This window comes from Kitasatospora atroaurantiaca (assembly GCF_007828955.1).
Taxonomy (GTDB): domain Bacteria; phylum Actinomycetota; class Actinomycetes; order Streptomycetales; family Streptomycetaceae; genus Kitasatospora; species Kitasatospora atroaurantiaca.
The window spans coordinates 912,424-969,324 of record NZ_VIVR01000001.1 but is presented as its reverse complement, the minus strand read 5'-3'; the positions used below and the strand labels follow the sequence as shown (position 1 = coordinate 969,324).

Below are 56,901 nucleotides of genomic sequence, written 5' to 3'. Positions count from 1 at the left end.
TCATCCCGGTCTTCTCCCGCAAGCCGATCTTCGGCTACTACGGGCTGATCGGCGCGACCATCGCCATCACCGGGCTCTCGGCCATCGTCTGGGCCCACCACATGTTCGCCACCGGGAACGTCCTGCTGCCGTTCTTCTCGCTCGCCTCGCTGCTGATCGCCGTGCCGACCGGGGTGAAGTTCTTCAACTGGATCGGCACCATGTGGCAGGGATCGCTCTCCTTCGAGACGCCGATGCTGTTCGCCATCGGCTTCCTGGTCACCTTCCTGCTCGGCGGGCTGACCGGCGTGCTGGTGGCCGCCCCGCCGATCGACTTCCAGGTCACCGACAGCTACTTCATCGTGGCCCACTTGCACTACGTGCTGTTCGGCACGGTGGTCTTCGCGATGTTCGGCGGCTTCTACTTCTGGTGGCCGAAGATGACCGGCAAGATGCTCGACGAGAGGCTCGGCAGGCTCCACTTCTGGGTCCTCCTGCCCGGCTTCCAGATCACCTTCCTGGTCCAGCACTGGCTGGGCGCCGAGGGCATGCCCCGCCGCTACGCCGACTACCTGGCCTCGGACGGCTTCACCTCGCTGAACACCGTCTCCACGATCGGCGCCTTCCTGCTCGGGCTCTCCACCCTGCCGTTCCTGTACAACGTCTGGCGGACCACCAGGTACGGGGAGAAGGTCACCGTGGACGACCCGTGGGGCTTCGGCCGGTCCCTGGAGTGGGCGACCTCCTGCCCACCGCCCCGGCACAACTTCCGTTCCCTGCCGCGCATCCGCTCCGAGGGCCCGGCCTTCGACCTGCACCACCCCGAGCACTCACGGGCGGCCGTCGAGGCCGCGGAGAAGGGAGCGAAGTGAAGGACGAGGCCTATCTGTTCACCGGCGTGGCGGTGTTCTTCGCCGTCACCGCCTCGATCTACGGCGTGTTCTCCAACGAGCCGGCCGGCACCACCGCGCTGACTGTGTCCTTCCTGATGTCCACCCTGATCGCGCTCTTCCTGTGGGTCCATTACGAGCGCTACGGCCGGCGGCTGCAGGACCGTACCGACGTCCCGATCATGGAGGGCGCCGGCCCGCTCGACTTCTTCCCCCCGCACAGCCTCTACCCGGTGGTCACGGCGGTCGGGCTGACCCTGATGGCCCTCGGCGTGGTGTACGGGCTGTGGCTGTTCCTGATCGGCGCGGGCGTGCTGCTCCCCGGAGTCGTCGGCTTCGTCTTCGAGTACGGGCAGCGGGAGCGCTGAGCGCTCACTCCCCGCGGGGCGCCGCGGGTTCGGCGGGTTCGGCGGGCTCCGGCTCGGGGTGCTCGGGAAAGGTCAGTTCGACCCGGTCGCGGTAGTACCAGGCGCTCAGCGCCGAGCGCAGCCGGGCGTACCAGGGAGCTCCCGCGCCCGGCGGGGGCAGCGGGCGCGGCATGTTCCGCGTCGCCAGGGTGTACCGCCGTCCGGCCGGTACCGGACGGTGACCCGCCCGGAAGCCGCCCTCGACCGACTCGTCCACGAAGCCGGTCTCGTCACCGTCCGTCAGCAGCCGGCGGTCACGGGCCTGAAGGGCCAGGCAGAGCCTCTTGGTGACCCAGAACGCCACCGGCGGGCCGACCAGCACACAGATCCGCAGCACCACGTCCAGCGACTCGACGGCGACGTCGAAGGTGCGGGCGACGATGTCCTGGCCCCCGGCGATGAGCAGCACCGCGTAGAAGACCACGCCCGCCACCCCGAAGCCGGTGCGGGTCGGCCGGTTGCGCGGCCGGTCACAGAGGTGCTGCTCGCCGCGGTCCCCGGTCACCCACTGCTCGAGGAAGGGGTACGCGTACAGCACGGCGAAGAACGCGCCAGGGAACAGCACGGCCGGAATCAGCGGGTTCCACGCGATGCTGTGCCCCCACAGCCGGGTCTCGGCGCCCGGCATCAACCGCAGTGCGCCCTCGATGAAGCCCATGTACCAGTCCGGCTGGGCGTCGGTGGACGCCTGGTCCGGCCGGTACGGACCGTACAGCCAGATCGGGTTGATCTGGCCGAACGCGGAGACCAGTGCCAGCACGCCGAAGACCATCATCATCAGCCCGCCGGTCCGCACCGCGAAGTCGGGGAACAGCGGCCTGCCCACCACGTTCCGGTTGCGCCGGCCCGGACCGGCCCACTGGGTGTGGGTGAGCCGGAACACCAGCAGCAGGTGCAGCGTGATCAGGGCGAGCAACAGGCCGGGCAGCAGCAGGATGTGGACGGAGTAGAGCCGCGGGACGATGTCCTGCCCGGGCAGCTGCCCGCCGAAGGCGAAGAAGCTGAGGTACGTGCCGACCAGCGGGACCGAGAGCATGAAGCCCTGCGCGGTGCGCAGGCCGGTGCCGGAGAGCAGGTCGTCGGGCAGCGAGTAGCCCGCGAAGCCCTCCAACAGCGCGAGCTGGAAGAGCGTGAGGCCCACCAGCCAGTTGACCTCGCGCGGACGGCGGAACGCGCCGGTGAAGAAGATCCGCAGCAGGTGCACCCCGATGGCGGCGGTGAACACCACGGCCGCCCAGTGGTGGACCTGGCGGATGAGGAGCCCGCCGCGCACGTCGAAGCTGATCGCCAGGGTCGAGGCGTAGGCCTCGGTCACCCGGGTCCCGTAGAGCGGCTGATATGCGCCCGAGTAGACGACCTCCGTCATTCCCGGCTTGAAGAAGAAGGTCAGGAACACCCCGGTGAGCAGGAGGAGGACGAAGCTGTAGAGCGCCAGCTCACCGAGCAGGAACGACCAGTGGTCGGGGAAGATCTTACGGATCAGGCCCTTGAGCGCGTCGAACACCGGCAGCCGCGCGTCCGCCGCCACCGCGACGTCCTCGGCGGCCTGTCCGACGAGCGTCCTCGGCTCGGCCCTCTTCGACTGCTGCATCCGACCGCGCCTCTCGTCCACTCGAACCGCTCAGGGGACAGCCATACCGGGAGGGCGCCGCACCCCGCTGGCCGGACTCGCGGGAGCGGGCCGACTTCACCCGTTCGCCCGGTCCCCCCCGGGGCGGAGCCCGGCCGTCGCCGAGGAGGTCGATGACCTCAGCCCAGGAATGCCGCCGTGGTCGCCACGAACCGGTCGGCGTCGTCGAGCCAGGGGTAGTGGCCCGCCCCCGGCTGCACGACGAGCGTGGCGTCGGGGAAGAGCCCCGCGAACTCGGCAGCCGACTCAGGCGGGCTGTTCAGGTCGAACTCCCCGGCGAGCAGCAGGACGCGGGCCCCGCCGACGGCGAGCGCCGCACGCGTGGTCTCCGGGTCGAAGGCGCCCTCGGCCGCGAAGAGAGCCACAGCCTCCTGGTTGCTCGGTTGGCCGGCTGCGTAATGCTTCTGTGCCGCAGCGTCCCACCGGCCGCAGAAGAAGGGGGCGATGGCGTCCCAGTCGCTGCCCGTGCCCTCGGTGATCGCCTCCAGAGCGGCGAACGCCGCCGGGAACCACGGCTCGTTCTTCCGGAGCTGCGCGAGCTCGCGCCGCATCTCCGCAGTGATCGCGACACCGACGGCTCGGGTGCTGGGGGTGATCAGGGCGAGCTTGCTGACGTTCTTCGGGTACCGGGCCGCGTACTGCGCCGCAATGTTCGTGCCGGCGGAGTGGCCGAGCAGGTCCATCCGGGAGAGTCCGAGGTGTTCGCGCAGCGCCTCGACGTCGTCGACCAGCCGGTCGCAGCGGTAGGAGGAGGTGTCCTCGGGAATCGCGGACCGGCCGGTGCCGCGCAGGTCCAGAACGATCAGCCGGCGGTGCGTGGACAGGCCGCCGAGGTCGCCGAGGTAGCGGGAGTCCGAGGGACCTCCGGGGATGCAGACGAGCGGATCGCCGTCTCCGATCATGCGGTAGGCGAGCTGGGTTCCGTCGGACGCGGAGAAGGTAGGCATGACGTGGAGGGTGTCAGTGAGGCCCACGACGGGACAAGCGGAATAGGTGGAGCCTGCGAGGTGTCATGCCGTCAGGCGCGCGGCTTCGCGCGGACGTGCATGCGCTCGCCCTGTCTCCCGAAGAGGCTGAGGACCTCGACGGGCCGCCCGTCCGCACTGCTGAACCAGTGCGGCTGCCGGGTGTCGAACTCGGCGACCTCTCCGGGGCCGAGGACCAGATCGTGGTCGGCGATGACGAGCCGCAGCCGACCGTCCAGCACGTAGAGCCACTCGTAGCCCTCGTGCGTACGGAGCTCCGGCTCGGTGCCCCGGTCGGGGATGATCATCTTGTACGCCTGAAGGGGGCCCGGGGTCCGGGTCAGGGGGACGAAGGTACCGCCGTTCGGCAGGGCGTGGGGCTTCAGCCGCACCCGGGGATCCCCCACTTCGGGGGCGCCGACCAGGTCGTCCAGGGGCACGTGGTACGCACCGGCGAGCGGCAGAAGCAGTTCCAGGCTGGGGCGGCGCTGTCCGGACTCCAGCCGGGACAGGGTGCTCTTGGAGATGCCGGTCGTCTCGGAGAGCGCGGCCAGGGTGAGTCCGCTCTTGGCACGCAGCCGCCTGAGCCGGGGGGCGACCTCGTCGAGGACCGCTTGGTAGGGCGGTGGATTGTCCATGCGGGCATTCCACCTCGCCGTCCCGGAATTGGCAACAGAAGTTGCCGTCGCCTTCCGGGCGGGTGCACGCTCCTCGGCATGAGCCCACACAGCGATTCCGCACACGCGCATGGACACGGCCACGGACACGGCCACGGAGAGCACCGCACCGACATCGACTGGGAGGTCATGGCCGTCCAGCTGGAGAACAACGGCGAACTGCAGCTCCCGGTCCTCCGCCTCACGGCGGCCCGCCTGGGGGAGCTGCTCGACCCCGAGAAGGAGGTCCGGCGCATCCTCGACGTCGGCAGCGGGCCGGGCGTGATGACCTGCGTGCTCGCCGAGGCCTTCGCGGACGCCGAGGCGGTCGCCGTGGACGGCGCGCCCGGGCTGCTGGAGCGCGCCCTGGCACGCGCCGAGCGGCTCGGCCTCGGCGGCAGGGTGGCCGTCCGGCACGCGGAGCTGCCCGAGGGCCTGGACGGCGGTGACGAGCACGGGGAGGGCGGCCTCGGCACGGCGGATCTGGTCTGGAGCAGCAAGGCCGTGCACCATCTCGGCGATCAGCAGGGCGCGTTGGACGCGCTCGCCGGTGTGCTGAGGCCTGGCGGGCTGCTCGCCGTGGCGGAGGGCGGTCTGCCGATGCGCTTCCTCCCCCGCGACATCGGCATCGGCCGACCGGGCCTCCAGGCCCGGCTCGACGCCGCCCAGGAGCACTGGTTCGAGATCATGCGAGCCGAGCTGCCCGGCAGCACCAGCGCGGTCGAGGACTGGCCCGCGATGCTCAGCCGCGCCGGACTCACCCGCGTCGGCAGCTTCACCTTCCTCCTCGACCTGCCGGCACCGCTGGGCGAGTCGGCCCGCGCCTTCCTCCACGCCCAGCTGGCCCGTATGCGGGAAGCGATGAGCGACTACCTGGACGTGGAGGACCGCAAGACCCTCGACGTGCTGCTCGATCCCCGGGCGCCGGAGGGCATCCTGCGGCGGCCCGACGCCTTCCTCCTCTCCGCCACTACGGTCTTCACGGGCGTCCGCCCGGCCCGGTGACCGTGCCGGACACGCCACCGGCCGGCCCGTCCGGCTGTCCTGCCCACCGTCACCCGACGGGCGGGCTTCGGGAGTTCACCAGAGAGCGGAGTTCATGTTGAAGCAGATCAGTGCGAGACAGGATGCGGCGGCAGCCGGAAGTGTGGAGCGGACACCTTCGGTCCGGTGGGCGCTCGCCGGCCTTTCGCTGTCCATGTTGCTGTCCTCGCTCGGCACCAGCATCGCCAATGTTGCCCTGCCGACCTTGGCACAGGCGTTCACCGCCTCCTTCCAGGAAGTCCAGTGGATCGTCCTCGCCTATCTCCTCGCCATCACCACCCTGATCGTCAGCGTCGGGCGGCTCGGTGACCTCACCGGCCGCCGACGGCTGCTCCTGGCCGGCATCGCCCTGTTCACGGTGGCCTCGGTCCTGTGCGGCCTCGCGCCCACGCTCTGGCTGCTGATTGCCGCCCGGGCGGCGCAGGGCCTCGGGGCGGCCGTCATGATGGCCCTGACCATGGCGTTCGTCGGGGAGACGGTTCCGAAGGAAAAGACCGGTAGCGCTATGGGGCTGCTCGGCACGATGTCCGCGATCGGCACCGCTCTCGGTCCGTCGCTGGGCGGCGTTCTGATCTCCGGACTCGGTTGGCGGGCGATCTTCCTCGTCAACGCCCCTCTGGGTGTCCTGACCTTTCTTCTCGCGCACCGCTACCTGCCCGCTGATCGGCGGGAGCCCAAGACCGATCGGGCCGGCTTCGACCACGTGGGCACGCTGCTGCTCGCTCTGACGCTCGCGGCCTATGCACTCGCCATGACACTCGGGCGCGGAAGTTTCGGTTCGCTCAACACGGCTCTGCTGTTGGCTGCCGCCTTGGGGGTCGGCCTCTTCCTGCGCGCCGAGGCGCGAGCGGCATCACCCCTGATCCGATTGGCGATGTTCCGCGATCCCGCGCTGAGTGCGAGCCTCGCCATGAGCGCGCTCGTCTCGACCGTGATGATGGCGACGCTGGTGGTCGGGCCGTTCTATCTCTCCCGGGCGCTCGGGCTCGGCGAGGCTCTTGTGGGACTCGTCCTGTCGGTCGGTCCGCTTGTCACCGCGCTGACCGGTGTGCCGGCCGGGCGTATTGCGGACCGTTTCGGCGCACAACGCATGACCGTCGTCGGGCTCATCGGTATAGCCGTCGGTTGCTTCCTGCTGTCGATGATGCCGTCGACGCTCGGCACGGCCGGCTACATCGCCCCCATCGTGGTCACCACCGTCGGCTATGCGACGTTCCAGACGGCCAACAACACCGCCGTCATGGCGGATGTCCGCCCGGATCAGCGAGGCGTCGTCTCCGGCATGCTCAACCTGTCGCGCAATCTCGGGCTCGTCACCGGTGCATCCGTCATGGGCGCCGTGTTCTTGCTCGCCTCGGCGACGGCGGACGTCACAACGGCGCGTCCCGAGGGCGTTGCCACCGGTATGCGGATCACCTTCGCGGTCGCGGCGGGTCTGATCGTCGTCGCGCTCGCCATAGCGGTCGGAAGCCGCGCTCTCTCGCGGCACACGTCGAGTGAAGGCTTGTAGCTGCGGGAACAGCTCGATGCGTCGCCCCCCGGGTGGGCCGTCGCCGCGCTCAGGTGGCGCCGCTTGTCAGGTCGGTGGCCGCCTCGCTGAAGGCGCGCACCCGGGCGGTGGCTCCGGTGGCGGGCCACAGGAGGCCCCATTCGAGGGGTGGGGCGTCGCGGACGGGGACGCACGCGACGTCAGGCCGTACGTAGTAGCGCCGCGTATGGGCGCCGACCGGGAAGACACCCCGGCCCGCGCCCACGAGGGTGAGGATCTCCGCGAGGGTCAGAAACGCCTGGATCTCGTGCCGCTCCAGCGTGCTTACCCATCCGACCAACCCGCGGATCGCCATCGACGGTGACCACGCGCGCCTGACCTCGATCGTCGAGGCCCAGCACGTGCTCACCGCCGACCGCGACACGCACGCGCTCCTGAAGAACCTCTACGCCGTCGACCTGGTCCGCGACGGCGAACGCTGGGTCGTGTGCCGCATCCGCATCGACAACGTCTGGTACACCGGCACCCCCGCCGCCATCTTCGGCGGGCAGAACTGAGCTCGGCGGGCGCTCCTCAGGTCGTCAGCCCCGGTCCTTGCCGAGAAAGTCGAGCAGGATCGGATTGAGGACCTCGGGGTGGGTCCAGCCGATGTTGTGAGGGCCGCCCTCGACCTCGTGGTACTCCACGCCCTCGATCAGCGCCCGCAGCCGTCGTCCGGTGCTGTCGATCGGGAGGATGCGGTCCTCGGTGCCGTGAACGACCAGCAGTGGCACGCTCGACAACGCGGGGAGGTCGGCCCGGAAGTCGGTGCACCATGCGTCGACGCACTGCAGGGTGCCGAGCGCCGACGCTCCGATGGCGACCACGAAGCTGTTCTGCCATGCCTGGTCGCTGATCCGCGTGCCGCCGAGGACGTCGACGTTGTAGAAGTTGTCGAGGAAGTCCTTGTGGTAGGCGAACCGGTCGTCGCGGATGGCCTGCTTGATGCCCTCGAACACGCCCGCCGGCACGCCCTCCGGGTTGTCGTCGGTCTGCAGGAGGTAGGGGGCGAGCGGTGCGAGCAGGACGGCCTTCGCCACGCGGTCCGAGCCGTACCGGCTGAGGTAGCGGGTGACCTCGCCGGTGCCCATCGAGAAGCCGGCCAGGACGACGTCCCGCAGGTCGAGCTTCTCGAGGAGGGTCTTCAGGTCGTCCGTGAAGGTGTCGTAGTCGTACCCGACGGTCGGCTGACCGGACCTTCCGAATCCGCGCCGGTCGTAGTGGATGACCCGGTAGCCGGCGTCGAGGAGCACCGCGATCTGCTTCTCCCACGAGGCGCCGTTGAGCGGGAAGCCGTGGATGAGGACGACCGGCTGTCCCGCACCGTGGTCCTCGTAGTAGAGGTCGATGCTGCCGGAGTTCTCTTGGCCGACGGTGACAAAGGGCATGGGGGTCTCTCTTCGGACCTGGGGGGAGGGGCCGGACGGCCACCTCAGCGTTGCCGAGCCGCGCCCGCCGGGCGAGCGCTGAGGGGGCAGGTGAGTGAAGGCGGCCGACCGTCCGGGTGATGATCCGGTGAGGTGCCGTCGATGCCCCGCGTGCCCATGATGGAACTGCGTCGCACGGGCAGAGGCACATGGCAGGAAGGGAAGCGCGATGGAGCTGTTCCCACCGATGCCGCTCGCCGAGTGGCGGGACACCAAGGAGACGCTGCACCGCTTCGCGCAGATCGTCGGCAAGGTCCGCCTCGCGGCGAGTGCGCGGCGCAACCACTGGTGGAACGTCCCCTTCCATCTCACCGGGCGCGGGATCACCACCCGTCCGATGGGGCTGATCGACGGTAATCCGGTCTTCACCATCGACTTCGACTTCGTGGACCACCGACTGGTCGTCACGACGCTGGACGGCCGGGCGACGTCATTCCCGCTCCTCGGCCAGTCCGTGGCGTCGTTCTTCCACCGGACCCTCGACGCCCTCGCTGCACTGGGCGTCGACGCGCACATCGCGATTCCCGGACCGTACGACCTGCCGGACTCCGCCCGGCCGTTCGCCGAGGACACCGAGCACGCGACCTATGATCCCGCGCACGCCAACCGCTACTGGCAGGTCCTCAGCCAGGTGGCGCTGGTACTGGAGGAGTTCGCGGCGGGCTACTCCGGCAAGACCAGCCCGGTGCACCACTTCTGGCACTCCCTCGACATCGCGCACACCCGGTTCTCCGAGCGCCCGGTCGACCTGCCGCCGCAGCTGGACCCGGTGACCAGGGAGGCGTACTCCCGGGAGCTGATCAGCTTCGGCTTCTGGTTCGGGGACGACATCTTCCCCGAGCCGGCGTTCTACGCCTACGCCGCCCCCGAGCCGGAGGGACTGACCGAGGAGCCGCTCACGCCCTCGTCCGCGCTGTGGGTGGCGCGGAACAACAGCCACCTCGCGGTGCTGCGCCAGGACGACGCCCGAGCAGAGCCCGATCCCCGGGCCGCCGTGCTCGCCTTCTACGAGAGCGCGTACCGGGCGGGGGCTGCCAGGGCGGGCTGGGACACCGCCCGGTTCGCCTGCCCGGGCGGAATCACGGACCCGCGCCTCTGAGCAGTTCGGTGTGTCCGGGCAGTTCAGTGCAGGTGAAGCTGCCAGTCCGCAGGGACCTTGCCCCGCGGACCGGGCGTCGGCTGCGAGAGCGGGTGCGCGGTGGGCGGAGCCAGGTCGGGACCCTCGTAGTACTGGCCTGTCTCGATGTTCCAGAACCAGGCCTCGCCGGGCTCGAAGCTGGCCACGAAGGGGTGTCCGGCCGCTCGGGCATGCCTGGTGCCGTGCTGCGAGGGCGAGGAGTCACAGCACCCGATGTGCCCGCACGCGGCGCAGCGCCGCAGGTGCAGCCACCACCCCGGGCCGTCGCCGGCCTGGCACTCCACGCATCCGTCCCCGCTCGGCTTCGCGGCGGGATCGATCCCCGGGATCTGGTCGTGGGCCATGTGACTCGTCTCCTCGGGCTGGGCGAAGCTCCGGCTATGCGAAGCGCTGGATGAAGGCGAGGGCCTTGTCGGCCACCTCGCGCCAGCCGTGATCGATGGTGAGCGCGTGTCCGCGGTCGGGGATCTCGACGATCTCGGTCACGTCCACATTGCGCTTCTGCTTCTTGTAACTGGCGTTGGCGATGGCCCACGGCACGGTGTGGTCCTTCTCGCCGGAGATGATCAGCAGCGGCCCGCGCTCCGGGTTCTTGCTGTTGACCTTCGCCTCGGTCCAGGGGTTGAGGTTGGCGGCCGCCGCCTGGAAGAGGGGCGCGCCGGAGGCCGGTACGGCGAAGGTGTCGTAGAGCTCCCTGGCCTCCGCCTCGTCCACGGCGTTGGCGAAGGCGAAGCGGAACTGCTCGTAGGTGAGCGGGACGGCGCGGTTGCGGTTCGCCGGATTGCCGAGGACGGGGCGGGAGGACTTCAGCGCCGAGATCGGCAGCGGCAGGACGCCGCGGAAGGGCGCGGGGTCGATCGCGACCGACGCCGCCGAGAGGCTGCGACCGGCGATGATCTGGGCGAGCAGGCCACCGAAGGAGTGCCCGACCACGGCCGGTCTCTTCGCCAGCTTGCCGATCACCTCCGCGTAGTGGTCGGCGACCTGGCCGACGGTCTTGTGGGCGAAGACCTCGGGGTGGGCGTTCGCCTCCGCGACCGTCTCGGGGTCGTCCGGCCAGCCCGGTGTGAGCGCCGTGTAGCCGGCCTGCTCGAACACCGCGGCCCAGCGGTCCCAGCTGCTCGGCAGCAGCCAGAGGCCGTGGATGAACACCACCGGCGTACGGCCCGTCGCGTTGGCCCGGTCGATCTGCTCCGAAGTACTGGCAGACGTGTAGTCGGACATGAGACCGATCGTAGGTCGCGCACCGCCTCGCGGCATCCGGCGCGGAAGGCTCGCGAGGTCTCGGCGAAGGATCCGCGAAGGTCGGCGCGCTCCACCGCACGCGCACGCCGCACGCCCGCCAGGAGCCGTGAAAGCAGTCGCCCGGCGGACGGTGACGGCCTCGGCACCCCGAGTCCCCGGCCTTCGACCTGCGTCACCCCGACATCGCGGAGCTGGACCGGCTGCAGAACGGGCGCGAGCCGCTCCCGGTCCCCGGTGCGGCGGGCCGGGGTGAGCCGTAGCGGCTCCCGGAACTGCACCACCACTGAAGCGAGTTCAGTCCCACTCCGCCACCAGCCGGTCCCCCTCCACCGAGACGGCGGTGCCGAACTCCGCGCAGGCGGTGGCGAAGCGGTCGTTGATCCACTGCCGGCGCCGGCCATGGGCCGCCTCCGTGCGGCAGTAGTCCAGGAACAGCGGCAGGGCCTCCAGGCGGACCGGCCTGAGGGGGGCGGGGGCGAGGCCCCGGAAGGTCACCAGGAAGAGCAGCCCGAGGTCGTTGCGGAGCACCCCGTCGACGGCGTAGTCGTCGATGAAGTCGCCCATGTCGAAGATGACCCGGTCGGCCACCCCGTGGAAGACGTGCGCCGAGTGGCCGGCGATCAGCGTCGCCCCGGCTTCGAGGAGCACGGGGGCCGCAGCCCGGACGTAGGGAGGCGGCCGACTGGTCATGTTCGGGCCCCAGTGGGGGGTGACCAGGACGATGTCGGCCTCCGCGGCGGCCCGCCGTACCAGCTCGGTGAGCCAGCCCGGGACGCCGTCGCGAAGCTCGGCGTAGGCCACGCCCGGGCGGTCCGGGCCGGCGGCGAAGTCGTCGGGATGGTCGGTGGCGCCGACGACCGCGACGCGCGTACCGGCGGTAGCCAGCACGGCGAACTCGCGGGCCGTGGGCAGATCGGGGCCCGCGCCCACGGTGCGGATGCCCGCTTCCGCCAGATGCACGAGGGTGTCGGCGAGCGCGTCGAAGCCGTAGTCGAGGGCGTGGTTGTTGGCGAGCGTCACGCAGTGCACACCCAACTGTGCGAGCAGCTCGGCCGCAGCGGGCGGGGCGCGGAAGAAGAACGGCTTGCCCGGTTGCGGCCAGAGGGTCCCGCGAGCGGAGACGCAGCACTCGAGGTTGAGGACGAACAGGTCGGCCGCAGCCGCGAACTCGTGGATCTCCTCCGAGAAGAGGGCTCGTGGGCCGGCCGCCGTGGCCACTGCTTCGGCGACGCCCCGGCCGAGCATGGTGTCCCCGGCCAGGGCCACCCTGACGGTCGTCGGCTCCGGCGCGGACATGGCGGCCTCCAGCTCGCCCCCTTCCAAGCTCCGCCCGATCCACGCGGATGGCAAGCCCTCTCCGGAGGGGTCACGGGCTGAGCCACCGTCCGGGGTGGGCAGGCGCGTTGTGCGGCATGCACACCATTGTTTCACCCACGTACGCCCCAGTGGTCCAGACCAATGCCATAAGCTGACCGGGCACGTTCACGAGGTAGCGCAAGGTAGCGACCAGTGGGGGTCCTCAGCATGCCTGAACAGCAGGAAACGAGCCGTGCAGCGACATATCGGGCGATCGCCCGCGACTTGGGGGACGAGATCAGGGCCGGGCGCATCCCGCCCGGCCGCAACCTGCCCTCCGAGCGCGAACTCGCCGGCAGGTACCGCGTCAACCGCCAGACCGTACGGGCCGCTCTCCAGTACCTGCGTGCCCAGGGCCAGGTCGCGAGCGACCGGCTGGGGACGTACGTCCTGGCCCGTCACGCCGGCCGGCCGGTGCAGGCCTCGCTCAGCCGCAGGCGCGAGGCGTCCTTCCCCGGATCCTTCCTCCGCCCGGGTCTCTCGGCCGTCGCGGTCGGATGGCTGGGCGAGGGTGTCCTGGACCCGTGCACGGCGGAGGCCTTCGAAGTCCCGCGAGGAACAGTGGTGCTGACGTACGGCCAGCAACTGCGGGACGCGGACGGCCACATCCTGCAGTCCTCGCTGTCCTGCTTCGCGCCGGCACTGCTGGACCGGGTGCCGCAGCTGGCCGCGGCCGTCGAGGCCGTCGGGGCCGGGGGAGGGGCGGACCCGGCGGAACTCGGCGACCTGTTCGTCTGGGGGGCGATGGCGGGTCTGCGGCTCTACCGGACCGACAGGGTCCAGGTGTTGCTCGAGGTCGGCGAGCCCGAGGCGTCCGCAGTGCCGGGGTTCAGGTTGGTGGTCCGCCGGACGGTCGCCGACCAGTGCGGGCAGGCGCTGATCGTCACCTGCTTCCAGATCGGTGCCGAGTACGCGGAGTTGACGTACCGTGACGGCGATGCCGGACTCCCGGGCGGGCCCTCCTCACCCGAGACCGAGACCGACACCGGCGCCGGTGCTGACATCGACCCCGTCGCCGACGCGGCGCGACCGAGCGCGGCGGAGCGTGCCGCGCTGGAGAGCTGGGCCCTGCCCAGCGCGCCGAACCGGGGCCTGGCGCTGCGGGCCAGGATCGTTCTGGGCTGCGAGACGGCCACGGCGGAGGAAGTGGCCCGCCGGCTCGGCCAGTCCCGGGCGGTGGTCGCGGCCTGGCGCGACCGCTTCCGGGCCGGGGGAGTGCAGGCCCTCGAGCTGTCACCCCGGCGCGGCCGGTCGGCGAGGGCGAGGCGCTGACCCGGTACGCCGACCCTGGTCCTTTCGGCCAGGCCCGCTCCGACCGGACGGCTGGTTCCGCGGGCTCGGCTGCTCCCCAGCTTGGGTGGTGTAGCGCCGGCCTCGTCAGTGGGGCACCCCCGCGGTGCGACATCCCGCCACCGGGTCCATTCCCCTGGCCCCGGTGGCGGGCCCCCGATCCACTTCGCGCCCGTCCCACCGGCTGCGGTTCCGCGCCCGTCCTGCTGCATGCGGTCAAGGGCCAGTACGAGTCGTGGGGGTATCTCGCCGGCAAGGGCGGCAAGTGGACGTGGTTCCACCTCGCGCCCGAGGAGGACGCCGCCTGACCGGGCCCCGGTGTCCGGTGCGGGTGCATCGGTGCAGTCGCATCGGTGCGTGCGGGAAACGCCAAAAGTAGACTGATCGGGATGTTGCGGGATGAACCGTAGCGGGCCGCCTACTTATGGGAGCGCTTCCATGGCGAACCACGCGGCGCCCGGCGGCTACGACCCCCAGGGCAGCAGTACCGCATCCGTAGGGGCGACGCCGCTCACCGCCGTGCACGGCAACGGCGAGCCGACGGCGGCCAACGACAGGCTCGCGCTCAACGGCATGGGCAGCTTCGACTGGAACCTCGACACGGACGCCTTCCAGCTCGACGAGATCGGCCTTGAGGTCTTCGACCTCCACTCGGACGAGTTCGACGGCCGGCCCACCACACTGGCCGCCCGAATCCTGCAAGACGACAGGGCCCGACTGGACACCACCGTGTCGCTGGCCCTGCAGGCCGGGGACCTGACCGTCGCAGCCTACTTCCGGGTGACCTGCCGCGACGGCAGCCTGCGCTGGGCCCACACCCAGGGCCGCATCCTGCGCGACGAGCAGACCAACCCGTACCGCATCGTCGGCATCATCCGGAACGCCGACGAGGAGCTCGCCCACGCCGAGGGCATGCGCGCGCTGACCGCCGACCGCCGCCGCCAGACGGACTCCGTACGGGCGACCACCGAGGCCCTGGCCCGTGCGCTCACCGTCCAGGACGTGATCAGCGTGCTGACCGACACCGAGGGCCTTCGGCGGTTCGGTGCCGACGGGCTCGCGCTCGGCCTGGTCGAGGGGAGCACGATTCGGCTGGTCGCGGCGACCGAGACGCCCTCGCCCGAGCTGAAGGCGCTGGACGATCTCTCGTTCTCCAAGGTCGACGATCAGTTGCCGCTCGCCGAGGCCATACGTTCGCGGCGGCCCCGGTTCATCGGCGACCGGGAGACCCTCTGCGCCCGCTACCCGCGGCTCAGGCCCTACGCGGACGAGATGGGGATCAACGCGGGAGCCTTCCTGCCGCTGGCCGCCCAGGCCCGGACCCTGGGTGCGCTCGGCCTGTACTACCGCGACACGCGGCGGTTCAGCACCGAGGACCGCAACATCTGCATCGCGCTCAGCAGCGCGGTGGCCCAGTCCCTCCAGCGCGCCGTCCTCTTCGACCAGGAGCGCGAGTTCGCCACCACGCTGCAGAACACGATGCTGCCCCGGCGGATCCCGGAGATCAGCGGCGGGGAGGTGGCGGTCCGCTACCGGGCCAGCCGCACCGGCCGGGAGGTGGGCGGGGACTGGTACGACGTCGTCCCGCTGCCGCGCAGCCGGGTCGGTCTGGTCGTCGGCGACGTCGAGGGCCATGACAGCCATGCCGCGGCCATCATGGGCCAGCTGCGGATCGCGCTGCGGGCGTACGCGGCCGAGGGCCACACCCCCTCGACCGCGCTGGCCCGCGCCTCGCGCTTCCTGGCCGAACTGGACACCGAGCGGTCCGCGACCTGTATCTACGTCGAGGCGGACCTGGAGACCGGCACGCTGCGACTGGTGCGGGCGGGCCACCTGGAGCCGCTCGTCCGGCACGGCAGCGGCCGGATCAGCTGGCCGTCGGTCCGCGGCGGGCTGCCGCTCGGGGTCGCCACGATGCTGGGCCAGGACGACTACCCGGAGAGCCGCCTGGACCTGAACCCCGACGACACCCTGCTGCTCTGCACCGACGGCCTCGTCGAGCGGCCGGGGCAGGACATCTCCGACGGGCTGCAGGCCCTCGCCGGTGCGATGCGGTCGGGCCCGGCGGACACCGAGAAGCTCGCCGAGCACCTGTGCCGCGAGGTGCTCGGACAGCCGGGGGCCGAGGACGACGCGGCCTTCCTGCTGCTGCGCCGGGCGGCGGCACCCGGCGAGCAGGTGCCGCTCCGGATGATTCAGCACATCCATCAGGCCGACCCGGAGGGTCTGGTGGAGGCCCGCACGACGCTCCGTCAGGCTCTGGCAGCCTGGGGGGCGTCACCGCTCAGCGCCGACATCGAACTCGCCGCGGACGAGTTGATCACCAACGCTCTGCTGCACACCGACGGCGGAGCGATGCTGACCGTCGAACTGCTCACCAACGGCCGGCAGAGGGTCCGGTTGGAGATCCAGGACTGCTCAAGTGAGTGGCCCCGCCGCCGCGTTCCCGGTGAGACCGCGACATCAGGGCGCGGGCTTCTGCTGGTGGACGCCCTGGCCGGACGGTGGGGCGTCGATCCGCTCGGCACCGGCAAGAGCGTCTGGTGCGAGTTCCCGCTGGCCGAGGCGGCGGCGAGGCCGGGTCCTTGACGAAGGCTCCGAGCCGGAGCGAGCAGGGCTCAGAGGCCTCGCGGCGGTGAGGGGCGAGGCACGGGCAGGCGGCGGCGTCCGGACGTCGCGTGCGACGCGATCCGCTCCCACTGCGGGTCCGGCCGACCGGGCAGGGTGCGGCCGTCGGCCTGCCACTGCCGGATCAGCTCGGCGAAGATCGGCGTCTCTGGCCACTGGGTGTCGGCTTTGGAAGAGCTCTCCACGTCTGATGAAACGATTCGTCATCGCAGAGGGACACGGGGTAACGGCAAGGCCTCCTGGAGGAGAGCTATAGAAATCTTCTGGACATCCCCAGAGAACTGAAGCATTCCTTTCAGGTCATCGCGGTGTCAGCCTCGACCATGTGATGACCCGAACCACCCGCGAGCCCCGCCGCCCCACCCAGCTCCACGCGCCGTACGCCGAGGCTGTGAGTGCCCATGCCGAGACCGACTGGCTACGGCTCAACGTCCCCGGCCATGCGGCCGACGCCGGCCGCTTCGACAGGCTCGCGCAGGTCGTGGGCGAGGCGTCGCTCCGGCTCGACGTGCCGCCGCTGCTGGACGGCATCGACCTCGGTGCGGACAGCCCGATGGACCAGGCGCTGGAGCTCGCCGCCGAGGCCTGGGGCGCTCGCCGCACCTGGTTCCTCACCAACGGCGCCTCCCAGGGCAACCGGATCGCCACCCTGGTCGCACAGGCGCTCGGCGACACCCTGGTGGTGCAGCGGAGCGTCCACTCCAGCGTCATCGACGGCCTGGTGTTGTCCGGACTGCGGTCCGCCTTCGTCCACCCGTCGCTCGACCCGGACCTGGGCATCGCCCACGGGGTCACCGCGCGCGACCTCGCCGCGGCCATCGCCGCGAACCCGGATGCCGCCGCGGCCTATGTGGTGACCCCCAGCTACTTCGGTGCGGTCGCTGACGTGCGGGCGCTCGCGGAGGTCGCCCACAGCGCGGGCATCCCGCTGATCGTCGACGAGGCCTGGGGCTCGCACTTCGGCTTCCATCCGGAGCTGCCCGCCAACGCGCTGGCGCTGGGCGCCGATCTGGTGGTCTCCAGTACCCACAAGCTGGGCGGCAGTCTGACCCAGTCGGCCATGCTGCACCTCGGCCACGGCCGCTTCGCGGACGCCCTCGAGCCACTCGTCCAGCGGGTCTTCAACCTCACCCAGTCGACCAGCGCGAGCGCACTGCTGCTCGCCTCCCTCGACCTCGCCCGGCAGCAGCTGGCGAACGGCCGGGACGGGATAACCGCCTCGGTGGAGACGGCGGACAAGATCCGGGACGCCGTCCGCGCGGCCGGGCGGTTCACGGTGGTGAGCGACGGCTTCGACCGCTTCGCGGACATCGTGGCGGCCGACCCGCTGCGGGTGCCGATCGACACCCGGGCGGGCGGCATCTCCGGGCACGAGGCGCGCTGGCGCCTGATGAACGATCACCGGATCCTGGTCGAGGTCGCCACCGACTCGGCGATCGTCGCGGTGCTGGGCGCGGGCGCCGCCCCCGACGCGGACCGCTTCCTCGGCGCCCTGCACGAGCTGCCCGCACCGCTCGACCAGGAGTCCGCGCCCGCCCGGCTGCGGCTGCCGAAGCCCGGCCCCGTACGGCTGACGACACGTCAGGCCTTTCTGGCCCCCAGCCGCGCGGTGCCCGCCCACGAGGCGGTCGGGCGGGTCTCGGCCGACACCCTGGCCGCCTACCCGCCGGGCATCCCGAACGTCCTGCCGGGCGAGGTCATCACCGCTGAACTCGTCGAGTTCTTCCAGCTCACCGCGGCCACCCAGGGCGGCCACGTCCGCGGTGCGGCCGACCCGGCGGTGTCGACCCTGCGCGTCGTCGACGACGGGTTCCACACCGCCGGGCGGCAGGGCTGATCGCTGCGGGGCAGCGATCGCTGAACAGTGCCCACGCCCGACTTCGGTACCTCGTCGAACGCCCTGGAGGGGCAGTGCTGAGAAGGCTCTGACGGAGTGTCGCTCCCGCTTCGTCGCCCGCGATGGTCGCGTCCGGTGAACTGTGCGGGGTTTCGGGAGTGTCGTCGCCCTCGGTCCGGCCCCGTCCCGCACGATCGGTCAGGACGAGACGCCGCCCTCAGCTCAGGTCCGGGCGGCCCGAGGACAGACGGCGGGGAGGGACGTGCGACTGACACGGCGACAGGTCATCGTGGCAGCCGGCATCGCCGTCTGTGCCGGCGTCGGCGCGGTGACCTGGGCCCTGCAGTCCGAGCCCGAGCCTGCGACGACCAGGGTCGCCTGGGCGGACGTACGGCTGACCGCCGCCCTGCCCGGGCGGGCGGAGGCCGCGGTGCACTACCGCCTGTACTTCGGCGCCACCCTGGTCTCCCCGCCCGGGGCTGAGCAGCCGTCCGACGATGCCTGCGCTCTGGTGACCTACGACCCGAACCAGGCCAGGCCGGGGCCCGTGGTCTCCGTCACGGCTGAGGTGGGCGCGGCCGTCACCGCAGGCCAGGAGTTGGCCAAGGCCGACACGACGGCCGCGGTGGCCGAGTTGGCGTCCGCCCAGCAGGACCTGGAGCAGGCGCAGCGGCGACTCGACCAGGACCAGGCCCTTGCCCTGCAAGCGGCGAGCGGACCGAGCCCGGAGGCCCGGCAGGACACGCAGGTGGCGGCCGGCTCGGCGGTGGGCGCCGACCAGGACCGGGTGACGCAGATCAACCTGCGGGTGACCCAGGCCCGGAAGACACTCGCCGACGCGCGGATCACCGCCCCGGCCGACGGGGTGATCCAGGCGGTCGACACCGCCCTCGGGAGCTCGCCCGCGTGCCGGACGCCGGCGTTCCAGCTGCGTTCCACGGCGCTGCAGGTGGTCGCCGACGTGCCGGGTTCTCTGCTGAGCCGGCTGGCGGTGGGGCAGCACGTGGTGGTCGCGCTTCCCCAGCTGGACCGCTCGGCGAGCACGAGCGTCACCAGTACGCCGGTGAAGGCCGTGGTCTCCCCGCAGGCCGTCCCCTCGCCGTACGCCGCCCCCGGAGCCCAGCCGGCCGCGAGCAAGCCGGTCTATCCGCTCGCCGTCACGCTCGACAAGCCCCCGGCGGGCATGGTCCCCGGCATGCCGGCCGAGCTGACCATCGTGCTGGCCGAGCGCCGTCATGTGCTCGCGGTCCCGAACTCGGCCGTCCACCACAAGGCCGACGGCGACTACGTGACCCTGGTGTCCAGCGTGGTGAAGCGGTGTCACGACTGCAGCGTGCGGGTCAGCACCGGTCTGGTCGGTGACAGCCTGACCGAGATCACCGACGGAGTTCTCCTCGGCGACACCATCGCCGTACCCGGCTCCGCAGCGAGCACGCCCACGCCGACGTACCCGTCGTCGTCCGCGTCGCCGCCTCCCTCAGCGTCGCCGGCCCCCACCGAGGCGCCCGCCACCCCGCTGCCGAGCCCGTCGCTGCCCCCGCTGCCGAGCGCCGTCCCCGAGACCACCTCCCGTGGCGCGGACCCTCAGAGCCCGTAGACCTCGACCGCCGTGCCGCCGAGGACGGCGGCCTGAACAGGGCTACGCGCACGGCTCCTCCGCTTCGGGGGGTGTCTTCTCGGGCAGCAGGCCTTCGGCGCGAAGATCACGTGGCCACCGTCGAGCGCTGGATCGAGGCCGATCCGACCGCGGCGGAGGACGGTGACGCGGCCGGCCACGCCGAGGACGCCGGCGTGACCACGACCGCCACCCCCTGAACGGGCCACCGGGCGCGCCGAACCGCCGCCGGGCTGCCAGCGTGGGCGACAACGCTAGGTGACGCCTGCACTGAAGGGACCGGTCGATGGCAGCGGGTGGATGGAGCATCAGCGCGGAGGCCCAGCCGCTCGAGTGGCTGCCGCCCCTGGACATTCCGGAACCCGGGCGGCAGCGCCGCCTGACGATCTTCCTGCGGTGGCTGCTGCTGATCCCTCAGTTCCTGGTGCTGTTCGTGCTGTCGATCGGGGCCTTCGTGGCGGCCGTCATCGGCTGGTTCGCCGCGCTGTTCACGGCCCGGCTCCCCGAGTCCATCGCCCGCTTCCTGGCCGAGTACGTCGGCTATCACACACGGGTGACGGCGAGCTCGATGCTGCTGATCGACCGGTACCCGCCGTTCAGCCTCGATGCGCCCGCCGACTACCCCGTCCAGCTGGAGTTGCGTCCGGGCACCCTCAACCGCCTGGCGGTGTTCTTCCGCCTCATCCTGATGATCCCGGCGGCGATCATCGAGAGCCTGGCGACCGGCGGCTGGTACGCGGTCTCCTTCCTGATCTGGCTGGTGGTCCTGGTGATGGGCCGGATGCCGCAGCCGCTCTTCGAGGCGTCGGCCGCCACCCTCCGCTACACGATGCGGCTCAACGCGTACGTGTTGATGCTGACCTCGGCCTATCCGAAGGGGCTGTTCGGCGACGGCGAGGAGTACCTCAAGGAGGAGCGGCGTTCCGCCACCCGGCCGCTGGTCCTCAGCGGGGCGGGCACCGCGCTGATGGTGCTGTTCCTCCTGGCCGGGCTGGCCAGCCACCTGGTGTCGTCCCTCAGCTCCGATCGCGACAACGGCTGGAGCTGGCGCTCCGGGGCGTGGTCCGTCTCCCAGCAGGTGCTCAGCCGTTGACCAAGGCGTCGCCCAGCGGGCTCCGCCGGTAGAGCACACTGCGGCCGTGCCGGGTACGGTCCAGCAGCCCGGCGGCGGCCAGAGCGCTCAGATGCCGGCTGACCGCCCCCGGGGTGACGCCGAGGCGGTGGGCCAGCGCGGTGGTGCTGGCGGGCGTCTCGAGCAGCGCCAGCAGCCGGGCCCTGGGCGGGCCGATCAGCTCGGCCAGCGCGGCGGCCGGGGCGGGCGCGGCCGTCTCTCCCATGGTCGCCTTGCCCCGTGCCGGATAGGTGATCAGCGGCGGGTTGTCGGGGGCGATGTCGGTCTGCGCACCCAGGGCGAACAGGGTGGGCATCAGCACCAGCCCGCGCCCGGCCACCTCGATGGCGGCCGACAGCGCCTCGACCGCCGGATTGGTGTCGGTGACCCGCAGCGAGCCGTCCAGCCAGGAGATCCGCGCATCCAGGTCGGCGAACAGCCCCTCCGCCCCGCGCTCGGAGAACACCCGGCCCCGGTGGGCGATGTCCGCCTCCAGGACCGAGCGGGCGCGTGGCCACCAGGCTGGCAGCAGACAGCGGGTCCAGTAGGTCTCCAGGACGTCGACGATGCGCGTCAACAGAGCTGATGGATCGTCAAGTCCGTGCACGAGAACCGGCGGGAGCGGGCTGCCGTCGTTGCCGTACGCCTCGAGGACGTCCTGGTGGACCAGCTCCGGCGGGGTGGCCGAGAGCACCTCCAGTTCCGCCCTGAAGTCCGGGCGAGGTGTGCGCGGCCGAGGGATGAGGCAGTCGGGCACCCAGCGCCTCGGCGTGACCAGGGACTCCAGCAGCTCGGTGTCGAGGGTCTCGTACGCCGGCTGCCAGCGGGCGATCCACCCCTGCTGCTCCGGGTAGTAGGCGCCCGCCGAGCGGGCGCGCATGCTGAGCACCGTCTCCTGCAGGGCGGAGTACCCGAACCAGGTCGCCGCGAGGTCGCCGATGCCGAAGCGGAATTCGATCATTGACCCCAAAGGTAAAAGGATTCCGCGAAGTTGGGAACCCCCGGTGTGCTGCTTCCATGACCTCCACCGCGGTGCGCCCGCTTCCCGGCCGACTCCTGCCCGCTGACGCGCTGCTGCGCCGGCTCACCCTGATGAGTCTGATGACCACCATCGGCAACGGCCTGTTCGTCACCGTCAGCGTGCTCTTCTTCACCCGCTCCATCGGCCTCACGCCGAGCCGGGTCGCCCTGGGTCTCACCTGTGCCGGGGTCTGCGGCGTCCTCGCCGGGGTGCCGATGGGGCGGCTCGCCGACCGGGTGGGCAGCAAGCGGCTGCTGCTCGTGGTCGGCCCGCTGGAGGGGCTCGCCGTGCTGGGCTACGCGCTGGTGCACTCCTTCCTCGCCTTCGTGCTGCTGGCCTGCGCGGCGACGGTGCTGGAGCGCGGCGCGGTGGCGGTGCGCAGTGCGCTGATCGCCCGGGTGCTGCCGGCCGAGACGCAGGTCCGCTCGCGGGCCTATCTGCGATCGGTGATGAACGCCGGGGTGATGCTCGGTGCCGGTGGCGCGGCGCTCGCCCTGCAGGCCGACAGCCGTGTCGCCTACCTCGCGGTGCTCGCCCTGGACGCGCTGAGCTACCTGGGCGCGACAGCGCTGCTGTCCGGTCTCCGGGTGCCGGCCGTGGTCCTCGGCGAGGCCATGGAGGGCGCGGCGAAGCGCCGCAGCGCCCTGCGCAACCGCCCGTACCTGCTGGTCACTTCGCTGCACGCGGTGCTGGAGCTGCAGCTCGCGGTGCTCAACATCGGCATCCCGCTCTGGATCGCACTGTCCACCGGTGCGCCGCGGTGGGTGATCTCGGCGGTGCTGGTCCTCAACTGCCTGACGGTGGTGCTGTTCCAGGTCCGCGCGACCCGGGGCGTGGGCGACGTCCGTACGGCGGCGCGGGCCTGCACCCGGGGAGCGCTGTTGCTGGCAGGCGCCTGTCTGGTCTACGGCACCGCGCAGCATCGGTCCGCCGTTCTGGCCGGCGTGCTGATGATCGGCGGCGTGCTGCTGCACAACTTCGGTGAGCTGCTGACCTCGGCGGGTGGTTGGACGCTCAGTCTGGATCTGGCCGACCCGCGGTCGCACGGCGAGTACCAGGGCGTGTTCATGAGCGGTCAGGCAGCAGCCCATGTGATCGGCCCGCTGGTGGTGACCAGTACCGCCGTCGCCCACGGCTACGCCGGATGGGCGGTGCTGGCCGGGCTGTTCGCGGTGGCCGGCCTGGTGCTGCCGGCTGCCTCACGCCTGGCGCAGCGGCAAGATCCTGGGTCGAGTCGGCATTCGACGAGGTAGAGCGCTTCGCCCGTGGGCAGGCTTTCCTCGACCCGGTTCACCCGGACGCGCTCGTCCACTCGGCCTGAGGCCCTGCACCGATCGGAGACCCCCTCGTGCCGCTCTCCCGCACGGACGACTCCCGCACCGGATGGCTGCAGAACGCCGCTGTCTACCAGATCTACCCCCGCAGCTTCGCGGACGGCAACGGCGACGGCATCGGCGACCTGGCCGGGGTCCGCAGCAGGCTGCCGTACCTGGCCGACCTCGGCATCGACGCCGTCTGGTTCAGCCCCTGGTACACCTCCCCGATGGCCGACGGCGGTTACGACGTTGCCGACTACCGCGACATCGACCCCGTGTTCGGCACGCTCGCCGAGGCCGAGAAGCTCATCGAGGAGGCGCATGCCCTGGGCCTGCGCATCATCATCGACCTGGTGCCGAACCACTGCTCCAGCCGCCACCCCTGGTTCGCCCAGGCCCTGGCCGCCGGGCCCGGCTCGCCCGAGCGCGCCCGCTTCCACTTCCGCAGGGGCCGGGGCCGGCGGGGCGAACTCCCGCCCACCGACTGGCCTTCCCACTTCGGCGGACCGGCCTGGAGCAGGGTCGCGGACGGCGAGTGGTACCTGCACCTCTTCGCGCCCGAGCAGCCAGACTTCAACTGGGACCACCCCGAGGTCCGGGCCGAGTTCGAGGATGTGCTGCGGTTCTGGCTGGACCGGGGCATCGACGGCTTCCGCATCGACGTCGCCGACCACCTCGCCAAGTACCCAGGCCTGCCGGAGGTTTCGCACTACCCGGCCCGCAACGGGGACGACGTCCCCTGGGCCGACCAGGACGGCGTGCACGACATCTACCGCGCGTGGCGGGGCATCGCGGACTCGTACGAGGGTGAGCGGGTGTTCGTCGGCGAGATCTGGCTCGGCGACACCGAGCGGTTCTGCGCCTACCTGCGGCCGGACGAGCTGCATACCGCCTTCAACTTCCCCTTCCTGGGCGCCGCCTGGGACGCCGATGCCCTGCGCACGGTGATCGACCGAACCTTCGCCGACCACGCGCCGGTCGGCGCGATCCCCACCTGGGTGCTCTCCAACCACGACGTCATCCGGCATGTCACCCGCTACGGCCGCGCCGACACCCGGCACAGCTGGGCCCCGGTGACCGAGGGCGTCCCCGTCGACCTCGCCCTGGGCACCCGCCGAGCCCGCGCGGCCGCGCTGCTCACGCTCGCCCTGCCCGGGTGCACCTACCTCTACCAGGGCGAGGAGCTGGGCCTGGCCGAGGTCGAGGACATTCCCGCCGATCTGCTGCAGGACCCCAGGTGGCCGCGCTCCGGCTTCACGGACCGTGGGCGCGACGGTTGCCGGGTCCCGCTGCCCTGGGCCGGTGAGCGGGCGCCGTTCGGGTTCAGCCCCGTGGGCGCGACGGTGCCGCCCTGGCTGCCGCAGCCCGTCGCCTGGGCCGGGTTCACAGCTCAGGCCCAGCAGGGTGACCCTGGCTCCGTGCTGGAGCTGTACCGGGCCGCTCTGGCTCTTCGCCGGTCCGAACTGTCCCCTTCCGGCGACGAGTTCTGCTGGCTGTCGGCTCCCGTCGGCATGCTCGCCTTCACCCGGGGCCCGGGATTCACCTGTCTGGTCAACCTCGGTGCCGGCCCCGTCGCACTCCCCGACCATGCGGAGGTCCTGCTGGTCAGCGGCGCGCTCACCGACACCGGCCGACTGCCGGCGGACACCGCCGCATGGCTGCGAACCACCTGACGTCCGGGCCCCGACCGGTGGGAATGCGGGCCCCCTGGTCGGTCTCCGTGGCCGCCCTTCTGCGGTCCGGCACCGCGGCCGGCAGCTGAGCGCGGCGGGGGTCCTGGCGGGATCCGCGCCCGCCAGGACCCCGGCGCTTACGGGGTCAGCCGGTGAAGCCGGTGGTGATGGAGGTGAACTGCCAGTCGCTCTGGGCGATCCCGAAGCAGCCCTCCCGGAGCCCGCCGCCGGCGCAGCCGCGGTCACGGTTGACGGACCAGAGCACGGGACCTCCGGTGGGGGAAGAGGAGAGGTGAAAGCGCAGGGGGAGAGAGGTCGCTGGTAGGTCGTCAGCAGGACCACGGGTGACTGGCCGGGAACCTATGCTCTGGGTTCGGTCGCAGTCAACAGGTCTGGACCACAGCCCGTTCCGAAGCCCGGGCCGAGCCGCGGGCGGGCGCAGAGCGTTGCGTCCGGATCTGTTGAGTACCTAGAGTTCGGGTGGTTGATTCTGGGGGATTCCGTCGAGAAATGAGCGGTCGATGGTCGAGTCGCAGGTCGTCGTACTGTCAGCGGACGGCGTTGCTCTGGTGCTGGACGTCACCGGCCCCGGACTGCCCCGGGTGCTGCACTGGGGCGCCGACCTGGGCGTCCCGGCCGAGGACGGGGCACAGGCCTTCGCCGCGCTGGACGACGCCCGGCCGTCGGCGCCCCGGAGGCTGATTCCCTTTCAGGGTGAGGGCTGGTTCGGGCGGCCCGCACTGGCGGGCCACCGCGACGGCGCCGTGCGGCCGCCGCGCTTCGCACTGTCAGAGCCGGTGTCCGTACGGGCGCGGGCCGGGGCGGGCGGCACGGTCGAGGTCCGGGCCGCGGACCCCGGGGCCGGGCTCGAACTTCACTGCACCGTCGAGCTGACGCCGGAGGGCGTGGCGCGCATCCGGCACACCGTCACCAACACCGCTCCCACCCCCTATACCCTCGACGGGCTCGCCTGCCTGCTGCCGATTCCCGCGCACGCCACCGAGCTCCTCGACTTCGCCGGACGCTGGGCGCGCGAGCGCTCGCCGCAGCGCGCGCCGCTTCGGCACGGCCTCTGGTCCCGGGAGAGCCGCCGCGGCCGCACCGGGTTCGACGCCGGTCTGCTGATCGCCGGCACCGAGGGCTTCGGCTTCCGGCGCGGCGAGGTGTGGGGCGTGCACACCGCCTGGAGCGGCAACCACGTCCAGTACGCCGAACGGTCGGCCGGCGGTCACCCGGTCATCGGTGGCGGTGAGTTGCTCGAAGCCGGTGAGATCCGCCTGGCCGAGGGCGAGTCCTACCGGGCCCCCTGGGTCCACTTCGGCACCTCCGACGCGGGACTCGACGGCCTCAGCCGTCGGTTCCATCGCCTCCTTCGCGCACGACCGCAGCATCCCAGGACCCCGCGCCCCGTCACCCTCAACATCTGGGAGGCGGTGTACTTCGACCACTCGCCCGAGAAGCTGCTCGGCCTGGCGGACACCGCCGCCTCCGTCGGCGTCGAACGGTTCGTCGTGGACGACGGGTGGTTCCGCCACCGGCGCCACGACCGGGCCGGCCTCGGCGACTGGTACGTGGACGAGACCGTCTGGCCCGAGGGCCTGCACGCCCTCGCCGAGCGGGTCCACGGCCACGGCATGCAGTTCGGCCTCTGGTTCGAACCCGAGATGGCCAACCCCGACTCGGACCTGCTGCGCGCTCACCCGGACTGGCTTCTCGCCGACCCCGAGCGGCTGCCCTACGAGTCCCGCAACCAGCAGGTGCTGGACGTCGCCCGGCCCGAGGCCTTCGCCTACCTGCTGGAGCGGATCAGCACGCTCATCGGCGAGTACGGCATCGACTACCTGAAGTGGGATCACAACCGAGACCTGGCGGACGCCGTGCACGACGGGCGGCCGGGCGTGCACGCGCAGACGCTCGCCGTCTACCGGCTGATCGACGAACTGCGTTCCCTGCACCCGGGTCTGGAGATCGAGTCCTGCTCCTCCGGCGGAGCGCGGGTGGACCTCGGAATCCTCGAACGCACCGACCGCATCTGGGGATCCGACAACATCGACCCCCTCGAACGACAGGCCATTCAGCGCTGGACCGGGCTGCTCGTCCCCCACGAGCTGATCGGCTCGCACGTCGGAGCCTCGCCCGCGCACATCAGCGGTCGCGCGTCCGAACTCGCCTTCCGCTGCGCCACCGCGCTCTTCGGCCACGCCGGGATCGAGGCCGACGTCAGCACCTGGCCGGAGCAGGACCGGGCCGCGCTCCGAGCGTGGATCGCCTCGTACAAGCGGCTGCGCCCGCTGCTGCACGGCGGGGACACCGTCCGCGTCGACCACCCGGACCAGGCGGCCTGGGTGCACGGCGTCGTCTCGGCCGATCGCGCGCACGCGGTCTTCGCGTACGTCCAGCTGGACACCTCGGTCTCCGAGGCGGGGGCGCCGATCCGGTTCGCGGGCCTCGACCCCGACGCGCGCTACGCGCTGACGGTTCTGCCGGAGCTCTCCGCTCCCGAGGCTTCCTGGCCGCTGTGGGCGCGCCGGGAGCCCGTGCCGCTCCCGGGCCGGTTCCTCTCCGAGGCCGGGGTGGCGGCGCCGGACCTGGTCGACCGGCCGGGGCAGGCTCTGGTGGTCGAACTGCGAGCTGCCGGGTGAAGCCGGTTCGGTGCTCCGGGATCACCGGGGCCAGTCGATCTCGGGGACCTTGGTGTACGCGAGCTGCTGGGCGTCCCAGCGGGGCGCCTGCGCGGCGAGGCGCGGCCGGAAGTCCTCCCAGGAGCGGGCAGCCTGCGGCGACCACGCCACCTCGGCGAGTGCGGGCAGCCTGGGCAGCAGCATGCTCTGCAGGTCCTGCGGCGTGGCCAGCGTCTCGGTCCAGACCGGGGCCTCGACTCCCGTCACCGCCGCGCCCGGAAGCCCTGCCAGGTAGGTGTCGGGATCCCAGGAGTACGCCTTCTCCACGCTGAGGTAACCGGCCCAGTGCAGGCCGAGCCGGGTCGACTCGTCGTACTTCTGGTCCAGGTAGGCGTGGTCGGCGGGGGACATCACCAGCTTCGTACCGCCCCTCGCCGCCTCCTCCAGGTTCGTCCGGAGCTGCGGCGGCAGCTGGGCCAGCGGCTGCCAGACCTCCAGCACGGCGGGGCCCTGCCGTCCGGCGGCCGCGCCGTCGTCCCAGCTCATCGGCTGCTTGCCGTGAGCCCGGACGGTGGCCGAGGCCTGGCTCATGAACCGGGCGTACGAGGCCGCGTCGACGGCTCCGGCCTCGTCCCCGCCGATGTCGAGGTAGGGGCCGGGGGTGAGCTCCGCGAGCCTGCCGATCACCTGGTCCACGAAGGCGCGCGTGCGCTCCGAGGTCGGGCAGACGCGGCTGAAGCCGACATCAATGCCGGTGAAGAGCTGGGCGGGCCGGTCCCCGGGGCAGCCCAGTTCGGGGTACGACGCCAGGGCGGCGGTGGTGTGGCCGGGGAGGTCGACCTCCGGGACGACGGTGATGTGGCGCGCCGCCGCGTAGGCGGTGATCGCCCGGTAGTCGTCCGCGGTGTAGAAACCGCCGGCGCCCCCGCCGACCTGGGTGGATCCGCCGACCGAGGTCAGCTTGGGCCAGCCCGCGATCGCGATTCGCCAACCCTGATCATCCGTCAGGTGGAGGTGGAGGTGGTTGAACTTGTACTGGGCCAGCAGATCGACGTACTGCTCCACCGCCGCGACCGGGAAGAAGTGCCGCGCCACATCCAGCATCCCGCCCCGGTAGGCGTAGCGCGGGCGGTCGGTGATCGTCAGGGACGGCACGGTCCCGGTCCCCGACACCGGCAGCAGCTGACGCAGCGTCTGCACGCCGTGGAACAGCCCTGCCGCGCTCGCCGCCGTGATCGTGACCCCGTCCGCTGCGGAGCTCAGGCGGTACCCCTCCTCGCCGGTGTCCGCAGCGGAGTCCAGCCGCAGCACCACACCCCCGTTGCCGGACTGCTCGACAGGCAGCGTCAGCCCCGTCGACGTGTGCAGCAGCGCTGCCAGCTGACCCGCGACCGTGGCCGCCTCGGGGCCGCCCTCGGCTCGCAACACCGTCGCGCCGGTCAGTGGGTACCCGGCGCCGCTGCCGCGCACCAGCTGCGACGGCGCCGGCACCAGCGAGATCGCCGCAGGTGCGGCGGGCGGCGGCACAGAGGGGGAAGCGGAGACAGAAGGGCTGGACTCCTGCGGTGCCGCCGGAGGGGTGGCGCCGGAGGAACACCCGACCGCCAGCCCCAGTGCGAGCATCGCCGCCGCAGCGGCGACTCCAGCTGCGTGCGCCATCGCAACCAACCCCTGACTGTTGGATCACGCACCATGCTCCCACTTGGTCTGGACCATCTCAAGCATCGCGGCCGAGGCTGACCGCCTGTGAGACTGCCCAGTCGACACGCCGTAGCCGTACCAGCCGGCCGGACGGTCAGGACCTGGGGGCCAGCCTGGTCAGGGCGTTGATGATGCGGTCCGCTGCATCACCGGCGCGGGGCTCGGAGAGGTTCACCATCAGCTTGAAGACGAACTTCATCAGGGTGGGGTGGGCCAGACCGTGGTCCGCCCCGAGCTTCAGCACCCGCTGGTTTCCCATCACCCGGACGAAGGAGCGGCCCAGGGTGAAGTGGCCGCCGTAGGAGTCCCTGAGGATCCGCGGGTAGCTCTGCAGGGCCCGCTCCCGGCCCGCCGGAGTGATCCGGGCGAGCGCCTGCACGATGACGTCGGCGGCGATCCGGCCTGACTCCATGGCGTAGGCGATGCCCTCACCGGTGGAGGGGCTGACCATCCCGGCGGCGTCGCCGACCAGCAACAGGCCGTCGGCGTAGTGCGGTTGCCGGTTGAGGGCCATCGGCAGCGCCGCGCCTCTGATCGGCATGGTCATGTTCGCCGGCGTGAAGCCGTACTCCGCCGGCATCCCGGCGCACCAGGTCCTGAGCAGCTCGCGCCAGTCCAGCTCGCCGCCCGCCGTACTCGTGTCGAGCACGCCGAGCCCCACATTGCTGGTGCCGTCGCCCATGCCGAACACCCAGCCGTAGCCGGACAGCAGTCGTCGCTTCCCGTCGCGGTGGTCCGAGAGGTCCATCCACGCCTCGAGGTACCTGTCGTCGTGCCGGGGGCTGGTGAAGTACGTCCGGTACGCGACGCCCATCGGGCGGTCCTGGCGGCGGTGGCGGCCCATCGACAGGGACAGTCGGGTGGAGTTGCCGTCGGCCGCCACCACCAGCGGGGCCGTGAAGGTGACCGGTCGCTTCTCGTCGCCGAGCCGCGCGGTGACGCCGGTGATCCGGCCGGTACGGCTGTCCAGCACGGGGCCGGACACATTGGCCTGCTCGAAGAGCCGGACGCCGACCGACTGGCCCTGGCGGACGAGCAGTTCGTCGAAGTCGGCCCGCCGGCGGACGGCGCCGAAGTCCGGGAAAGCCGCCAGCTCGGGCCAGTCCAGCTCCAGCCCCGACCCGCCGCTGACGATCCGCAGGCCCTTGTTGTGCAGCCAGCCGGCGCTCTCGGACACGTCGATTCCCATGTCCACCAGCTGCTTGACCGCGCGAGGGGTCAGCCCGTCCCCGCAGACCTTCTCCCGGGGGAAGGCCGCCTTCTCCAGCAGCAGGACGTCCAGGCCCGTGCGGGCCAGGTGGTACGCCGTGGTGGAGCCGGCCGGTCCGGCGCCCACCACGATCACGTCGGCGCTGCTCTCGCAGGGGCCGGTCACCTCGGCTTCGGAGGCTGCGGTCTCGGTCACGATCGGCGCTCCTGGTTTTCGCCCGGACACGTACAGGAAGGGGTGGCTCCCTGCCCAGGATCGCGGCGCGTGCACCGGCAAACAGCCTGGCAGCAGGGCAATGTGACGCTGAGTAAGATCAAATCGATTCAGCGTAGGAGGACCCGTGGAGTGTGTCAACCGGTCCCCCGGGAGCGGCCCGGGTCACCGGACCGCCTCCCAGAAGGCGGCCTCGTAGGCCTGCATCATCCGGGCCGCCCGCAGCGCCGCCACCGGGTCCTCGCCGTCGTCCAGCCCCTCCTGCAGCACGGCCAACGCGGTCTCCTCGAAGCCGGGCGGAAGCTCGGAGAAGAAGGTGAAGAAGGCGGTCCCCGCAGCGGTCAGGCCGTAGTGCCGGGGGAGGGCCGCCGCCATCCGGGCGCAGTACCCGCCCCAGAAACCGAAGTTGGCCAACAGCGCCAGCATGATCTCGCTACGGGTGCCGAACTGGGCCAGCCAGGCCAGGTGGTGGGGGTACGACTGGGCGGCCGGGTGCGGCTCGTACGCGGCCAGGGCCGCCGCATCGAGGCCGACCTCGGCGGCGAAGTCGGCAAGGAGCCCGAGGGCCTGGCCCTCCCCTTCGGCCAGGCCCAGGAACAGGCCGCCGGCCGGCTCCCGGTCGCCGAGGCGGGCCGCCATCAGCGCGAAACTGCGGCGGTCGCTCCGCACGAGCCGGTACTCCTCACCGGCGATCCGGCGCAGTGCCTCGACGGGCGCGTCACCCGACTCGACCAGCTCGACGGTGGGGTTCCGGGCGGCGGCGGGTGCGAGTTCGGCGGTGATGCGGGCGTACAGCTCCTGCGCAGAGGGGCGATCCATGGCCCACCTCCGGGACGGGGTGCGGGTGTCGGACGTTCAGACACGAACTTATCCTGAGTCCCCGCCAGGGTGGGGGAACGTGCGCCTTTCGCGGTTCGGGGGAGGCAGGAAACCCGTGGCGACGCAGTGGTCGAGGTAGCGGTGGATCAGGCGGCGGTCGACGGGCGGGCAGTGGATGCCGCTGTCCGCCAGGGCGCGGGCCGGCTCGCCGGTGGGGATCCGGCCGCTGCCGGTGTGGAGCCCGTGGAGCGGTCCGAGATCGAGGAGCGAGAGGGCCACCTGGTCCGCCTCGTCCGCCTCGTCCGCCGCCGTACCCTCCGGCGCTCGCCGCTCGAACGAGAAGCCGTAGTCGGTCACCCATCGGACGACGTCGGACAGGCGGGTGGCGGCGTGCGGTGCGAGGTCGAACACGCCGTCCGTACCGGCGGAGGAGAGGTGGACGACGGCGCGGGCGACGTAGTCCGCCGGGGTCCACACCTCCGCGACGTCCAGCGCGTCCGGGGCGGGCAGTGCGCCGGTGCGGATGGCGGCGCGCAGGAGCCTCCAGAAGACGTCCGATTCGTTCACGGAGGCCGTGGCAGGAGGGCCGGTGACCCTGCCGAGGCGGTAGACGGTGACGGGCAGTCCACGTGTGGCCGCCTGTTCCACGAGACGTTCGGCCGCCCACTTGCTCTGCAGGTAGCCGCTCGGAAGGCCGGTGTCCTGTGCGGAGAGCGCGAGGGTCGAGAGGTGGTGGAAGCTGCTCGGACGCCCGGTGGCGGCCAGCCGGAGGAGCTCCTCCGTGCCGGAGACGTTGGCGGCCCGCATGCTCCGGTAGCTGCGCGCCATGCTCACCGCGGCCGCGCTGTGGTAGATCGCGTCGCACTCCTCGGCCAGTTCGTCCCAGCTCACCGGGTCGAGGCCGAGACCGGGGCGGGTCAGGTCGCTCGGAAGGGCCTGGACGCGGTCGTGCCACTGCCCGAGGCCCAGCCGGTGGTCCGTCAGGGCCTGCCGGATCCGGCGCAGGCCGTGCTCCGGGGTGGCCGACCGGACGGCGCAGACGATCCGGGCGTCGGTACGGGCGAGCAGCTCGTGCAGCAGGTGGGCGCCGACGTAGCCGGTGGCGCCGGTGAGCAGCACGCAGCGAGCGGGGCCCTGCCGTCGCGCGGCGGACGTCGCCGGCGCCACGTCCGGGTGCAGCACGGCGTCGGCTCGAAGCTCGGCGGGCACGGAAGCGGCGGGCACGGAAGCGAACGGCTGCTCCCCGTCCCGCAGCACCTCGGCCAGGGCGGCGGCCGTCGGGTGCCGGAAGACCGTGTGGGCAGGGATGTCGCGGCCGAGCCGGATCCCGAGGCGGTGGGCGGCCTGGAGGGTCTGCAGTGAATGGCCGCCGAGGTCGAAGAAGTCGTCGTGGACGGAGAGTCCCGGGACACCGAGCACCTCCTCCCAGACCGCCAGCACAAGCCGTTCCAGCTCCCCGGCGGCCACCGACGACGGGGCGGCACGGGCGGGAAGAGCCCGGCGGTCGAGCTTTCCCGTGCCGGTTCGGGGCAGGGGAGAAGTGAGTACGACGACGGCGGGGACGGCTGCCGCCGGGAGGATGCCGCTCAGATGGTGCCGGAGCTCGCCCGCCGTGGGCTCGCCGGGTGGCTCGCCGACGACGTAGGCCGTCAGCCGTTTGGTCCCGTCCGCGAGTTCCTGCCCGACGACTGCGGCTTCCCGTACGCGCGGATGGCCCAGCAGGGCGTTCTCCACGTCGGCGGGGTGCACCCGGTGGCCGCTGGTCTTGAGCTCCTCGTCCACCCGGCCGAGGAACACCAGCCGGCCGTCGTCCCGGCGGCGGACCAGGTCGCCCGTGCGGTACGCGCGGGGGCGTCCGGGCAGGTGGTCCAGGAGGACGAACCGGCGGGCGGTCAGCTCGGTGTCTCCCAGGTAGCCGGTGGCCAGACCGCCGCCCATCAAGTGCAGTTCGCCCGCCGCTCCCGCTCGGACGGGGCGTCCGGCGCCGTCCAGGACAGCCGCGCGTACGCCGGGCAGGGGGCGCCCGATCGGGGTCCTTGGCGCATCCGTCCTGCTCGGCGCGACACTGCCGTCGCCGTGCAGCACCGCGCAGGTCGCCACCACGGTGGCCTCGGTCGGGCCGTAGGTGTTGAGCAGCCGGACCTGCGGGCCGACCTGCCGTCGCCACTGCCGCACCCGCTCCGGTGCGGCGGCCTCCCCGCCGATGATGACGGTGTGCACGCTCGCGGGCAGAGCGGCCGCGCCGGTGTGCAGGCTCAGGGCGACCTCGTGCCAGAGCGCGGTGGGCAGGTCGAGGACGGTGATGCGCAGATCGTCGCAGGCGGTCAGGAACCCGGGTACGGATCGGAGCATCTCCTCGGTGCGTACCACCAGGGTCGCGCCCGCACTCAGGGTCAGGAAGATCTCCTCGACGCTGGTGTCGAAGTGCAGCGGCGCGAACTGCAGCACCCGGTCCCGGGGGCCGATGCGGTAGACCTGCGAGGCCGAGGCGGCGAAGTGGGCCAGTGCGCCGTGGCCGACCACCACGCCGTTGGGACGGCCGGTCGACCCCGAGGTGTACTGGACGTACGCGGGATCTTCGTCCCGAGGCGGAGCAGCGGCACCGGGGTGATGGCTCGTCAGTTCGGCTCGGTCCAGCAGCAGTACCGTGGCCGGGCTCGTGGCCGGCACGCGGTTCCGGTACTCCGCCGTGGTCACCAGCAAGCTGGGCCGCGCGCGGGTGAGGACGGTGTCGTTGCGCGCCGGCGGTCCGTCCGGATCAAGCGGCAGATAGCCCGCTCCCGCCAGCAGCACGCCGAGCAGGACGGCGGCCGCCTCGGCGCCGCGCGGCAGCAGGACCGCGACCAGGCGGCCCGGCCCGGCTCCGTGCACGATGAGCCGGTCCGCCAGCTGCCGGGCGTCCTCGGCCAGTTGGCGGTAGGTGATCCGCTGGTCCCGGTACTCCACTGCCACCGCGTCCGGGCGGGTGCTCGCCTGATCGAGTATCAGCTCGCTCACCGGACGGGCCTCGACGGGCAGTGGGCCTCCGTCCAGGACGGGCGTGCGGGCCGGCTCCCGGCGGTTGCGGTGGATCGCCTCGCCGGGCGTGGACACGGCTCGCGCCAGCAGATCGGAGAACTCCGCCAGCCGCGTGGAGAGTTCCTCGGCGCCGTACAGCTGAGGGTTCGCGCTGAACTCCAGGCGTATGCCGCCACCGCGAGTGCCGCTGTGGACACCGACCGACAGGTCCTCGACCGGCCCCGGCGAGATGGTGTGCCCGACGGCCGGGCGTCCGGCGAAGGTCAGCCGGTTCTCGAACGGCATGAGGTTGACGACCGGGCCGAGGAGTCTGCGTTCGCCGCCGAGCAGCTGCAGGTCGCGGCGCAACTGCTCGTGGCGGTACCGCTGATGGGGTCCGGCCTGCCGGAGCTGGTGGGCGGTGTGCGTGGCGAGTTCCCGCAGGGTGCTCGCCGGGCCGACGGGTATGCGCAGCGGCAGGATGTTCATCTGCATGCAGGGGGTGTGCCGGGAGACCGAGCCGAGCCGCCCGGCGATCGGGAGGCCGAGCACGATCTCGGGTGCGCCGGTGTGCCTGTGCAGGTAGGCCGCGGTGGCGGCGAGGAGCAGGGCGGGCCGGGTGGTGCCGGTGGCCCGGGCGGCGGCGGCCAGTGCCTCCCCGACGCGCAGCGGGAGTTGGACCGATTCCCGGACGGGAGTGCCGGAGGCCCGAGCGGCTCGCCCCGCGATACTCACGGGCACCGGACGGTCTCTGAAGCGGGCCGTCCAGAAGGCCCGGTCCCGTTCGAAGTCCTGCGAGGTGCGGTAGGCCGCGTCCTCGTCGAGGACCGCCTGCAGCGGCCCGAACGCGCGACCGGCCCAGCCTGCGCCGTCGACCAGGGCCGTGTACAGCGCGGCGACCCTGCGGATCAGCATCACGAGGCCGAAGCCGTCCAGCGCGATGTGGTGGACGCGCTGGTACCAGAAGTGCCGGTCGCCGCCCGCGTGGAAGAGCGCCTGGGCGAACAGCCGGCCGCCCGTCAGATCCGCCGGAACCGCCAGATCGGCGCGCATCCACCGCTCGGCCGCCGCCCACGGGTCGGCCTCGGCGCTGACGTCGACCACCTGGAGCGCCCAGTCCTGCGAGACCTCGACGGTCGACCGGGCGCCGGTGCCGTCCTGGTCGGCGGTGTACCGGCAGTGCAGCGACTCGGCCTCGGTGACCGCCGTACGCAGTGCGCGCTCGAAGATCACCACGTCGAGCGGCCCGGCGATCTCGACGCACTGGCCGAGGTTGTAGAGCGGATCCTGCGGCACCAGCTGCTGCCCGGACCAGACACCGTACTGGGCCGCCGACGGCTGCCGGGCTCGGCCGGGGCTGACGGTCATCAGGGCGACTCCGGCCGTACGACGGGGACGGGGGCGGGTGGTGGCGCGCACATGCTATCCGCGGGAGGTCCGCCTCGCGTGGCGCCCGGACGTCCGGTCGCCGCAGTGTGACGATGGGCGTCGGCGACTGCGGCGGGAGAGCGGTGAGGGTGAGTACTGAAGTGGGTGTCCGGGCAGGGCGGGTGAGCGGCAGGGCGACCGTCGTGACGGGTGCGGCGAAGGGGATCGGCCGGGCCGTGGCACGGCTGTTCGCGGCCGAGGGCGCCCGGCTGGTGCTGACCGACGTGGACGAGACCGGCCTCGCCGCGCTGCGGGCCGAGTTGGAGTCGGCCGGCGCGCAGGTCCGGGTGGTCGTCGGTGATGTGTCGGTGGCCGCCGACGCCCGTCGGATGGTACAGGCCTCGGTGGAGGCCTACGGCCGGATCGACACCCTGGTGGCCAACGCGGGCATCATCCCGCTGCAGACCGTCGTGGAGGCGACACCCGAGGATTGGGACCAGGTCATGGCCGTGGACGGCCGCGGGATGTTCCTCACCTGCAAGTACGCCATCGAGGAGATGACCCGCACCGGCGGTGGCTCCATCGTCTGCCTCTCCTCGGTCTCGGGACTCGCCGGCCAGGCCGGCCAGGCGGCGTACGGCCCGGCCAAGTTCGTGGCGACGGGGCTGACCAAGCACCTGGCCGTGGAGTGGGCCGCCCACGGCATCCGGGTCAACGCCGTCGCGCCCGGCACCATCAGGACCGATCGCGTCCGGCAGCTGGTGGACGAGCCCGGCGGGCCCGAGTACCTGGACGCGATCGTGCTCCGGCACCCGCTCGGGCGTCTCGGCGAGCCCGAGGAGGTGGCCAACGCGATTCTCTTCCTGGCGTCGGACGAGGCCTCCTTCGTCACCGGCGCGGTCCTACCGGTCGACGGCGGCTACCTGGCGCAGTAAGAGGCTCCGTCAGTAGGGGTGTCCCAGGGGTGCCCCCGCGAGCCCCTGTGGTTGGCCTTGGCCGGCTGACCCCGTGTCACGCCGGAGGCGGCCCCGGACGGTGACGGATTCTCGGGTTCTCTACACTGCTGTAGATTCAATGGCTCGAAGAGCTGAAATGAACCTCGGGAGGACATCGTGGGAGTCTCGCTGGCCAAGGGCGGCAACGTCTCGCTGAGCAAGGAGGCGCCCGGGCTGACCGCCGTCATCGTCGGCCTCGGCTGGGACGTGCGCTCGACGACCGGTGCCGATTTCGACCTCGACGCCAGCGCTCTGCTGTGCAACGAGGGCGGCCGGGTCGTTTCCGACCAGCACTTCGTCTTCTTCAACAACCTCAGCAGCCCCGAGGGTTCGGTCGAGCACAGCGGCGACAACCTCACCGGCGGTGGCGACGGCGACGACGAGCAGATCAAGGTCGACCTCGTGGCCGTCCCGGCGGAGGTGTCCAAGATCGTCTTCCCGGTCTCCATCTACGACGCCGACAGCCGCCTGCAGAACTTCGGCCAGGTCCGCAACGCCTTCATCCGTGTCGTCAACCAGGCCGACGGCAGCGAGATCGCCCGCTACGACCTGTCCGAGGACGCCTCCAGCGAGACCGCGATGGTCTTCGGCGAGCTGTACCGCAACGGCGCGGACTGGAAGTTCCGCGCCATCGGCCAGGGCTACGCGTCCGGCCTCCGGGGCATCGCCCTGGACTACGGCGTCAACGTCGGCTGACCGGCGCGCCACGCGCCTCGCGGCGGGTCCCGGCCGATACTGGTGCGATGGACGACACGACACCCGCACCGCAGGTGTGGCCCAGCCTGCGGGCTGAGAATGCCCGCGCGCTGATCAGGTTTCTGGTCGACGCCTTCGGTTTCGAGGAGACCGTGGTCTACGGGGAGGGCGACCGCGTGGACCACGCCCAGCTGGACTGGCCCGAAGGCGGCGGGATCATGCTGGGCTCGGTGAAGAAGGACGCCCAGGGCGACCTCTCCCCGCTCCGCCCCGGGACCTTCGCCGCTTACGTGGTCACCGCCCGTCCCGACGAGCTGTGCACCCGGGCGAAGGCCGCCGGCGCGGAGATCATCGCCGAGCCGCACGACACCGAGTACGGATCGAGGGACTTCGCCGCCCGTGATCCCGAGGGCAACGGCTGGTACTTCGGTACCTACCCCGGAGCGCCCCGCAAGGCTGCCGCCGGATCCTGAGCCGGCTGCGGCATCGTCCGCCGACGGCCTCCCGGCCCCGACCGGGCGGTCGGGGCCGGGAGGCCGTCCCGCTCCGGGTGCGCGCCCGGAGCGCAGCGGCGAGATTGGTCGGTATGGACACGCCGAAGGACGACGCTCCTGCAGACCTCGGCGGCCGCCGCCTGGACGAGGCGGTCCTGGCCGCCCTGTTCAGCAAGTCCCCGATCGGGCTCTTCGTCTTCGACCCCGAGCTGCGGCTGGTGCGGTTCAACTCCGCCGCCGAGGGGATGCGCGGAGTGCCGAGCGAGGACATCCTCGGCAAGTCCGTGTCGGAGGTGGCACCGGGGTTCGACACCGAGGCGCTGGAGCGGATGGCGCGGCAGGTGCTGGAGTCCGGCGAGCCGCTGCGCGAGGTCGAGCACCGGGGCTTCACACCGGCCGACTCCCGCAGCGAACGTACGGTGTCCGTTTCGGCCTTCCGCCTGGAGGATCCGCAGGGCAGGGTTCTGGGGGTCGCGGCAGCCGTCGTGGACGTGACGGACCGGTCCAGGGCCCGGGCGCGCCTGGACCTGCTCCACGAGGCCGAGGGACGCATCGGCTCCACCCTCGACGTGGTGCGCACGGCTCAGGAGCTGGCCGACACCGCGGTGCCGCGGCTCGCGGACACGATCGCCGTCGCCGTACTGGACTGCGTGATCCGTGGTGAGGCGCCCCCCGCAGGTCCGATCGGCGAGGCGCTGCCGCTGCGGCGCGCGGGCTACCGCTCGGTGGCTAGACGGGAAGCGCAGGGCATCACGCCGGTCGGCGAGGTGACCACCTTCGCCTTTCCGTCGCCGTTCACCCAGAGCCTGGCCGACCTGCAGCCTCGGCTGGTCGCCGACCTCGGGCAGGAGGACAGCTGGCTGGCCCAGGACGAGGCCAGGGCGGAGCGGATCCGCGCGGCGGGCGCGCACTCACTCATCGTGGTGCCACTGCAGGCCCGCGGCGTGGTGCTCGGACTGGCCGAGCTCTACCGCTGGAAGCGCCCCGATCCCTTCGACGACGACGACCTCTCCCTGGCCCAGGAGATCGCCGACCGCGCCGCCCTGTACATCGACAACGCCCGCCGCTACACGCGTGAACACACCGTCGCGTCCGTCCTGCAACGAAGCCTGCTGCCCCTGCGGCTGCCGGTCCATGCCGCGGTGGAGACGGCCCACACCTACATCCCCGGTCTGGCCGGCAGCGCGAGCGGCGCGGGCGGCACGGGCGGAGCCGGCGGGGACTGGTACGACGTCATCCCCCTGTCCGGGGCACGCGTCGCGCTCGTGGTCGGGGACGTGGTGGGGCACGGACTGCAGGCCGCCGCGACCATGGGCAGGCTCCGCGCGGCGATCCACGCACTCTCGGCCCTCGACCTGGCCCCGGACGAACTCCTCGGCCGCCTCGACGACCTGGTGATCCGGCTGGCCCAGGAACAGCCCCACCCGTCGGACGAACACCCGCTGGGGGAGAATCCTGCGGGCGCCACCTGCGCCTACGCGGTCTACGACCCCATCTCCCGGCGCTGCACCCTGGCCCTCGCGGGCCATCCGGCACCCCTGCTCGTCCCTCCCGACGGCGAGGCGGAGGTCCTGGACATCGCGCCCGGCCCACCGCTGGGGCTGGGCGGACTGCCGTTCGAGGTGACCGAGCTGGTCCTGACCGAGGGCACCCTCCTGGCGCTGTACACCAATGGCCTCCTCGCCGCCCACCGGCACGACCCGGAGGTGGCGCTCGCACAGCTCGGCCGGGTACTGGCCCACCCGAGCCGCTCCCTGCCCCTGACCTGTGACGCGGCCGTGTACGCGCTGATCCCCGAGCGCCCGGAGGACGACGCCGTCCTGCTGCTGGCCAGGACCCGGGTGCTGGACATGGGGCAGGTCGCCTCCTGGACCCTTCCGCCGGACCCGGCGATCGTCTCCATCGCCCGAACCCTGGCGACCCGCCAGCTGGCCGACTGGGGTCTCGACGATCTCGCCTTCACCACCGAGCTGATCGTCAGCGAGCTGGTGACCAACGCCATCCGGTACTCCTCGGGGCAGGTACAGCTCCGTCTGATCCACGACCGGACGCTCATCTGCGAGGTTGCGGACGGCAGCAGCACGGCGCCGCATCTCCGGCACGCGCGGGTGAGCGACGAGGGCGGGCGCGGTCTCTTCCTCGTCGCCCAGGTCACCCAGGGCTGGGGCACGCGTTACAGCCGCGAGGGGAAGACCGTCTGGGCCGAACAGGACCTGCCCTGAGCGGAAGTCAGGACCAGGGGGTGCTCAGGACGCGCTGAACGACGTCGGCGGGAATCCGCTCGTGGACCACCGGGATGCCGCCCGCCTCCTGCACCGCCTCGGTCAGCCGCACCGCCCAGGCGTCCTCCCAGACGACCAGGGCCGCCGAGCTGCCGGGCGGGATCGACCGGGTGATCTCCTCGGTCTCGGCCTGATTGAGCAGTCCGGTGACGGTTCCCTCGACTCCGTCGAAGGCGGCGGCCTCCTCCGGGGCGAGGTCCTCAAGCCCGAGGCGGGTGGTGGTGCCGTCCTCGGCCCGGGTGATGAAGGTGAGGTCGAGGATCCGGATGGTGCCCGAGGCCACCAGGTCGGCGAGGGCGGGGGCGATGCCGCCGGTGAAGCGGTTGCCGGGGAAGGCGACGACGAAGTACTCGACAGGTCCCATGGCCACGGTCGCTCCCTTGCCTCGGGAGCCTGCTCACGAGAGGCCGCTGCTCACGGGAGGCAGCTGGGAGGCCGTGCGCAGGCTCTCCAAGGAGCCTAGCTTTCCACCGATTTCCCGGCATTCCGGCCGACGGGCAGCGACTGCTCGGTCCTCGCTCCGAGCCCTACGGGCGGCCCGTTCCCGCCCTGAGCATGGCCTCCCGCTCGACGACCTTGATCCGCTCGCGGCCTTCGCTCTCGCCGAGGGCGCGTTCGAAGGCGTCCAGACGGTGCCAGTCCTCCCAGGTGGTGAAGTCGAGGCCCCGGCCGGTCAGGAAGGCGACGACGGCGTCCTCGTCGGGCGTCTGCGCGGCACGGAGGCGCCCGTTGCGGTGATCGTCGACCAGGCAGGCCACGGTCTCGTTGGCATCGCCCTTGGTGTGGCCGATCAGACCGACCGGCCCTCGCTTGATCCAGCCGGTCACGTACGTCGATGCCAGGTGGGCGCCGGCCTCCATGACCCGGCCGGCCTCGTGCGGGACGGTTGCGGTCAGCGGGTCGAAGGGCAGTTTCGGCAGCTCGGAGGACCGGTAGCCGACAGCGCGGTAGACGGACTGCACCTCCCAGTCGCGGAACACGCCGGTGCCGGTCGTGTCTCCGCTGCCGTCGAGCTGCGTCCGCTCGGTCCGAAGCCCGACGACCCTGCCGTCCTCGCCGAGAATCTCGACGGGGGACTCGAAGAAGTGCAGGAACAGCTTGTGCGGCCGGTCGCCGACGTCGCGGATGGCCCACTTCTCCAGGGTCGAGGCGACCATGTCGGCCTGCTTGTTCGCGCGCCGGGTCGCGATGCTGCCGTCGTCGTACTCGATGTCCTCGGGGTCGACGATGACCTCGATGGTGGGGGAGTGGTCGAGCTCGCGCAGCTCCATCGGGCTGAACTTGGCCTGGGCGGGGCCGCGTCGGCCGAACACGTGGACCTCGACGGCCCGGTTGGCGGCCAGGCCGTAGTGGACGTTCGGGGGGATCTCGGTGGGCAGGAGCTCGTCGGCGGTCTTGGCCAGGATGCGCGCCACATCGAGCGCGACGTTGCCCACGCCGAGGACGGCGACCTTCTGCGCGTCCAGCGGCCAGGTCCGGGGGACGTCGGGGTGCCCGTCGTACCAGGAGACGAAGTCGGCGGCGCCGAAGGAGCCCTCGAGGTCGATGCCGGGGAGGCCGAGCTCGCGGTCCGCGTCGGCTCCGGTGGAGAAGACGAGCGCGTCGTAGAACCGGTGCAGGTCGTCGAGGGTGATGTCGCCCGGGTAGTCGACGTTGCCGAACAGCCGCACCTGCGGCTTGTCGAGGACCTGGTGCAGCGCGCTGATGATGCCCTTGATCCGGGGGTGGTCGGGGGCGACCCCGTACCGGATCAGCCCGAAGGGGGCGGGCAGCCGCTCGAACAGGTCGATCGACACACCGGGTTCGGCGGCGATCTCGGACTTCATCAGCGCATCGGCGGCGTAGATCCCGGCGGGGCCGGCGCCGACGATCGCGACCCGGAGGGGGCGAGACATGCAGCAGCTTCCTTCGGCGGACAGGGCCAGGGGCCTGGCGGGCAGCGGAGTCGATCTCCTCCGCCACCATCGCCGCCGCACACCCGCTCCGGTACACGCCTCCGGGTTATGAGCTCATAGACAGAACTTATGCCTGGGGCCCGGTGTACGGCCCGCTCAGTCGATCTCGGCGGGGTCGCGCCAACCGACGATCGAGAAGCTGCGCCACTTGGCCGCGCCGCCCCCGACCGAGCTGTCCGTCGCCAGGTAGTAGGTCGCCGCGCCCTGAGGGTTGTCACAGTCGGGGCCGTGGTGGAGCACGACGTCCGTCAGGGTCCGGTTGATCACGGAGTCGACTCCCAGTGGAGAGAAGTTGTGGCACGCGTCGTGGAACGGACTGGACAGGGTCTCGCTGACGGTTCCGTTGATCCCGGTGATGGTGCCGACCGGCTCGTCGGCGCAGCCGGCCAGGGTGAGCAAGAGCAGAGCTGCGCCGAGCAGCGCGGTGAGTGACCTGGGGATGGGCATGGCGGAACTCCTGCGCCTCAGCGGGTGGGGAGGAGGACACGTACCCCGGCGGCGGGTGTTTGCTGCACATGTTGCTCCGTTGGGGGCAGAGCCACTCACCCGCTCGCCTCCGGGCGCTCTGAACCCGCCGCCGACACTCCTCGCTCCCGCGCTCCTTCGGCTCGGGGCGGGTGATCACCGTTGGCCCGTCGGCCGACCTGGCGTCCGGGTGGTCGGGCGGCCTGGTTCGGGCGGGTGTATCCAAGAGACATGGACTATCGGCGAGGTCTCGCTGATCTCCGGTGGCCACGGCAGCCGAGCCGCGCCCTGGTGGCCATCCCGCTGGCCCTGATCGTGGTCATCTCGGTCGTCGACATCCTCGCGCCCCCGCAGGTCCACATGGGGCCCTTCCTGGTCGCCGCACCTGCGATCACGGCCTCCTTCGCCGGCCCCAGGATGACCGCGTTCGTCGGGTTTGTGGCCGTCCTGGCCCAGATGATCATCGGCGCCAGCCGCACGACGCTGCTGGACCTCAACCACACGGTCCAGATCACCGCCCTGATCCTGATCTCCGTGGTCGTCACGCTCTTCGCCCATCTGCGGGAGCTGCACGAGAAGGAGATCACTCAGCTTCGTTCGGTGGCCGACGCGGCACAGCAGGTGGTCCTGCGGCCGTTGCCGCGTCGGATGGGCCCGCTGCGGATCGCCTCGGTCTACCTCGCGGCGGAGGCCGAGGCCCAGATCGGCGGTGACCTCTACGCGGCAGCCCGTACGGCGAACGGCAGCCGGCTCATCGTGGGTGACGTCCGGGGCAAGGGGCTGGAGGCCATCGGCGACGCGGCCCTGGTACTCGGCGCCTTTCGGGCCGCGGCCCACCGGCAGGCCGCGCTGCCCGCGCTGGTCGCGTACCTGGAGGGGGCGGTCTCCTCCGACCTCGATGATCCGGAGGACCTGGACGACCCCGACGGGTCGTACGGTCCCGACGACGGGGAGGGCAGCGACACCGCGGAGGGGTGGGGCGCCCGGGAGGATCCGGCGGCCGACGAGAAGGGCGGCCCGGTGCGGGCGGACCGTGGGGAGTCGTTCATCACCGCGGTCGTCCTCGACATCCCCGACGCCGAGTCGGCGATCCACCTGGTCGACTGCGGGCACCCGCCCCCGATACTGCTGCGCGGCGGACAGGTGATTCCGCTGCAGGCCCGCCAGCCCGCGCCGCCGCTCGGGCTCACGGAGTTCCTCGGGTCCGGTTTCGTGGTGGAGACCTTCGCCTTCGAGGTCGGCGACATGGTCCTGCTCTACACGGACGGTGTCGTGGAGGCCCGTGACGCGTCCGGGGCCTTCTATCCGCTGATGGAGCGGATGGCCACCTGGCCGGCCCACGATCCCCAGATCCTCCTGGGCCACCTCTGCCAGGAGCTGCTCGCCCACGCGGGCGGGCGGCTGGGCGACGACGCCGCCATGGTGGCGATCCAACGCCTGCCGACCGGCGTCGGCAGGCACGCAGGGCGGCGGGAACGGGCCGGTCCACGGGCCTGACCGGGCCCGACCTGGCCCGACCGGCCACCGGCCCCGCGGGCTCGGGCACCGCCGCGAGGTGGCGGGATCAGGTGACCGGGCGTCCGCAGCGCGCGTTCCATCGGCCGGCGCGCCCGCTCAGCTCCGTCACCGAGAGCGGCTGGACGTCGAGCCGCCAGAAGGCGGGCCCCGGTGCGCCCAGCGCGTGCAGGACCGCCGCTCGGACGACGTCCGGCTCGACGACCGCGAGCAGCCGCCCGGCGTCCGGCGACAGGGAGTCGAGCCAGCCGCCGACCCGGGTGAGGAGATCGAGCAGGGTCTCCCCGCCCGGCGGTGCGAAGGCCGGGTCGGACAGCCAGCTGCCCACCTCGTCCGGCTCTGCGGCCGAGACCTCGTCAAGGCTCCGGCCGCGCCAGCTGCCCATCGCGCGCCCCCGCAGCTCGGGCAGCGGCTCGGCTCGCAGGCCCAGGGCCTCGGCGGTCCGACGGCACCGGGCCGACGGGGAGACGTGGACCTGATCGTGTGTCGGCAGGCCGACGGCGGCGGCCCGGGCCTGGCGTAGCCCCGCGGCGTCCAGCGGGCTGTCGTCGTCGAAGCGCGCCGCTCGCATGGCTTCGCTCATCGCCGCTGAGACCAAGGTCACGCGTACCGTCAACGGTCCTGCCCCTCTCTCCAACTCCGCTACGGCGCCCGGAGATCGCTCCGCCCGCCCGGCGCTCGGGCGCGCGCTCCCGGCGTCCCCCGGCGATTCACGCCGTCCGTACGCTCTTGGCGTCGCCGACAGTTGACGGTACTTTCAGCTCGATATGACGACGGTATGACGGAAGCCCGGTGAGAATCCGGCACGGTCGCGCCACTGTAAGCCCGGAGAACTCCGCCCCCACAGGGTGGTGCCTCCCGGGGAGTCAGACCCGATGCCGTCGTCCATGCACCATCTAGCGGGACGCGAGTTCCCGAGGAGGTCCTGTCATGGCACAGTCTGCTGCCCCCGCAGCCGTTTCCGCCCCCCTCACCCTGCCCGTCAAGGCGATCGTGCCCTGGGCGGTGTTCTTCGGCATCCTGATGATGACCCTGATCTACTTCGTCGGCGCCGAGCAGGGCGCCACCTCCCTCATCTCCGGCGAGGACGTGCACGAGTGGGTGCACGACGGTCGCCACCTGCTCGGTTTCCCCTGCCACTGAGAACGGGGAAACCCCGCATGAACTCCGCAACCGTCAGATCCCTGCTGGTCCGTGGCATGCTCGCCGGCCTCGGTGCCGGCCTGCTCGCCCTCGTCGTCGCCTACCTGCTGGGCGAGCCGAGGGTGGACGCCGCCATCGCCTACGAGGACGCGCACTCCGCCGAGCACGGGATGGAACTCGTCAGCCGCACGCTGCAGTCGACCGCCGGACTGGCCACCGGTGTCCTGATCTACGGCGTCTCGCTCGGCGGCTTCGCCGCTCTCGCGTTCTGCTTCGCCCTCGGGCGGGTCGGCCGCTTCACCCCGCGGGCGACGGCCGCCCTGCTCTCCGGAGCGGCGCTGCTCGCGGTCTACGTCGTGCCGTTCCTCAAGTACCCCGCCAACCCGCCGTCGATCGGTGACCCGGAGACGATCGGGAAGCGCACCACGCTGTACTTCCTGATGATGGCGCTCAGCGTGCTGCTGGCGGTCGCCGCCGTGATCGTCGGCAAGCGCCTCGCGCCGCGTCTGGGCACCTGGTACGCCACCGTGGTGGCCGTGCTCGCCTTCAGCGTGGCGGCCGGCCTCGCGTACGCGTTCCTCCCCGCGGTGAACGAGGTGCCCGAGGACTTCTCGGCCACGCTGCTCTGGCAGTTCCGCCTCGCGGCGCTCGGCATCCAGCTCACCCTGTGGGCGTCCTTCGGCCTCCTGTTCGGCCACCTCGCCGAGCGGCTCCTCAGCCCGAAGCCCGCGACGGCCACCGTGCGGGAGGTGCCGGCGGAGGCAGCCGCCTCCTCGGTCTGACCCTCCTGCAGCACCTCGGCCTGCCAGGCCGAGAAGGGCCGGTCGGGTCGGCGACGAAGGTCGCCGACCCGACGTACGGTGAGTTCCAGGCTTTCCAGGAGTTCGGAGGGCGATACCACCAGCCCTCGCACGCCGCGTGGGCGCGGCAGTAGCGGGCCACCGAGCCGTGCAGGGCGTGGTGGAGCCTGCCATGGTGGCCCCTGTCCAGCACCAGCAGGTCGGTCGGACGGTCGGCGGCCGCGACCAGCGCGCGGCCCGCGTCGGCGTGGACCACCACGGGGCGGATCACGATGTCGCTCGGATAGCCGCCGAAGGCCTGCTCGAAGACCGTGTCCAGGCGCTTGCGTACTGCGTGCTCCAACTCCGGGAGCGGCCGCAGCTGTTCGTGGTCGGTACCGGACCAGGCGATCACCGGGACGAGCACCGCGTTGCGTCGGCCGGCCTCCTCCACGGCCCGGTACACGGCGGCCGGACTGCTCAGGGAGCCGTTGACCCCGACGATGACCCGGGCGTTCTCGATCACGGCAGTTCGCTTCCTCTCGAGGCTCGCCGACCGGTAGCCGGATCGGTCGGTTCCGACCTCCATTCGACCCCTGTCGGGGCCGTCCGGCACCGGTCCTTGACGCACGTACTACGCGCCCCACGGCATCCTTGACGCCCCTTTGACGCGCTGCCGGTCAGCGGCGGGGGTCAGGAGGCGGCGCTCCGCGCCAGGGGCACAACAGGAGTACGGGCGGCTGCGGGGACGAGGCGGCGCAGGACCAGTTCGATCCGTACCCTGGCCGCTCCGGACCGGCGCAGTTCGGCGACGACGGCCTGGAGCTCGTCCTGGTCGACGCAGGCCAGCTGCAGCTCCAGGTCGGCCTCGCCGGCGAGGGCCAGGCCGGACTGCACGGCGGGGATCCGGGCTGCCAGCTGCTCGAAGTCCAGCGGTACGGGCCCCTGAGTGACCCGCGCGAGGGCCTGCAGGGGGCGGCCGAGCGCCCGTGGGTCGACCTCGGCGCGGACGGCACGGAGCAGCCGCAGGTCGACCTCGTCCGGCCGGGCCGGAGCCCGGTGGGCGGTCACCACTGGTGCTGCAGGGTGGGCGGGTGTTCGTGGGGCTCCACGGGGGCGCGTTCTGTGCAGGTCACGACTGGCGCTCCGGATGCTGAGGAGACAGGCGACAGGTCCTCGTCGACCCGCGCGGTACTTGACCGACGCTAGGCGGTAACAGGCCTGGAGCACAGTGGTCCTGACGTCCAGTTGACTGTCCGGGCACGGGTTCTGACAGGTCCTTGACGGCACGTGAACGCGTCCGGCGTGCACGGTGCTGCGCTGTCAAGACTGCGTCAACGATCTCTGGCACCACGTCAGAAGGCCCTGCACAGCCCGATCTCCGCGATCACCTCGGCGATCATCTTCAACGCACTGATCACCGTCGCGCTGATCCCGCTCGCCCTGCGGGGCGTCCGCTGCACGCCGTCCTCCGCCTCCGACCTGCCAGGACGCAACCTCCGGGTCTCCGGCCTGGGCGGGCTGGTGCTGTCGTTCCTCGGCATCAAGGTCATCGACCTGCTGGTCCAGTTCGTCCCGGGCCTGTGACGGCCGTCCGTCAGGAATGCGTCGGGAAGCCCGTCCTGGCCGTCAGGGAACCGTCAAGGACCGGCCTCGCCCGGCCGCCGAGGCGATTGGCTGGAGACAGCCGAACAGCGGGAAGGACGGAAGTGACGGACATGGACGAGGGCAGCCGCGACGAGCGGCGGGGACGTCGGATCGTCGTCGGTGTCAGCGGGTCGCTCGGCAGCCTCGCCGCCCTGCACCGCGCCGCCGCCGAGGCCCGCCGCACCGACGCCGGGGTTCTGGCCGTGCTCGCCTGGACCCCGCCGGGCGGTGAGATCGGCTACCTCCGCTCGCCCTGCCCGCCCCTGCCGGCGCTCTGGTGGGAGCGCGCCGAGGCTCGGCTGGGCGAGGCCCTCGACGAGGCGTTCGGCGGGGCACCCCTCGGCGTGCGGCTGTCCTCCCAGGTGATCCGGGGCGACTCGGGCCACGCCCTGGTGCACACCGCGGACCGTCCCGACGACCTGCTGGTGGTCGGGGCCGGCAGCGGGTGGCTGCGCAGGGGCCTGCGGCCATCCGTGTCGGCGTACTGCGTCAAGCACGCCGCCTGCCCGGTTCTCGCGGTCCCGAGGCCTACGCTCCAACGCGAGCTGGAGACCTTCCGTCGCCGCAACGCCTGGCATCTGCCGACCGAGCCGGCACCGAGCCGCTGAGAGGGAGTGGGACGGTCATGAGGCTCTACCACGCCCGCCCCGGCCGACGCGCGTTCCGGCCGGTGGTGGACCGTCTGACGGTGAGTATGTCGGGTGCGCTGGCGCTGGTCGGCTTCGCCGCGCTGACGTCGGCGCTGTCCGTGCTCGGCGAGCTGCGGGCGACCGGGTTCGCACTGGGCGGCTTCACCGTGCTCTGCGCCGTCCTGGGCGCGGTCTCCCGCCCGGTGGCTGCGCCGCTGATCGCGGGGGCCGGCTGGCTGTTCTTCAACGGCTTCGTGGTGCACCGCTACGCGACCGTGGAGTGGGGCGGGACGGGAGCGGAGTGCGCGCGCCTCGGCCTGTTCGCCGCCGCCGCTCTGGTCGCGTCGCTGCCGGCCGCGCTGCCCCGGCGCAGGGTCCGCGTGCAGGTGCTGGCCGCGCCGGACCGTACACGGAACGTCCGGAGCTGACGGGGCATCAAGGATTCATCAGAGCGGGCGAACCGGTCTTGCCCGGCCGGTCCGGTGCACTTGAATGAACGGCATGAACCGCTCGACACGCCACCACGACCGCCCGCCGCATCCGCGGCCGCTGGTTGTTGTCGCGGTCATTGCCGCAGCCCGGTGGCCGCTGCTCCCACGTAGCCGCGTGCCACCGGCACCGGGTGTCCGAGGCCGCTGCCACGGGGCGTCGTCCGTGATCCTGCTCGCCCGCGACAACCATCTGCCGCACGTCTTCGCCCTGCGCGCCGACCACCAGGTGCACCGGCACGGTGTGCTCTTCCTTGCCGCGGTCTCGGCCGCCCTGCTGGTCGGCTTCGGCGGCGATGTCAACAGCCTGGTGCCGCTCTTCGCGATCGGCGTCTTCGTCGGCTTCACCATCTGCCAGGTCGGCATGGTCAAGCACTGGACCGAGGAGCGCGGCCCCGGCTGGCGCGGCAGGGCCCTGCTGAACGGCTTCGGCGCCCTGCTGACCGGCATCGCGACCCTCGTCGTCACCGGTACCAAGTTCACCGAGGGGGCCTGGGGCATCTGCCTGGCCCTGCCCCTGCTCGTCCTGCTCTTCGAACTGATCCACCGCACCTACGCCAGGATCGGCGCCCGGCTGGAACTCGGTAAGGTGCCGGGCCCGGTGACCCGTCAGAGGTCTTTGGTGATCGTGCCCGTCACCGCGATCACCCGCCTCACCCGCGACGCGCTGTCCGCTGCCGTCTCCCTCGGCGACGAGGTACTCGCCGTCACCGTCGTCCACACCGCCCCCGACACGGAGGACCGGCAGGCCGCCGAAGCGCTGCGGCGTGACTGGGAGCTCTGGCGGCCCGGCGTCCCGCTGATCGAGGTGCCGGACGGCCACCGCCGCCTCGGCCCGCCGCTCGCCGCGTTCGTCAACGACCACGCCGCCGAGCACGCCTACGACCGGATCACCGTGCTGATCGCCGAGGTCGAACCCGTCCGCCTCTGGCAGCGCGCCCTCCAGAACCAGCGGGGCGCCGTCATCGACCGTGCCCTGCGCCGCCACACCGATGCGGTCGTCTGCCGGCTCCGCCTGCGCATGTAGGCCGTCCGGCCGAGCGAATAACCCCAATTGGGTAATATGACCGAATTGATCTGCATATCTTGACGATCCCTTAACGGGGGCCCTCAACGCCTCCGGATGGCCCATCAGCAGGCCCCGCGTTACCTCTCTGGCCTGCGGAAACGCCCCGGGCATCGAGGTTCCCCGGCGTGCGCCACGGCCGTTTCGAGTCCATGGTCTTGGCGCCCCGGCCGCATACGCTCGCCCATGTGTTCAACGTGCCCCAGGCGCTCAAGCGCCTCGTGATCGGTAAGGCCATGCGCAGCGAGGAGCTGGGCGAGACCCTGCTGCCCAAGCGGCTGGCCCTGCCGATCTTCGCTTCCGACCCGCTGTCCTCGGTGGCGTATGCCACGCAGGAGATCCTGCTCGTCCTGACCGTGGGCGGCACGGCGTTCCTCTATCTGACCCCCTGGGTCGCGGCGGGCGTCGTGGCGCTGATGGTGGTCGTGGTGGCCTCGTACCGTCAGGTCGTCCACGCCTACCCGAGCGGGGGCGGGTCGTACGAGGTGGTGTCCAAGAACCTCGGACCCAACTCCGGTCTCGTGGTCGCGGCCTCGCTGCTGGTCGACTATGTGATGACGGTCGCGGTGTCGGTGGCCTCGGGCGTGGACAACACCATTTCGGCGCTGCCGAGTCTGGCGGACTACCGGGTCCCGTTGGCCGTCGGATGCGTGGCGCTGCTGATGGCGATGAACCTGCGCGGCGTACGGGAGTCGGGCAAGGCCTTCGCCACGCCGACGTACCTGTTCATCGGCGGCATGTTGCTCATGATCATCACTGGACTGATCCGCGTGGCCCTCGGTGACTCGCCGGTGGCGGAGAGCGCAGCATTCGGGATCGAGCCCGAGGACGGTAAGGACACCCTGGCGGGACTCGGCCTCGTGCTGCTCGGTCTGCGGGCCTTCGCCTCGGGCTGTACGGCACTGACCGGTGTGGAGGCGATCTCCAACGGGGTACCGGCCTTCCGCAAGCCGAAGTCGAAGAACGCCGCGACCACCATGGCGGTGATGGGCCTCACCGCGATCGTAATGTTCGTCGGCGTCACCGCGCTGGCGCTGATCTCGAAGGTCCACTACGTCGACAACGCGTGCCAGCTCACCGGCATCAGCGGCGACTGCTCCACCTACACCCAGCAGACCGTGATCGCCCAGCTGGCCGCCGCCATCTTCGGCGGAAACGACAGCATCCTCTTCTACCTGATCCAGGCCGCGACCGCCCTGGTCCTGATCCTGGCCGCCAACACGGCCTTCAACGGCTTCCCGCTGCTGGCCTCGATCCTCGCCGAGCACCGCTACCTCCCGCGGCAGCTCCACACCCGTGGTGACCGCCTTGCCTTCTCCAACGGGATCATCGCCCTCGCGGTGGTGGCCGGCGTCCTGCTCTGGGCCTACAAGGCCGATGTCACCAGCCTGATCCACCTCTACATCCTGGGCGTCTTCACCTCCTTCACCCTGTCGCAGATCGGCATGGTCAAGCACTGGAACCGGACGCTGGAGACGGAGACGGACCCGTCGGTGCGCAACGCCGCCCAGCGGTCCCGGGTGATCAACGGCTTCGGTGCCTGTGTCACCGCTCTGGTGCTCGTCATCGTGCTGATGACCAAGTTCACCGAGGGCGCCTGGCTGGCCGTGGTCTCCGCGATCGTGCTCTGGGTGATGATGCGCGGCATCCGCCGGCACTACGACGCGGTCGCCGCCGAACTGACCGTCGACGACCCGCACGCAGAGTCGGTCCGTCCGGCCAAGGTGCACGGCATCGTGCTGGTCTCCAAGCTCCACAAGCCCACCCTGCGCGCCCTCGGCTACGCCCAGGCCTTCCGGCCGGACACGCTGGAGGCGCTGACGGTCGACGTCGAGAAGGACTCCACGGACGAGCTGAAGGCGCAGTGGGACGAGTTCGACGTCCAGGTGCCGCTCAAGGTGCTGGACTCCCCGTTCCGTGAGATCACCAAGCCGGTCGTCGGTTACGTCCGTTCGATCCGCCGGACCAGCCCGCGGGACGCCGTCGCGGTCTTCATCCCGGAGTACGTGGTCGGGCACTGGTGGGAGCACCTGCTGCACAACCAGTCCGCGCTGTGGCTGAAGAGCCGGCTGCTCTTCACTCCCGGCGTGATGGTGATCAGCGTGCCCTGGCAGCTCTCCTCGGCCCCGAGGGCCGACCACCCGGCCCGCCGGGCGCCCGGCTCGGTGCGCCGCGGTGAGCCGGCGAGGGCGAAGGACGTACCGGAGCCGGAGAACGTCTGACGCTCCGTCGGAGCCCCGGGACAGCGCCCGCTGCTGCCCGGGGCTTCGCCATGTTCCGGACTGCCTCAGGTCCCGGATGTGTGCAGCGGGTATCAAGGCCGCGTCAAGGTCGCGGCGGCATCCGTATGGAGGGCGTCAGGAACCCGCTCGGCGCCCTGACCGGCTGATTTGCTGACATCGCCGGTCTGCCGCCGGTGTCGTGCGGACCTTCGAGGCGACCCACGGCCAGGTTCTGAAGCCCTTTGGTGGAGCGCATGCTCGATCTTGTTTTCGTCGGCGTCACGGTTGCCGTGTTCGCCGTCATCGCTCTGATCGCGCGGGGGGTGGAGAAGCTGTGAGCGTCGAGAACATCGCAGGTCTCATCGTCGCCGTCGCTCTCGTCGGTTACCTCGTCGTGGCGCTGATCCACCCGGAGAAGTTCTGACATGAGTTCCACTCTTGCCGGGTGGCTGCAGGCCCTCGCTCTCGTCGGCGCTCTGGCCCTGTGCTACCGCCCCCTTGGCGACTACATAGCCAAGCTCCTGACCTCCGCCAAGCACCTCGGAGTCGAGCGCGGCCTGTACAGGGTCATCGGCGTCGACGGTGACGCCGACCAGCGCTGGCCGGTCTATCTGCGCTCGGTGCTGGCCTTCTCGGCCGTCTCGGTCCTCTTCCTCTACGGCCTGATCCGCCTCCAGACCCACCTGCTGCTCAGCCTGGGCGTGCCGGAGATGGAGCCGCACCAGGCCTGGAACACCGCGATCTCCTTCACCACCAACACCAACTGGCAGTCCTACTCGGGTGAGTCGGCCATGGGCCACCTCGTCCAGATGGCCGGCCTCGCGGTGCAGAACTTCGTCTCCGCCGCCGTCGGCATCGCCATCGTGGCCGCGCTGATCCGGGGCTTCACCCGCAACCGCACCGACCGGGTCGGCAACTTCTGGGTGGACCTCACCCGGATCGTGCTGCGCCTGCTGCTGCCGATCTCGATCGTCCTCGCGCTGGTCCTGGTGGCCAACGGCGTGGTGCAGAACTTCCACGGCTTCCACGACGTGCTGACGCTGGGTGGCGACACCCAGTCGATCCCGGGTGGGCCGGTGGCCTCGCAGGAGGTCATCAAGGAGCTGGGCACCAACGGTGGTGGCTTCTTCAACGCCAACTCGGCCCACCCCTTCGAGAACCCGAACGGCTTCACCAACTGGCTGGAGATCTTCCTGCTGCTGGTGATCTCGTTCTCGCTGCCGCGCACCTTCGGCAAGATGGTGGGCGACAACCGCCAGGGCTACGCGATCGTCGCGGTGATGGGCATCTTCTGGGTGACCTCGGCCGCGCTGATCACCTTCGCCGAGGCGCACAACGGCGGCGCCGCCCTCCAGGCGGCCGGCGGGGCAATGGAGGGCAAGGAGCAGCGCTTCGGCATCGCGGCGTCCAGTCTCTTCGCCGCGTCGACGACGCTGACCTCGACCGGTGCGGTGAATGCCTTCCACGACTCGTTCACGCCGTTCGGTGGCGGTATCACGATCTTCAACATGATGCTCGGTGAGATCGCGCCCGGCGGTACCGGCTCCGGCCTGTACGGGATGCTGATCCTGGCGATCGTCGCGGTGTTCGTGGCGGGCCTGATGGTCGGCCGCACGCCCGAGTACCTCGGCAAGAAGCTCGGCGGCCGCGAGATGAAGTTCGCCTCGCTCTACATCCTCACCACGCCCGCCCTGGTCCTGATCGGCACCGGTGTCGCGATGGCGCTGCCGGGCGAGCGGGCCGGGATGCTGAACTCCGGTGCGCACGGTTTCTCCGAGGTGCTGTACGCCTTCACCTCGGCGTCCAACAACAACGGTTCGGCGTTCGCCGGTATCACGGTGAACACGCCGTGGTACGACACCGCGCTGGGTCTGTGCATGGTGTTCGGCCGGTTCCTGCCGATGGTGTTCGTGCTGGCGTTGGCGGGCTCGCTCGCCCGGCAGCAGCCGGTTCCTGCCACCCCGGGCACTCTGCCCACTCACAAGCCGCTGTTCGTGGGCCTGCTGTCGGGCGTCGTCCTGATCGTCGTCGGCCTCACCTACTTCCCGGCCCTGGCTCTCGGGCCGATCGCGGAAGGTCTCCACTGATGTCGTCCACCCTTACCGCTCCTGCTCCTGCTCCTGCGGACCAGGAGCACGCGCCCCACAGAGTGTCCGGCGGGCTGCTCGACCCCAAGCTGATCGTCTCGTCCCTCCCCGACGCGGTGAAGAAGCTCGACCCGCGGATCATGGTCAAGAATCCGGTCATGTTCGTGGTCGAGGTCGGCTCGGTGGTCACCACCGTCTCCGCCATCGCCGACCCGTCCGTCTTCGCCTGGGCGATCACCGTGTGGCTCTGGCTCACCACGGTCTTCGCCAACCTGGCCGAGGCCGTCGCCGAGGGCCGCGGCAAGGCCCAGGCCGACACCCTGCGCCGCACCAAGACCGACACCATGGCCCGACGCCTCACCAACTGGCCTGCGGGCCAGGCCGAGGAGGAGGTCCCCGCGACCGCCCTCCAACTGGGCGACCACGTGGTGGTCGAGGCCGGCCAGATCATTCCCGGTGACGGTGACGTCGTCGAGGGCGTGGCGAGCGTCGACGAGTCGGCGATCACCGGCGAGTCCGCTCCGGTCATCCGCGAGTCGGGCGGTGACCGCAGTGCGGTGACCGGCGGCACCAAGGTGCTCTCCGACCGGATCGTGGTGAAGATCGCCTCGGAGCCCGGCAAGTCCTTCATCGACCGGATGATCGCCCTGGTCGAGGGCGCCGCCCGGCAGAAGACGCCGAACGAGATCGCACTCAACATCCTGCTGGCGTCCCTCACCATCGTCTTCCTGATCGCGGTCGTGACCCTGCAGCCACTGGCGACCTTCGCCGGGGCCCCGCAGTCGATGATCGTCCTGGTCGCGCTGATCGTGGCGCTCATCCCGACCACCATCGGCGCGCTGCTCTCCGCGATCGGCATCGCGGGCATGGACCGGCTGGTCCAGCGCAACGTACTCGCCATGTCGGGTAGGGCAGTTGAGGCCGCCGGCGACGTCAACACCCTGCTGCTCGACAAGACCGGCACCATCACCCTCGGCAACCGTCAGGCCGCCGAGTTCCAGCCCGCCAAGGGTGTGACCACCGAGGAGCTGGCCGATGCCGCCCAGCTGTCCAGCCTCGCGGACGAGACCCCCGAGGGCCGCTCGATCGTGGTCCTCGCCAAGACCGAGTACGGCCTGCGGGCGCGTGCCCAGGGCGAGTTGACGCAGGCCACCTGGGTGCCGTTCACCGCCCAGACCCGGATGTCCGGCGTCGACCTGGACGAGGCCGACGGCATCCAGTCCGTCCGCAAGGGCGCGGCCGGATCGGTCACCAACTGGGTCACCGAGAACGGCGGCACGGTCGGCGAGGACATCGCCGAGCTGGTCGACGGCATCTCCGCGGCCGGTGGCACCCCGCTGCTCGTCGCCTCCCGGATCGGCAGCGCCGCGCCGAAGGCCCTGGGCGTCATCCACCTCAAGGACGTCGTCAAGGAGGGCATGAAGGAGCGCTTCGACGAGCTCCGCCGGATGGGCATCAAAACCATCATGATCACGGGCGACAACCCGCTGACCGCCAAGGCGATCGCGGACGAGGCCGGCGTGGACGACTTCCTCGCCGAGGCCACCCCCGAGGACAAGATGGCCCTGATCAAGAAGGAGCAGGAGGGCGGCAAGCTGGTCGCGATGACCGGCGACGGCACCAACGACGCCCCCGCCCTCGCTCAGGCCGACGTGGGTGTGGCGATGAACACGGGCACCATGGCGGCCAAGGAGGCCGGGAACATGGTGGACCTGGACTCCAACCCCACCAAGCTGATCGAGATCGTCGAGATCGGCAAGCAACTCCTCATCACCCGTGGGGCGTTGACCACCTTCTCGATCGCCAACGACGTCGCGAAGTACTTCGCGATCATCCCCGCGATGTTCGCCGGCGTCTACCCGGGCCTGAGGCACCTCAACATCATGGGCCTGCACAGCCCGACCTCCGCGATCACCTCGGCGATCATCTTCAACGCCCTGGTCATCATCGGCCTCATCCCGCTCGCCCTGCGCGGCGTGAAGTACCGGCCGTCGGACGCGAGTTCGCTGCTGCGCCGGAACCTCGGGGTGTACGGCTTCGGCGGCCTGATCGTGCCGTTCATCGGGATCAAGGCGATCGACCTGGTCGTCCAGTTCGTCCCCGGCCTGAGCTGAGAGAAGCAGGAAATGCCAAAGCCCCTGCCCACTACGGTGCGCACCCACTTCACCGCCCTGCGGATGCTCCTGGTGATGACCGTGATCCTCGGTCTCGCCTACCCGCTGCTGGTCACCGGCATCAGCCAGGTCGCCTTCAGCGACAAGGCCAACGGCTCGGTCGTCACGTCCGACGGCAAGGAGATCGGTTCCAGCCTGCTCGGCCAGAACTACAACCTGCCGAAGAAGAACCCCGACGACAAGGAGGAGGCGGCGGTCCCGGACCCGAAGTGGTTCCAGCCCCGCCCCGGTGCCTACGACCCGAAGGCCTCCGGCGCCTCCAACATCGGCCCGAACAGCGATGACCTGCTCAAGGCCGTCAACGACCGCCGCGCCGCGATCGCCGCCTTCGACGGCGTCGACCCGGCCACCGTCCCGGTGGACGCGGTCACCGCCTCCGGATCCGGCCTCGACCCGCACATCTCGGTCGCGTACGCGAAGGAGCAGGCCAACCGGGTCGCCAAGGCCCGCAGTCTCTCCGTGGACACGCTGGACAAGCTGATCGACCAGTACACCGAGGGCCGCTCGCTCGGCTTCCTCGGACAGGACGGAGTGAACGTCGTTCTGCTCAACACGGCACTCTCCCAGCAGAAGTGATGA

The 56,901-nt window shown here is 71.5% G+C and carries 48 protein-coding genes and 2 pseudogenes (1 of these 50 only partly in view); 30 read left to right on the top strand and 20 right to left on the bottom strand.

The genetic code is table 11. The annotated features are described in order from the left end of the window. Both ctaD and ctaF read left to right on the top strand, forming a co-directional pair. Positions 1 to 851, top strand: partial view of an aa3-type cytochrome oxidase subunit I gene (gene ctaD, locus FB465_RS04435; RefSeq protein WP_281292378.1) — the 3' portion only. The gene continues 778 nt to the left of window position 1, outside the view; the window shows 851 of its 1,629 coding nt (coding positions 779-1,629); the start codon falls outside the window, past its left edge; the stop codon is at positions 849 to 851. After that, the gene (gene ctaF / locus FB465_RS04430; protein WP_145787774.1) at positions 848 to 1,237 is read left to right on the top strand and encodes an aa3-type cytochrome oxidase subunit IV; all 390 of its coding nucleotides are present in this window, start codon (positions 848 to 850) and stop codon (positions 1,235 to 1,237) included. Before ctaD ends, ctaF begins: the two co-directional genes overlap by 4 nt. A 4-nt stretch (positions 1,238 to 1,241) precedes the next feature. Here the strand turns inward: ctaF and qcrB are convergent, their stop codons facing one another. The 3 genes from qcrB to FB465_RS04415 form a co-directional block, all read right to left on the bottom strand. Continuing rightward, positions 1,242 to 2,867, bottom strand: coding sequence for a cytochrome bc1 complex cytochrome b subunit (gene qcrB / locus FB465_RS04425; RefSeq protein WP_145787772.1), 1,626 nt, complete (start codon positions 2,865 to 2,867; stop codon positions 1,242 to 1,244). Between the two features lie 158 nt (positions 2,868 to 3,025). Next, on the bottom strand, positions 3,026 to 3,853 hold the full coding sequence (locus FB465_RS04420) for an alpha/beta fold hydrolase (protein ID WP_145787770.1): 828 nt from the start codon (positions 3,851 to 3,853) through the stop codon (positions 3,026 to 3,028). A 71-nt stretch (positions 3,854 to 3,924) separates the two neighbouring features. Next, positions 3,925 to 4,509: a helix-turn-helix domain-containing protein gene (locus FB465_RS04415; RefSeq protein ID WP_145787768.1), complete on the bottom strand. Its 585-nt coding sequence runs from the start codon at positions 4,507 to 4,509 to the stop codon at positions 3,925 to 3,927. Positions 4,510 to 4,587: 78 nt separating this feature from the next. Between FB465_RS04415 and FB465_RS04410 the strand changes: the two genes are divergently transcribed. Beyond that, positions 4,588 to 5,532, top strand: a complete 945-nt coding sequence (locus FB465_RS04410; protein ID WP_145787766.1) for a class I SAM-dependent methyltransferase — start codon at positions 4,588 to 4,590, stop codon at positions 5,530 to 5,532. A gap of 94 nt (positions 5,533 to 5,626) precedes the next feature. After that, entirely contained in the window at positions 5,627 to 7,081 is a 1,455-nt protein-coding gene (locus FB465_RS04405; protein WP_145787764.1) for an MFS transporter, read from the top strand. A gap of 49 nt (positions 7,082 to 7,130) precedes the next feature. Here FB465_RS04405 and FB465_RS04400 read toward each other — a convergent pair whose 3' ends face one another. Further along, the gene (locus FB465_RS04400) at positions 7,131 to 7,400 is read right to left on the bottom strand and encodes a type 2 periplasmic-binding domain-containing protein (RefSeq protein ID WP_170290431.1); all 270 of its coding nucleotides are present in this window, start codon (positions 7,398 to 7,400) and stop codon (positions 7,131 to 7,133) included. On the opposite strand from FB465_RS04400, the gene FB465_RS04395 reads away from it, so the two are divergent. Next, positions 7,381 to 7,617 (top strand): nuclear transport factor 2 family protein, encoded by a 237-nt coding sequence (locus FB465_RS04395; RefSeq protein WP_246192502.1) that lies wholly within the window; start codon positions 7,381 to 7,383, stop codon positions 7,615 to 7,617. The two genes, FB465_RS04400 and FB465_RS04395, sit on opposite strands and share 20 nt — an antisense overlap. Before the next feature lie 24 nt (positions 7,618 to 7,641). Here FB465_RS04395 and FB465_RS04390 read toward each other — a convergent pair whose 3' ends face one another. Beyond that, complete coding sequence (locus FB465_RS04390) at positions 7,642 to 8,487, bottom strand: alpha/beta fold hydrolase (protein WP_145787758.1); 846 nt, start codon at positions 8,485 to 8,487, stop codon at positions 7,642 to 7,644. Positions 8,488 to 8,695: 208 nt separating this feature from the next. Between FB465_RS04390 and FB465_RS04385 the strand changes: the two genes are divergently transcribed. Continuing rightward, positions 8,696 to 9,625 (top strand): DUF5996 family protein, encoded by a 930-nt coding sequence (locus FB465_RS04385; protein ID WP_145787756.1) that lies wholly within the window; start codon positions 8,696 to 8,698, stop codon positions 9,623 to 9,625. A 23-nt stretch (positions 9,626 to 9,648) separates the two neighbouring features. Here FB465_RS04385 and FB465_RS04380 read toward each other — a convergent pair whose 3' ends face one another. From FB465_RS04380 to FB465_RS04370, 3 genes are all read right to left on the bottom strand, one after another. Then, complete coding sequence (locus tag FB465_RS04380; protein WP_145787754.1) at positions 9,649 to 10,008, bottom strand: UBP-type zinc finger domain-containing protein; 360 nt, start codon at positions 10,006 to 10,008, stop codon at positions 9,649 to 9,651. Between the two features lie 34 nt (positions 10,009 to 10,042). Then, positions 10,043 to 10,888 carry an alpha/beta hydrolase gene (locus FB465_RS04375; RefSeq protein ID WP_145787752.1) on the bottom strand — a complete coding sequence of 282 codons (846 nt, stop codon included), beginning with the start codon at positions 10,886 to 10,888 and terminating at the stop codon, positions 10,043 to 10,045. A 315-nt stretch (positions 10,889 to 11,203) separates the two neighbouring features. Further along, a complete protein-coding gene (locus FB465_RS04370) occupies positions 11,204 to 12,205 on the bottom strand; it encodes a CapA family protein (protein ID WP_145787751.1) in 1,002 nt (333 codons plus the stop codon). Between the two features lie 228 nt (positions 12,206 to 12,433). On the opposite strand from FB465_RS04370, the gene FB465_RS04365 reads away from it, so the two are divergent. Both FB465_RS04365 and FB465_RS04360 read left to right on the top strand, forming a co-directional pair. Beyond that, positions 12,434 to 13,537, top strand: coding sequence for a GntR family transcriptional regulator (locus tag FB465_RS04365; protein WP_145787749.1), 1,104 nt, complete (start codon positions 12,434 to 12,436; stop codon positions 13,535 to 13,537). A gap of 456 nt (positions 13,538 to 13,993) precedes the next feature. Further along, positions 13,994 to 16,144, top strand: coding sequence for a SpoIIE family protein phosphatase (locus FB465_RS04360; protein WP_145787747.1), 2,151 nt, complete (start codon positions 13,994 to 13,996; stop codon positions 16,142 to 16,144). 29 nt (positions 16,145 to 16,173) lie between these two features. On the opposite strand, the gene FB465_RS04355 is transcribed toward FB465_RS04360, so the two are convergent. Then, entirely contained in the window at positions 16,174 to 16,368 is a 195-nt protein-coding gene (locus tag FB465_RS04355) for a hypothetical protein (RefSeq protein WP_145787745.1), read from the bottom strand. A gap of 143 nt (positions 16,369 to 16,511) precedes the next feature. Between FB465_RS04355 and FB465_RS04350 the strand changes: the two genes are divergently transcribed. From FB465_RS04350 to FB465_RS04340, 3 genes are all read left to right on the top strand, one after another. Then, entirely contained in the window at positions 16,512 to 18,020 is a 1,509-nt protein-coding gene (locus tag FB465_RS04350; protein WP_145787744.1) for an aminotransferase class I/II-fold pyridoxal phosphate-dependent enzyme, read from the top strand. Between the two features lie 262 nt (positions 18,021 to 18,282). Beyond that, complete coding sequence (locus FB465_RS04345; protein ID WP_145787742.1) at positions 18,283 to 19,617, top strand: efflux RND transporter periplasmic adaptor subunit; 1,335 nt, start codon at positions 18,283 to 18,285, stop codon at positions 19,615 to 19,617. A 304-nt stretch (positions 19,618 to 19,921) separates the two neighbouring features. Beyond that, on the top strand, positions 19,922 to 20,728 hold the full coding sequence (locus FB465_RS04340) for a DUF4389 domain-containing protein (protein WP_145787740.1): 807 nt from the start codon (positions 19,922 to 19,924) through the stop codon (positions 20,726 to 20,728). Here the strand turns inward: FB465_RS04340 and FB465_RS04335 are convergent. Beyond that, positions 20,718 to 21,707 (bottom strand): helix-turn-helix domain-containing protein, encoded by a 990-nt coding sequence (locus tag FB465_RS04335; RefSeq protein WP_211785719.1) that lies wholly within the window; start codon positions 21,705 to 21,707, stop codon positions 20,718 to 20,720. The genes FB465_RS04340 and FB465_RS04335 overlap by 11 nt on opposite strands. A gap of 56 nt (positions 21,708 to 21,763) precedes the next feature. Here FB465_RS04335 and FB465_RS04330 point away from each other — a divergent pair, with 56 nt between their 5' ends. From FB465_RS04330 to FB465_RS04320, 3 genes are all read left to right on the top strand, one after another. Further along, the gene (locus tag FB465_RS04330) at positions 21,764 to 23,020 is read left to right on the top strand and encodes an MFS transporter (protein ID WP_145787738.1); all 1,257 of its coding nucleotides are present in this window, start codon (positions 21,764 to 21,766) and stop codon (positions 23,018 to 23,020) included. Positions 23,021 to 23,115: 95 nt separating this feature from the next. Next, positions 23,116 to 24,756, top strand: coding sequence for a glycoside hydrolase family 13 protein (locus FB465_RS04325; RefSeq protein WP_145787737.1), 1,641 nt, complete (start codon positions 23,116 to 23,118; stop codon positions 24,754 to 24,756). 521 nt (positions 24,757 to 25,277) lie between these two features. After that, positions 25,278 to 27,398 (top strand): alpha-galactosidase, encoded by a 2,121-nt coding sequence (locus tag FB465_RS04320; protein ID WP_145787735.1) that lies wholly within the window; start codon positions 25,278 to 25,280, stop codon positions 27,396 to 27,398. Positions 27,399 to 27,419: 21 nt separating this feature from the next. Here FB465_RS04320 and FB465_RS04315 read toward each other — a convergent pair whose 3' ends face one another. From FB465_RS04315 to FB465_RS04300, 4 genes are all read right to left on the bottom strand, one after another. Beyond that, a complete protein-coding gene (locus FB465_RS04315; protein ID WP_246192501.1) occupies positions 27,420 to 29,036 on the bottom strand; it encodes a beta-N-acetylhexosaminidase in 1,617 nt (538 codons plus the stop codon). A 136-nt stretch (positions 29,037 to 29,172) separates the two neighbouring features. Continuing rightward, entirely contained in the window at positions 29,173 to 30,453 is a 1,281-nt protein-coding gene (locus FB465_RS04310; protein ID WP_170290781.1) for a geranylgeranyl reductase family protein, read from the bottom strand. 213 nt (positions 30,454 to 30,666) lie between these two features. After that, the gene (locus FB465_RS04305; RefSeq protein WP_145787731.1) at positions 30,667 to 31,320 is read right to left on the bottom strand and encodes a thiaminase II/PqqC family protein; all 654 of its coding nucleotides are present in this window, start codon (positions 31,318 to 31,320) and stop codon (positions 30,667 to 30,669) included. Between the two features lie 48 nt (positions 31,321 to 31,368). Beyond that, complete coding sequence (locus tag FB465_RS04300; RefSeq protein ID WP_145787730.1) at positions 31,369 to 35,685, bottom strand: non-ribosomal peptide synthetase; 4,317 nt, start codon at positions 35,683 to 35,685, stop codon at positions 31,369 to 31,371. A gap of 149 nt (positions 35,686 to 35,834) precedes the next feature. On the opposite strand from FB465_RS04300, the gene FB465_RS04295 reads away from it, so the two are divergent. The 4 genes from FB465_RS04295 to FB465_RS04280 all read left to right on the top strand — a co-directional run bounded on the left by FB465_RS04295 (position 35,835) and on the right by FB465_RS04280 (position 40,092). After that, positions 35,835 to 36,620: an SDR family NAD(P)-dependent oxidoreductase gene (locus FB465_RS04295; RefSeq protein WP_246192500.1), complete on the top strand. Its 786-nt coding sequence runs from the start codon at positions 35,835 to 35,837 to the stop codon at positions 36,618 to 36,620. Between the two features lie 177 nt (positions 36,621 to 36,797). Continuing rightward, entirely contained in the window at positions 36,798 to 37,376 is a 579-nt protein-coding gene (locus FB465_RS04290; RefSeq protein WP_145787727.1) for a TerD family protein, read from the top strand. Between the two features lie 47 nt (positions 37,377 to 37,423). Beyond that, complete coding sequence (locus FB465_RS04285; RefSeq protein WP_145787726.1) at positions 37,424 to 37,849, top strand: VOC family protein; 426 nt, start codon at positions 37,424 to 37,426, stop codon at positions 37,847 to 37,849. Positions 37,850 to 37,962: 113 nt separating this feature from the next. Next, positions 37,963 to 40,092, top strand: coding sequence for a SpoIIE family protein phosphatase (locus FB465_RS04280; RefSeq protein ID WP_145787724.1), 2,130 nt, complete (start codon positions 37,963 to 37,965; stop codon positions 40,090 to 40,092). Positions 40,093 to 40,099: 7 nt separating this feature from the next. Here the strand turns inward: FB465_RS04280 and FB465_RS04275 are convergent, their stop codons facing one another. The 3 genes from FB465_RS04275 to FB465_RS04265 all read right to left on the bottom strand — a co-directional run bounded on the left by FB465_RS04275 (position 40,100) and on the right by FB465_RS04265 (position 42,554). After that, entirely contained in the window at positions 40,100 to 40,516 is a 417-nt protein-coding gene (locus tag FB465_RS04275) for a DUF6325 family protein (RefSeq protein WP_145797122.1), read from the bottom strand. 163 nt (positions 40,517 to 40,679) lie between these two features. After that, positions 40,680 to 42,047, bottom strand: a complete 1,368-nt coding sequence (locus FB465_RS04270; protein ID WP_145787722.1) for an FAD-dependent oxidoreductase — start codon at positions 42,045 to 42,047, stop codon at positions 40,680 to 40,682. Between the two features lie 156 nt (positions 42,048 to 42,203). Next, positions 42,204 to 42,554, bottom strand: a complete 351-nt coding sequence (locus FB465_RS04265; RefSeq protein ID WP_145787721.1) for a hypothetical protein — start codon at positions 42,552 to 42,554, stop codon at positions 42,204 to 42,206. Positions 42,555 to 42,803: 249 nt separating this feature from the next. On the opposite strand from FB465_RS04265, the gene FB465_RS04260 reads away from it, so the two are divergent. Then, complete coding sequence (locus tag FB465_RS04260; protein ID WP_145787719.1) at positions 42,804 to 44,069, top strand: PP2C family protein-serine/threonine phosphatase; 1,266 nt, start codon at positions 42,804 to 42,806, stop codon at positions 44,067 to 44,069. A gap of 67 nt (positions 44,070 to 44,136) precedes the next feature. On the opposite strand, the gene FB465_RS04255 is transcribed toward FB465_RS04260, so the two are convergent. Beyond that, positions 44,137 to 44,703 (bottom strand): histidine phosphatase family protein, encoded by a 567-nt coding sequence (locus tag FB465_RS04255; RefSeq protein ID WP_145787717.1) that lies wholly within the window; start codon positions 44,701 to 44,703, stop codon positions 44,137 to 44,139. A gap of 314 nt (positions 44,704 to 45,017) precedes the next feature. Between FB465_RS04255 and FB465_RS04250 the strand changes: the two genes are divergently transcribed. Both FB465_RS04250 and FB465_RS04245 read left to right on the top strand, forming a co-directional pair. Beyond that, positions 45,018 to 45,230, top strand: a complete 213-nt coding sequence (locus FB465_RS04250; protein ID WP_145787716.1) for a CbtB domain-containing protein — start codon at positions 45,018 to 45,020, stop codon at positions 45,228 to 45,230. Positions 45,231 to 45,247: 17 nt separating this feature from the next. After that, positions 45,248 to 46,012, top strand: coding sequence for a CbtA family protein (locus tag FB465_RS04245; protein ID WP_145787714.1), 765 nt, complete (start codon positions 45,248 to 45,250; stop codon positions 46,010 to 46,012). Here the strand turns inward: FB465_RS04245 and FB465_RS04240 are convergent. Together FB465_RS04240 and FB465_RS04235 are read right to left on the bottom strand one after the other, a co-directional pair. Then, positions 45,945 to 46,535: a universal stress protein gene (locus FB465_RS04240; RefSeq protein WP_170290498.1), complete on the bottom strand. Its 591-nt coding sequence runs from the start codon at positions 46,533 to 46,535 to the stop codon at positions 45,945 to 45,947. The two genes, FB465_RS04245 and FB465_RS04240, sit on opposite strands and share 68 nt — an antisense overlap. Positions 46,536 to 46,702: 167 nt before the next feature. Next, complete coding sequence (locus FB465_RS04235) at positions 46,703 to 47,083, bottom strand: Lrp/AsnC ligand binding domain-containing protein (protein ID WP_145787711.1); 381 nt, start codon at positions 47,081 to 47,083, stop codon at positions 46,703 to 46,705. Between the two features lie 291 nt (positions 47,084 to 47,374). On the opposite strand from FB465_RS04235, the pseudogene FB465_RS04230 reads away from it, so the two are divergent. From FB465_RS04230 to kdpC, 9 genes and pseudogenes are all read left to right on the top strand, one after another. After that, positions 47,375 to 47,596, top strand: a pseudogene (locus FB465_RS04230) (potassium-transporting ATPase subunit B); the annotation flags it as partial. A gap of 131 nt (positions 47,597 to 47,727) precedes the next feature. Then, positions 47,728 to 48,264 (top strand): universal stress protein, encoded by a 537-nt coding sequence (locus FB465_RS04225; RefSeq protein WP_145797121.1) that lies wholly within the window; start codon positions 47,728 to 47,730, stop codon positions 48,262 to 48,264. 17 nt (positions 48,265 to 48,281) lie between these two features. Continuing rightward, positions 48,282 to 48,713 (top strand): hypothetical protein, encoded by a 432-nt coding sequence (locus FB465_RS04220; protein ID WP_145787709.1) that lies wholly within the window; start codon positions 48,282 to 48,284, stop codon positions 48,711 to 48,713. A gap of 232 nt (positions 48,714 to 48,945) precedes the next feature. Further along, positions 48,946 to 49,800, top strand: a pseudogene (locus FB465_RS04215) (amino acid permease); the annotation flags it as partial. A 191-nt stretch (positions 49,801 to 49,991) separates the two neighbouring features. Next, complete coding sequence (locus FB465_RS04210; RefSeq protein WP_145797120.1) at positions 49,992 to 52,061, top strand: APC family permease; 2,070 nt, start codon at positions 49,992 to 49,994, stop codon at positions 52,059 to 52,061. A 334-nt stretch (positions 52,062 to 52,395) separates the two neighbouring features. Continuing rightward, entirely contained in the window at positions 52,396 to 52,485 is a 90-nt protein-coding gene (gene kdpF, locus FB465_RS04205) for a K(+)-transporting ATPase subunit F (RefSeq protein WP_145787705.1), read from the top strand. A 1-nt stretch (position 52,486) separates the two neighbouring features. Continuing rightward, the gene (kdpA, locus tag FB465_RS04200) at positions 52,487 to 54,148 is read left to right on the top strand and encodes a potassium-transporting ATPase subunit KdpA (RefSeq protein WP_145787703.1); all 1,662 of its coding nucleotides are present in this window, start codon (positions 52,487 to 52,489) and stop codon (positions 54,146 to 54,148) included. After that, complete coding sequence (gene kdpB / locus FB465_RS04195; RefSeq protein WP_145787701.1) at positions 54,148 to 56,262, top strand: potassium-transporting ATPase subunit KdpB; 2,115 nt, start codon at positions 54,148 to 54,150, stop codon at positions 56,260 to 56,262. Before kdpA ends, kdpB begins: the two co-directional genes overlap by 1 nt. A gap of 12 nt (positions 56,263 to 56,274) precedes the next feature. Beyond that, entirely contained in the window at positions 56,275 to 56,898 is a 624-nt protein-coding gene (kdpC, locus tag FB465_RS04190) for a potassium-transporting ATPase subunit KdpC (RefSeq protein ID WP_145787699.1), read from the top strand. Positions 56,899 to 56,901: the final 3 nt, after the last annotated feature.

Excerpts from the sequence above, each read along its gene's own strand:
- qcrB (WP_145787772.1), bottom strand. The coding sequence starts at position 2,867 with ATGCAGCAGTCGAAGAGGGCCGAGCCGAGGACGCTCGTCGGACAGGCC.
- FB465_RS04420 (WP_145787770.1), bottom strand. The coding sequence starts at position 3,853 with ATGCCTACCTTCTCCGCGTCCGACGGAACCCAGCTCGCCTACCGCATG.
- FB465_RS04415 (WP_145787768.1), bottom strand. The coding sequence starts at position 4,509 with ATGGACAATCCACCGCCCTACCAAGCGGTCCTCGACGAGGTCGCCCCC.
- FB465_RS04410 (WP_145787766.1), top strand. The coding sequence starts at position 4,588 with ATGAGCCCACACAGCGATTCCGCACACGCGCATGGACACGGCCACGGA.
- FB465_RS04405 (WP_145787764.1), top strand. The coding sequence starts at position 5,627 with ATGTTGAAGCAGATCAGTGCGAGACAGGATGCGGCGGCAGCCGGAAGT.
- FB465_RS04390 (WP_145787758.1), bottom strand. The coding sequence starts at position 8,487 with ATGCCCTTTGTCACCGTCGGCCAAGAGAACTCCGGCAGCATCGACCTC.
- FB465_RS04385 (WP_145787756.1), top strand. The coding sequence starts at position 8,696 with ATGGAGCTGTTCCCACCGATGCCGCTCGCCGAGTGGCGGGACACCAAG.
- FB465_RS04380 (WP_145787754.1), bottom strand. The coding sequence starts at position 10,008 with ATGGCCCACGACCAGATCCCGGGGATCGATCCCGCCGCGAAGCCGAGC.
- FB465_RS04375 (WP_145787752.1), bottom strand. The coding sequence starts at position 10,888 with ATGTCCGACTACACGTCTGCCAGTACTTCGGAGCAGATCGACCGGGCC.
- FB465_RS04370 (WP_145787751.1), bottom strand. The coding sequence starts at position 12,205 with ATGTCCGCGCCGGAGCCGACGACCGTCAGGGTGGCCCTGGCCGGGGAC.
- FB465_RS04365 (WP_145787749.1), top strand. The coding sequence starts at position 12,434 with ATGCCTGAACAGCAGGAAACGAGCCGTGCAGCGACATATCGGGCGATC.
- FB465_RS04360 (WP_145787747.1), top strand. The coding sequence starts at position 13,994 with ATGGCGAACCACGCGGCGCCCGGCGGCTACGACCCCCAGGGCAGCAGT.
- FB465_RS04350 (WP_145787744.1), top strand. The coding sequence starts at position 16,512 with ATGACCCGAACCACCCGCGAGCCCCGCCGCCCCACCCAGCTCCACGCG.
- FB465_RS04340 (WP_145787740.1), top strand. The coding sequence starts at position 19,922 with ATGGCAGCGGGTGGATGGAGCATCAGCGCGGAGGCCCAGCCGCTCGAG.
- FB465_RS04335 (WP_211785719.1), bottom strand. The coding sequence starts at position 21,707 with ATGATCGAATTCCGCTTCGGCATCGGCGACCTCGCGGCGACCTGGTTC.
- FB465_RS04330 (WP_145787738.1), top strand. The coding sequence starts at position 21,764 with ATGACCTCCACCGCGGTGCGCCCGCTTCCCGGCCGACTCCTGCCCGCT.
- FB465_RS04320 (WP_145787735.1), top strand. The coding sequence starts at position 25,278 with ATGGTCGAGTCGCAGGTCGTCGTACTGTCAGCGGACGGCGTTGCTCTG.
- FB465_RS04315 (WP_246192501.1), bottom strand. The coding sequence starts at position 29,036 with ATGGCGCACGCAGCTGGAGTCGCCGCTGCGGCGGCGATGCTCGCACTG.
- FB465_RS04305 (WP_145787731.1), bottom strand. The coding sequence starts at position 31,320 with ATGGATCGCCCCTCTGCGCAGGAGCTGTACGCCCGCATCACCGCCGAA.
- FB465_RS04300 (WP_145787730.1), bottom strand. The coding sequence starts at position 35,685 with ATGACCGTCAGCCCCGGCCGAGCCCGGCAGCCGTCGGCGGCCCAGTAC.
- FB465_RS04285 (WP_145787726.1), top strand. The coding sequence starts at position 37,424 with ATGGACGACACGACACCCGCACCGCAGGTGTGGCCCAGCCTGCGGGCT.
- FB465_RS04280 (WP_145787724.1), top strand. The coding sequence starts at position 37,963 with ATGGACACGCCGAAGGACGACGCTCCTGCAGACCTCGGCGGCCGCCGC.
- FB465_RS04275 (WP_145797122.1), bottom strand. The coding sequence starts at position 40,516 with ATGGGACCTGTCGAGTACTTCGTCGTCGCCTTCCCCGGCAACCGCTTC.
- FB465_RS04270 (WP_145787722.1), bottom strand. The coding sequence starts at position 42,047 with ATGTCTCGCCCCCTCCGGGTCGCGATCGTCGGCGCCGGCCCCGCCGGG.
- FB465_RS04265 (WP_145787721.1), bottom strand. The coding sequence starts at position 42,554 with ATGCCCATCCCCAGGTCACTCACCGCGCTGCTCGGCGCAGCTCTGCTC.
- FB465_RS04260 (WP_145787719.1), top strand. The coding sequence starts at position 42,804 with ATGGACTATCGGCGAGGTCTCGCTGATCTCCGGTGGCCACGGCAGCCG.
- FB465_RS04250 (WP_145787716.1), top strand. The coding sequence starts at position 45,018 with ATGGCACAGTCTGCTGCCCCCGCAGCCGTTTCCGCCCCCCTCACCCTG.
- FB465_RS04245 (WP_145787714.1), top strand. The coding sequence starts at position 45,248 with ATGAACTCCGCAACCGTCAGATCCCTGCTGGTCCGTGGCATGCTCGCC.
- FB465_RS04225 (WP_145797121.1), top strand. The coding sequence starts at position 47,728 with ATGGACGAGGGCAGCCGCGACGAGCGGCGGGGACGTCGGATCGTCGTC.
- FB465_RS04220 (WP_145787709.1), top strand. The coding sequence starts at position 48,282 with ATGAGGCTCTACCACGCCCGCCCCGGCCGACGCGCGTTCCGGCCGGTG.
- FB465_RS04210 (WP_145797120.1), top strand. The coding sequence starts at position 49,992 with ATGGTCTTGGCGCCCCGGCCGCATACGCTCGCCCATGTGTTCAACGTG.
- kdpA (WP_145787703.1), top strand. The coding sequence starts at position 52,487 with ATGAGTTCCACTCTTGCCGGGTGGCTGCAGGCCCTCGCTCTCGTCGGC.
- kdpB (WP_145787701.1), top strand. The coding sequence starts at position 54,148 with ATGTCGTCCACCCTTACCGCTCCTGCTCCTGCTCCTGCGGACCAGGAG.
- kdpC (WP_145787699.1), top strand. The coding sequence starts at position 56,275 with ATGCCAAAGCCCCTGCCCACTACGGTGCGCACCCACTTCACCGCCCTG.